Source organism: Enterobacter cloacae complex sp. 2024EL-00227 (assembly GCF_043945315.1).
In the GTDB taxonomy this organism is placed as follows: Bacteria; Pseudomonadota; Gammaproteobacteria; order Enterobacterales; family Enterobacteriaceae; genus Enterobacter; species Enterobacter roggenkampii.
The window spans coordinates 1-57,671 of sequence record NZ_JBIMQP010000011.1 but is presented as its reverse complement, the minus strand read 5'-3'; the positions used below and the strand labels follow the sequence as shown (position 1 = coordinate 57,671).

The 57,671-nt window shown below is 56.7% G+C and carries 48 protein-coding genes and 1 rRNA gene (1 of these 49 running past the window's edge); 20 read left to right on the top strand and 29 right to left on the bottom strand.

Annotated elements, in window-relative coordinates; all coding sequences use genetic code 11:
- The 3 genes from arnC to ACHH0Z_RS18315 all read right to left on the bottom strand — a co-directional run.
- A protein-coding gene (gene arnC, locus ACHH0Z_RS18325; RefSeq protein WP_008503101.1) for an undecaprenyl-phosphate 4-deoxy-4-formamido-L-arabinose transferase crosses the window boundary here: on the bottom strand, positions 1 to 415 show its 5' end (the start). Its footprint begins 569 nt before the window's first position; only the first 415 of its 984 coding nucleotides appear in the window; its start codon is at positions 413 to 415; the stop codon falls past the left edge of the window.
- A gap of 1 nt (position 416) precedes the next feature.
- Positions 417 to 1,556: a UDP-4-amino-4-deoxy-L-arabinose aminotransferase gene (gene arnB, locus ACHH0Z_RS18320; protein WP_045408627.1), complete on the bottom strand. Its 1,140-nt coding sequence runs from the start codon at positions 1,554 to 1,556 to the stop codon at positions 417 to 419.
- A 326-nt stretch (positions 1,557 to 1,882) separates the two neighbouring features.
- Positions 1,883 to 2,386 (bottom strand): phenolic acid decarboxylase, encoded by a 504-nt coding sequence (locus ACHH0Z_RS18315; RefSeq protein WP_008503103.1) that lies wholly within the window; start codon positions 2,384 to 2,386, stop codon positions 1,883 to 1,885.
- 99 nt (positions 2,387 to 2,485) lie between these two features.
- Between ACHH0Z_RS18315 and ACHH0Z_RS18310 the strand changes: the two genes are divergently transcribed.
- A complete protein-coding gene (locus ACHH0Z_RS18310) occupies positions 2,486 to 3,367 on the top strand; it encodes a LysR family transcriptional regulator (protein WP_045408630.1) in 882 nt (293 codons plus the stop codon).
- Between the two features lie 32 nt (positions 3,368 to 3,399).
- Positions 3,400 to 4,194, top strand: a complete 795-nt coding sequence (locus tag ACHH0Z_RS18305; protein WP_021242161.1) for an SDR family NAD(P)-dependent oxidoreductase — start codon at positions 3,400 to 3,402, stop codon at positions 4,192 to 4,194.
- Positions 4,195 to 4,199: 5 nt separating this feature from the next.
- Here the strand turns inward: ACHH0Z_RS18305 and ACHH0Z_RS18300 are convergent, their stop codons facing one another.
- Entirely contained in the window at positions 4,200 to 4,646 is a 447-nt protein-coding gene (locus ACHH0Z_RS18300; protein ID WP_008503106.1) for an NlpC/P60 family protein, read from the bottom strand.
- Between the two features lie 321 nt (positions 4,647 to 4,967).
- Between ACHH0Z_RS18300 and ACHH0Z_RS18295 the strand changes: the two genes are divergently transcribed.
- Positions 4,968 to 5,627, top strand: a complete 660-nt coding sequence (locus ACHH0Z_RS18295) for an HAD family hydrolase (RefSeq protein WP_008503107.1) — start codon at positions 4,968 to 4,970, stop codon at positions 5,625 to 5,627.
- A gap of 84 nt (positions 5,628 to 5,711) precedes the next feature.
- On the opposite strand, the gene ACHH0Z_RS18290 is transcribed toward ACHH0Z_RS18295, so the two are convergent.
- Positions 5,712 to 6,737 (bottom strand): TerC/Alx family metal homeostasis membrane protein, encoded by a 1,026-nt coding sequence (locus ACHH0Z_RS18290; RefSeq protein ID WP_008503109.1) that lies wholly within the window; start codon positions 6,735 to 6,737, stop codon positions 5,712 to 5,714.
- Positions 6,738 to 6,900: 163 nt separating this feature from the next.
- The gene (locus tag ACHH0Z_RS18285) at positions 6,901 to 7,299 is read right to left on the bottom strand and encodes a potassium channel family protein (protein WP_045408633.1); all 399 of its coding nucleotides are present in this window, start codon (positions 7,297 to 7,299) and stop codon (positions 6,901 to 6,903) included.
- Between the two features lie 315 nt (positions 7,300 to 7,614).
- Here ACHH0Z_RS18285 and ACHH0Z_RS18280 point away from each other — a divergent pair, with 315 nt between their 5' ends.
- Entirely contained in the window at positions 7,615 to 8,952 is a 1,338-nt protein-coding gene (locus ACHH0Z_RS18280; RefSeq protein ID WP_032653809.1) for an MFS transporter, read from the top strand.
- 34 nt (positions 8,953 to 8,986) lie between these two features.
- On the opposite strand, the gene ACHH0Z_RS18275 is transcribed toward ACHH0Z_RS18280, so the two are convergent.
- Positions 8,987 to 9,724: an IclR family transcriptional regulator gene (locus ACHH0Z_RS18275; protein WP_039267175.1), complete on the bottom strand. Its 738-nt coding sequence runs from the start codon at positions 9,722 to 9,724 to the stop codon at positions 8,987 to 8,989.
- A gap of 169 nt (positions 9,725 to 9,893) precedes the next feature.
- Between ACHH0Z_RS18275 and ACHH0Z_RS18270 the strand changes: the two genes are divergently transcribed.
- On the top strand, positions 9,894 to 10,586 hold the full coding sequence (locus tag ACHH0Z_RS18270) for an RraA family protein (protein WP_039024262.1): 693 nt from the start codon (positions 9,894 to 9,896) through the stop codon (positions 10,584 to 10,586).
- Positions 10,586 to 11,524 (top strand): NAD(P)-dependent oxidoreductase, encoded by a 939-nt coding sequence (locus tag ACHH0Z_RS18265; protein WP_023294750.1) that lies wholly within the window; start codon positions 10,586 to 10,588, stop codon positions 11,522 to 11,524. Before ACHH0Z_RS18270 ends, ACHH0Z_RS18265 begins: the two co-directional genes overlap by 1 nt.
- Positions 11,525 to 11,556: 32 nt before the next feature.
- On the opposite strand, the gene ACHH0Z_RS18260 is transcribed toward ACHH0Z_RS18265, so the two are convergent.
- Positions 11,557 to 12,753, bottom strand: coding sequence for an NAD(P)/FAD-dependent oxidoreductase (locus ACHH0Z_RS18260; RefSeq protein ID WP_023345061.1), 1,197 nt, complete (start codon positions 12,751 to 12,753; stop codon positions 11,557 to 11,559).
- A 228-nt stretch (positions 12,754 to 12,981) separates the two neighbouring features.
- Between ACHH0Z_RS18260 and pitA the strand changes: the two genes are divergently transcribed.
- Positions 12,982 to 14,481, top strand: a complete 1,500-nt coding sequence (gene pitA, locus ACHH0Z_RS18255) for an inorganic phosphate transporter PitA (protein ID WP_008503116.1) — start codon at positions 12,982 to 12,984, stop codon at positions 14,479 to 14,481.
- 54 nt (positions 14,482 to 14,535) lie between these two features.
- Here pitA and uspB read toward each other — a convergent pair whose 3' ends face one another.
- Positions 14,536 to 14,871, bottom strand: a complete 336-nt coding sequence (gene uspB / locus ACHH0Z_RS18250; protein WP_003861224.1) for a universal stress protein UspB — start codon at positions 14,869 to 14,871, stop codon at positions 14,536 to 14,538.
- Between the two features lie 283 nt (positions 14,872 to 15,154).
- Here uspB and uspA point away from each other — a divergent pair, with 283 nt between their 5' ends.
- Positions 15,155 to 15,592, top strand: a complete 438-nt coding sequence (gene uspA / locus ACHH0Z_RS18245; protein ID WP_003861223.1) for a universal stress protein UspA — start codon at positions 15,155 to 15,157, stop codon at positions 15,590 to 15,592.
- Between the two features lie 92 nt (positions 15,593 to 15,684).
- Here uspA and rsmJ read toward each other — a convergent pair whose 3' ends face one another.
- Together rsmJ and prlC are read right to left on the bottom strand one after the other, a co-directional pair.
- A complete protein-coding gene (gene rsmJ, locus ACHH0Z_RS18240; protein ID WP_045408637.1) occupies positions 15,685 to 16,437 on the bottom strand; it encodes a 16S rRNA (guanine(1516)-N(2))-methyltransferase RsmJ in 753 nt (250 codons plus the stop codon).
- Positions 16,438 to 16,444: 7 nt separating this feature from the next.
- Positions 16,445 to 18,487 carry an oligopeptidase A gene (prlC, locus tag ACHH0Z_RS18235; protein WP_023326259.1) on the bottom strand — a complete coding sequence of 681 codons (2,043 nt, stop codon included), beginning with the start codon at positions 18,485 to 18,487 and terminating at the stop codon, positions 16,445 to 16,447.
- Positions 18,488 to 18,694: 207 nt separating this feature from the next.
- Here prlC and ACHH0Z_RS18230 point away from each other — a divergent pair, with 207 nt between their 5' ends.
- The 3 genes from ACHH0Z_RS18230 to ACHH0Z_RS18220 all read left to right on the top strand — a co-directional run bounded on the left by ACHH0Z_RS18230 (position 18,695) and on the right by ACHH0Z_RS18220 (position 22,794).
- The gene (locus ACHH0Z_RS18230) at positions 18,695 to 19,537 is read left to right on the top strand and encodes a 23S rRNA (adenine(2030)-N(6))-methyltransferase RlmJ (protein WP_021242151.1); all 843 of its coding nucleotides are present in this window, start codon (positions 18,695 to 18,697) and stop codon (positions 19,535 to 19,537) included.
- Between the two features lie 71 nt (positions 19,538 to 19,608).
- The gene (gene gorA, locus ACHH0Z_RS18225; protein WP_045408639.1) at positions 19,609 to 20,961 is read left to right on the top strand and encodes a glutathione-disulfide reductase; all 1,353 of its coding nucleotides are present in this window, start codon (positions 19,609 to 19,611) and stop codon (positions 20,959 to 20,961) included.
- Positions 20,962 to 21,144: 183 nt separating this feature from the next.
- Positions 21,145 to 22,794: an alpha,alpha-trehalase gene (locus tag ACHH0Z_RS18220; RefSeq protein WP_008503121.1), complete on the top strand. Its 1,650-nt coding sequence runs from the start codon at positions 21,145 to 21,147 to the stop codon at positions 22,792 to 22,794.
- Between the two features lie 59 nt (positions 22,795 to 22,853).
- On the opposite strand, the gene ACHH0Z_RS18215 is transcribed toward ACHH0Z_RS18220, so the two are convergent.
- Positions 22,854 to 24,443 carry an STY4199 family HEPN domain-containing protein gene (locus ACHH0Z_RS18215; RefSeq protein ID WP_008503122.1) on the bottom strand — a complete coding sequence of 530 codons (1,590 nt, stop codon included), beginning with the start codon at positions 24,441 to 24,443 and terminating at the stop codon, positions 22,854 to 22,856.
- Between the two features lie 147 nt (positions 24,444 to 24,590).
- On the opposite strand from ACHH0Z_RS18215, the gene ACHH0Z_RS18210 reads away from it, so the two are divergent.
- Entirely contained in the window at positions 24,591 to 25,130 is a 540-nt protein-coding gene (locus ACHH0Z_RS18210) for a GNAT family N-acetyltransferase (RefSeq protein ID WP_025910199.1), read from the top strand.
- A gap of 71 nt (positions 25,131 to 25,201) precedes the next feature.
- Positions 25,202 to 25,540, top strand: a complete 339-nt coding sequence (locus ACHH0Z_RS18205) for a lysozyme (RefSeq protein WP_008503124.1) — start codon at positions 25,202 to 25,204, stop codon at positions 25,538 to 25,540.
- On the opposite strand, the gene ACHH0Z_RS18200 is transcribed toward ACHH0Z_RS18205, so the two are convergent.
- Positions 25,519 to 26,121, bottom strand: coding sequence for a response regulator transcription factor (locus ACHH0Z_RS18200; protein ID WP_021242146.1), 603 nt, complete (start codon positions 26,119 to 26,121; stop codon positions 25,519 to 25,521). The genes ACHH0Z_RS18205 and ACHH0Z_RS18200 overlap by 22 nt on opposite strands.
- Positions 26,122 to 26,275: 154 nt before the next feature.
- Positions 26,276 to 27,034 carry an SDR family NAD(P)-dependent oxidoreductase gene (locus ACHH0Z_RS18195; RefSeq protein ID WP_025910193.1) on the bottom strand — a complete coding sequence of 253 codons (759 nt, stop codon included), beginning with the start codon at positions 27,032 to 27,034 and terminating at the stop codon, positions 26,276 to 26,278.
- 119 nt (positions 27,035 to 27,153) lie between these two features.
- Between ACHH0Z_RS18195 and ACHH0Z_RS18190 the strand changes: the two genes are divergently transcribed.
- The 3 genes from ACHH0Z_RS18190 (at position 27,154) to ACHH0Z_RS18180 (ending at position 30,712) form a co-directional block, all read left to right on the top strand.
- Entirely contained in the window at positions 27,154 to 28,053 is a 900-nt protein-coding gene (locus ACHH0Z_RS18190; protein ID WP_008503127.1) for a LysR family transcriptional regulator, read from the top strand.
- A 50-nt stretch (positions 28,054 to 28,103) separates the two neighbouring features.
- Positions 28,104 to 29,129: an inner membrane protein YhjD gene (gene yhjD / locus ACHH0Z_RS18185; RefSeq protein ID WP_008503128.1), complete on the top strand. Its 1,026-nt coding sequence runs from the start codon at positions 28,104 to 28,106 to the stop codon at positions 29,127 to 29,129.
- 260 nt (positions 29,130 to 29,389) lie between these two features.
- Positions 29,390 to 30,712 (top strand): MFS transporter, encoded by a 1,323-nt coding sequence (locus ACHH0Z_RS18180; RefSeq protein WP_008503129.1) that lies wholly within the window; start codon positions 29,390 to 29,392, stop codon positions 30,710 to 30,712.
- A gap of 93 nt (positions 30,713 to 30,805) precedes the next feature.
- Here the strand turns inward: ACHH0Z_RS18180 and ACHH0Z_RS18175 are convergent, their stop codons facing one another.
- Both ACHH0Z_RS18175 and pdeH read right to left on the bottom strand, forming a co-directional pair.
- Positions 30,806 to 32,848, bottom strand: coding sequence for an AsmA family protein (locus tag ACHH0Z_RS18175; RefSeq protein WP_045408643.1), 2,043 nt, complete (start codon positions 32,846 to 32,848; stop codon positions 30,806 to 30,808).
- Between the two features lie 65 nt (positions 32,849 to 32,913).
- Complete coding sequence (gene pdeH / locus ACHH0Z_RS18170) at positions 32,914 to 33,687, bottom strand: cyclic-guanylate-specific phosphodiesterase (protein WP_008503227.1); 774 nt, start codon at positions 33,685 to 33,687, stop codon at positions 32,914 to 32,916.
- Positions 33,688 to 33,916: 229 nt separating this feature from the next.
- Here pdeH and ACHH0Z_RS18165 point away from each other — a divergent pair, with 229 nt between their 5' ends.
- Positions 33,917 to 34,846: a sugar kinase gene (locus ACHH0Z_RS18165; RefSeq protein WP_023294764.1), complete on the top strand. Its 930-nt coding sequence runs from the start codon at positions 33,917 to 33,919 to the stop codon at positions 34,844 to 34,846.
- Positions 34,847 to 34,909: 63 nt separating this feature from the next.
- Here ACHH0Z_RS18165 and ACHH0Z_RS18160 read toward each other — a convergent pair whose 3' ends face one another.
- The 9 genes from ACHH0Z_RS18160 to bcsR all read right to left on the bottom strand — a co-directional run bounded on the left by ACHH0Z_RS18160 (position 34,910) and on the right by bcsR (position 50,775).
- Positions 34,910 to 36,403 carry a pitrilysin family protein gene (locus ACHH0Z_RS18160; RefSeq protein ID WP_008503229.1) on the bottom strand — a complete coding sequence of 498 codons (1,494 nt, stop codon included), beginning with the start codon at positions 36,401 to 36,403 and terminating at the stop codon, positions 34,910 to 34,912.
- Positions 36,404 to 36,630: 227 nt separating this feature from the next.
- Complete coding sequence (locus ACHH0Z_RS18155) at positions 36,631 to 37,917, bottom strand: dicarboxylate/amino acid:cation symporter (RefSeq protein ID WP_021242141.1); 1,287 nt, start codon at positions 37,915 to 37,917, stop codon at positions 36,631 to 36,633.
- A gap of 159 nt (positions 37,918 to 38,076) precedes the next feature.
- Positions 38,077 to 40,083 (bottom strand): biofilm formation regulator HmsP, encoded by a 2,007-nt coding sequence (gene hmsP, locus ACHH0Z_RS18150; protein ID WP_023294766.1) that lies wholly within the window; start codon positions 40,081 to 40,083, stop codon positions 38,077 to 38,079.
- A 119-nt stretch (positions 40,084 to 40,202) separates the two neighbouring features.
- Positions 40,203 to 43,685, bottom strand: coding sequence for a cellulose synthase complex outer membrane protein BcsC (gene bcsC / locus ACHH0Z_RS18145; RefSeq protein WP_045408645.1), 3,483 nt, complete (start codon positions 43,683 to 43,685; stop codon positions 40,203 to 40,205).
- A complete protein-coding gene (gene bcsZ / locus ACHH0Z_RS18140; RefSeq protein WP_045408647.1) occupies positions 43,667 to 44,773 on the bottom strand; it encodes a cellulose synthase complex periplasmic endoglucanase BcsZ in 1,107 nt (368 codons plus the stop codon). The genes bcsC and bcsZ overlap by 19 nt, the downstream gene beginning before the upstream one ends.
- 6 nt (positions 44,774 to 44,779) lie before the next feature.
- Entirely contained in the window at positions 44,780 to 47,200 is a 2,421-nt protein-coding gene (gene bcsB / locus ACHH0Z_RS18135) for a cellulose biosynthesis cyclic di-GMP-binding regulatory protein BcsB (RefSeq protein WP_045408650.1), read from the bottom strand.
- Between the two features lie 10 nt (positions 47,201 to 47,210).
- A complete protein-coding gene (bcsA, locus tag ACHH0Z_RS18130; protein WP_045408652.1) occupies positions 47,211 to 49,826 on the bottom strand; it encodes a UDP-forming cellulose synthase catalytic subunit in 2,616 nt (871 codons plus the stop codon).
- A complete protein-coding gene (bcsQ, locus tag ACHH0Z_RS18125) occupies positions 49,823 to 50,575 on the bottom strand; it encodes a cellulose biosynthesis protein BcsQ (protein WP_045408654.1) in 753 nt (250 codons plus the stop codon). Before bcsQ ends, bcsA begins: the two co-directional genes overlap by 4 nt.
- Positions 50,576 to 50,586: 11 nt before the next feature.
- Positions 50,587 to 50,775, bottom strand: a complete 189-nt coding sequence (bcsR, locus tag ACHH0Z_RS18120; protein ID WP_008503237.1) for a cellulose biosynthesis protein BcsR — start codon at positions 50,773 to 50,775, stop codon at positions 50,587 to 50,589.
- 174 nt (positions 50,776 to 50,949) lie between these two features.
- On the opposite strand from bcsR, the gene bcsE reads away from it, so the two are divergent.
- Genes bcsE through bcsG form a run of 3 tightly spaced genes read left to right on the top strand, consistent with a single transcriptional unit; the run spans position 50,950 to position 54,375 of the window.
- Positions 50,950 to 52,512, top strand: coding sequence for a cellulose biosynthesis c-di-GMP-binding protein BcsE (bcsE, locus tag ACHH0Z_RS18115; protein ID WP_045408656.1), 1,563 nt, complete (start codon positions 50,950 to 50,952; stop codon positions 52,510 to 52,512).
- Positions 52,506 to 52,703, top strand: a complete 198-nt coding sequence (gene bcsF / locus ACHH0Z_RS18110; RefSeq protein WP_024908822.1) for a cellulose biosynthesis protein BcsF — start codon at positions 52,506 to 52,508, stop codon at positions 52,701 to 52,703. Before bcsE ends, bcsF begins: the two co-directional genes overlap by 7 nt.
- Complete coding sequence (gene bcsG / locus ACHH0Z_RS18105; RefSeq protein ID WP_008503239.1) at positions 52,696 to 54,375, top strand: cellulose biosynthesis protein BcsG; 1,680 nt, start codon at positions 52,696 to 52,698, stop codon at positions 54,373 to 54,375. The genes bcsF and bcsG overlap by 8 nt, the downstream gene beginning before the upstream one ends.
- Before the next feature lie 54 nt (positions 54,376 to 54,429).
- Here bcsG and ACHH0Z_RS18100 read toward each other — a convergent pair whose 3' ends face one another.
- The 4 genes from ACHH0Z_RS18100 to rrf form a co-directional block, all read right to left on the bottom strand.
- Complete coding sequence (locus ACHH0Z_RS18100) at positions 54,430 to 55,422, bottom strand: glycosyl hydrolase family 8 (protein WP_045408657.1); 993 nt, start codon at positions 55,420 to 55,422, stop codon at positions 54,430 to 54,432.
- Positions 55,423 to 55,438: 16 nt separating this feature from the next.
- Positions 55,439 to 56,401, bottom strand: a complete 963-nt coding sequence (gene birA, locus ACHH0Z_RS18095) for a bifunctional biotin--[acetyl-CoA-carboxylase] ligase/biotin operon repressor BirA (RefSeq protein WP_008503241.1) — start codon at positions 56,399 to 56,401, stop codon at positions 55,439 to 55,441.
- Positions 56,398 to 57,426: a UDP-N-acetylmuramate dehydrogenase gene (murB, locus tag ACHH0Z_RS18090; RefSeq protein ID WP_025910154.1), complete on the bottom strand. Its 1,029-nt coding sequence runs from the start codon at positions 57,424 to 57,426 to the stop codon at positions 56,398 to 56,400. Before murB ends, birA begins: the two co-directional genes overlap by 4 nt.
- A 124-nt stretch (positions 57,427 to 57,550) precedes the next feature.
- Positions 57,551 to 57,666 (bottom strand): 5S ribosomal RNA (gene rrf / locus ACHH0Z_RS18085).
- Positions 57,667 to 57,671: the final 5 nt, after the last annotated feature.

Genomic DNA, 57,671 nt, shown 5'->3' with positions numbered 1-57,671 from the left:
GCTTGCGGAACAGGCTGTCCTGGCGGTTCTGACGTACCGTGCCGACCACGTCATAGCCTTCGTCGGCTTTGGCCACCAGGCGCGGGATCTCTTCCGGCGGGTTTTGCAGGTCCGCGTCCAGGGTGATAATCAGATCGCCCGTGACGTGGCTAAACCCCGCCATAATCGCCGAGTGCTGGCCGTAGTTACGGTTGAGCAGCACGGCAACGATGTGGCTGCCTTCAGCCTGCGCGGCTTCGGTCATCATCAGCGCGGAATTATCGCTACTGCCGTCATCCACCAGCAGAATTTCGTAGGCCTTGCCCATCGTGTCGCAGGCGGCCGTTGTACGGCGGATCAGTTCGGGCAGGCTCTCCTGCTCGTTATAAACCGGGATGACCACGGATACTTTTTGTACAGGCGGTGCACTGAACATATCAATGTCCTGCAAGCTGATGGAGTGCGGTAATGACGCGGGTTGTGTCGTCATGAGTCATGTCCGGGAAAAGAGGGAGAGAACAAATACGTGCGCTATTCCATTCAGAATTCGGGAGCGATACATCAGGAAAACGCTCGCGGTAGTATTTTTGCGTGTGGGCCGCGCGGAAATGGAGGCCGGTACCGATACCTTTCTCTTTCAGCGCCGCCATCAGGTTGTCGCGTGAGATCCCGCAGCGCGCTTCATCCACGCGAATAATAAACAGGTGCCAGGCGTGAACATGCGGCCATGACGGAATAGTGAGCGGCTGGAACGGCGTATCGGCAAGCTCCCGCAGGTAGCGTTGTGCTATTTCCTCACGGCGCCTGTTGGCCTCTTTCAGTTTGCCTAGCTGCACCAGCGCCAGCGCGGCGTTGATGTCCGCCAGGTTGTATTTATAGCCCGGCGCGATCACTTCCGCCTGCGGCGCGCGACCGTGCGTCTGGCGGTCATAGGCGTCTACGCCGAGGCCATGGAATTTCAGACTGCGGATCCGCTGTGCCAGCTGGGCATTATCCGTGACCACCAGGCCGCCTTCCGCGCAGGTCATGTTTTTAATGGCGTGGAAGGAGAAAATTGCCGTTCCTTTCCAGCCCACGTGACGGTTTTTGTAATACGTTCCGGCGGCATGAGCCGCATCTTCAATCACCGGAATACCGTGACGTTCACCGATGGCATGAATTGCGTCGATATCACACGGCGCGCCGGCATAGTGAACGGGAATAATGGCTTTAGTGCGCGGGGTAATAGCGGCTTCCACGGCTTCTGGCGTCACCATTAATGTATCTTTGTCCACATCAATCATGACCGGCGTGCCGCCCAGCAATACGATCATATTCAGCGTGGAGACCCAGGTCTGGGAAGGGGTAATAACTTCATCGCCCGGGCCAATATCCAGCGCCATCAGCGTAACGTGCATGCCCGCGGTGGCGGAACAGACGGCAATCGCATGCTGATTCCCGGTAAGTTGACAGAATGCCTCTTCAAGTTGCTGATTTTTAGGCCCAGTGGTGATCCAGCCCGACATCAAAACGTCCTGAAGCGCCGCAATTTCCTCAGCGCCCATCGACGGCCGCGAAAAAGGCAGAAAATCACTCATTATTAATTTCCTTGCAATCAAAATGGCATGTTTTTGATATTAACCAAATGCCAGCCCGCTTATTTCAACGAACCATAAACTCATATCAAAGTAGCTCTCTTTCCTTAGGGAAAAATTAAGACAACGTTTACAACGTTATAAGACAACTAGCAGCCAATTGAAAAACAACAAGTTAATTTTATATTAAATATTTTTGATGTGATCTTCCGCAACATTTTGAAATGGAAACATTTAAACCAATCCTCAACAAACAAAAAAAATCCCGGCCATTTCAAAATAATATGAAATAGCCGGGAACTTTTCTATTTAGTTAATTGTCGCGCTTATTACAGGTTATCTGGAAAGTTTTTCGGTAATTCACTGGCCGCACAGGCGATCACGCTTTCATTATTGGCACCGCAGTCGCGTACAAAGGTGATTGTGGCAAATTCATCAATCACTTCCGTTGGATACGCCGGGCCCGCATCTCGGTAGCTGTTCATCAGCGGAATATGATCGTTCTGGAAGCAGACGGTTTTTTCCGGGTTGTTCATGACCCAGCGCGGGAAGAAGATGGTGCCGTGGAACAGTTTGTCGCCGAGGTTCACAATCAGGCTGACGTCGGTACCGGTTGGCTCGGTCCAGGAAATTTTATAGATGCTCTCCCCTACCCGCACGATGTAAGCCTGCTGATCTTTCACCCAACGGTTTGCCACCAGACCGCTGTGAATACGGTAATCCAGGGTCGTCTCGTTTTTGACGTAAATTTCGTAGTTCCAGCCGTTGTCGTAGGTGTAAACAAGGTGTTTGCCAACGAAGCCGCTTAAGTCGTGTTTGTCGAAGGTGTTCATAAGATGTCTCCTTTGTTTTGATGAGACGATCGTACCCCTTCAAAAAATGAATGAATAACGCTATGTTTTAATCAAATTCATCCAAATTTTAGATAAATTATGCATAAGACGACGCTGGAACAATGGTCTTTACTGGAAAGAGTGGTCGAGGCGGGCAGCTTTGCCAAAGCCGCAGAAGAAACCCACCGCAGCCAGTCCTCGGTGAGCTATAACCTGTCGCTGCTGCAGGAGCGGCTGGGCGTGGCCCTCCTGGTGCCGGAAGGACGACGGGCGGTGTTAACGCCGGCAGGAGAACTGCTGCTCAACCAGGTTAAACCGCTGCTGAAAGCCTTTTCGTACGTTGAGACGCGCGCAGCGACCCTTCGCAACGGAATGCGCACGCGGCTGGATCTGGTGGTGGATTCCATTTTCCCTCGCCGCCGCCTGTTTGCCATTCTGCGCCAGTTCCAGCAGCAGTATCCGCAAACCCAGGTACGCCTCACCGAGGTGCTGGAAAACACCCGGGACGATGCCATTAACGACGAAGCCGATGTGATGGTCCTCACCCGCCGCCAGGACATGACCGGGCTCGGCGAATGGCTGATGAATATCGACTTTGTTGCCGTGGCCCACCATCAGCACCCCCTCTTTGACCTCGACGCGCCGCTTAACGACGACATGCTACGCCCGTGGCCGCTCATTCAGATTGCGGACAGCCAGCCCGCCGCGCGCGCGGCCGGTGAGTCATGGACCTTCTCCACCATCGATGCCGCCATTGAGGCCGTCCTCTCTCAGGTCGGCTACGGCTGGCTGCCGGAGGAACGCATCCAGACCCAGCTGGATCAAGGCATCCTGAAACGCCTGCCGCTGAGCCACGGTGCACGCAGAGCGACGCCGCTTCACCTGATTGTTAAGCGCTCCCTCGCCCCGCTTGACGAGCAGGTGGAGACGCTGCTGCGCCTTTTTAGCCAGGAGCCGTCATCCTCACCTGCTACGCTTTAAGGTCCGAACGTTAAAACGATAAGGAGCGGATGATGAAAATCGACTTTACGGGGAAAGTGGCGCTGGTGACCGCCTCGACCGGCGGGATCGGGTTCGCCATTGCCAGAGGGCTGGCAGAAAGCGGTGCCGAGGTGATCGTTAATGGCCGCAGCACGGAATCGGTGAATAAAGGCATTCAGCAGCTGCAGCAGGTGGTGCCGGGCGTGCAGGTGCGCGCCGCGATTGCCGATCTCAGCACGGCGGAAGGGGTCGAGTCGCTGCTGAAGGTGGCGAATAACGTCGATATTCTGGTTAACAACGCCGGGATTTACGGCCCGCAGGATTTCTATGCCACCGACGATGAGACCTGGGAGCGTTACTGGCAGACCAACGTGATGTCCGGCGTGCGTCTTTCCCGCGCCCTCCTGCCGGGCATGGTGCAAAAGGGCTGGGGACGGGTGGTGTTTATCTCCTCCGAGTCGGCCTGCAATATCCCGGCGGATATGATCCACTACGGCGTGACCAAAACGGCGCAGCTCTCCCTGGCGCGCGGGCTGGCGAAGTTCGTGGCGGGAAGCGGCGTGACGGTCAACAGCGTACTGCCGGGGCCAACGATGTCGGACGGTTTCGCAGAGATGATGAAGGATGAAATCGAAAAAACCGGTAAATCGCTGGAGCAGCTGGCGAAAGAGTTTGTGATGGCCAACCGCCCCAGCTCGGTGATCCAGCGCGCGGCCACGGTAGAAGAGGTGGCCAATATGGTGATTTATGTCTGTTCGCCCCAGGCTTCCGCCACCTCGGGCGCGGCGCTGCGCGTCGATGGCGGCGTGGTAGATGACATCATCTGAGGCTGTCAGGCCGCACTGCCTGCAACCCGACGGGCAGTAATGTAGTGCGCCTGCCAGTAAGCATCCGTCAGGGTTGAGACCGTGACGCCCTGGCTGCTTGAGGCATGAATAAACTGGCTATTGCCAATATACACGCCGACATGCCTGCGGTTCGGACCCGTCTGGAAGAACACCAGATCTCCGGGCCTCAGGCGGTATTGCGTCACCTGCACCCCGCGGTGGATCTGCTCGCCGGTCGTGCGCGGTAAATTAAGATGCGCCACATCGCTGAACAGGTGCTGCATCAGCGCGGAGCAGTCCACCCCGCGGCGCGTGGTTCCACCCCACTGGTACTGGGTCCCCTTCCACTTTTGGTATTGATCAAGGATGCGTGCGCGCAGCGGGCCCGTATCCTGTTGCATCAGCGCAGATTTCGCTGGCGAGACGGCCAGGTCACTGTTCATCGATAGCATCGACGCGGGGAGTTGAAAACTGAATGCAGAAAACGACGCAAAACTTAACGTCAGGATTGAAATAAACGATCTAAGAGTCATATCAAGAAAGCAGTAGTGAGTGAGTTTTTCCTTACCTGTGGGGGCCAAAGGGTTCCCCTGAATATCGTGCGATGTGGCGATAATATAGACAGATCGTTTTTTCACCAATTCTTATCGAGGCCAAAAATGGACTCACTTTGAGATCGCAAGATCGAGAAAAAAATGGTGGTGATGTAAGGACTGTCCTGGTAAAGCAGGTAAACTGATCCACAGAATGTGTATTTCAGCTAAGACGTATTTATGACCAATATGATTGCCGACGAGACGGTGGCGAAATCCAGCGTGCTCTCTGTCTTTGACTTTGATGGGACGTTAACACACCACGACAGCTTTATTCCTTTCCTGCGCTTTGCCTTCGGGAAACGCTACTTCGCGGGCCGTCTGGTGCGTATGGCGCTGCCCACGCTCCACTGCGTGCGTCGCAAGCTGACGCGCGATGAGCTAAAGGAAGTGCTGATCAAAACGTTCCTGACGGGCGTGGATGAACACTGGTTGCGCCAGCAGGCGGAAGCGTTTTGCGAAAAATACTGGAGCAAGCTGATGCGCCCCGAAGGGGTTCTGGCCGTGGCGGCAGAGGTGAATTCCGGTGCGGAGGTGACCATCTGTTCCGCGTCTCCGGCGCTGGTGCTCCAGCCGTGGGCTGACAAACTGGGCATTAAGCTGATTGGCACGCAGCTGGAAGTGAAAGACGGCAAGCTGACGGGGCGCATCACGGGCCATAACTGCCGCTGCGCCCAGAAGGTGGCCAGGCTGGAAAAAGTGTATGGCGATCTGAACGCCTATCACCTGCGCGCCTGGGGGGACACCCGCGGTGACCACGAGCTGCTGGCGGCGGCGCAGGATCCGCACTGGCGGCACTTCCACCCGCCGCGCAAGCGCCGCAATTCACCCATCAAGTAGCCTTTTTGCCGGGTGGCGGCTGCGCCTTACCCGGCCTACATTCGAACTGTAGGCCCGGTAAGCGAAGCGCCACCGGGCGGTACATCAGGCTTCTCGTTTCCCCGGGAACATCACGCTCGCAATAATTCCCAGCGCCAGCACGCCCAATACCACAAACAGGCTGGCCGTCGCGCCAATGCTGTAACCGTGATGCCAGAAGTGATCGGTGGCATTTAACCCCAGCTTGAACGCCACGAAGAACAGCAGCAGCACCACCGCTTTCTCGAGATGCACCAGATACTGCTTCAGCGCTTCCAGCACGAAGTAAAGGGTACGCAGGCCGAGAATAGCGAACATCATGGCGCTGTAGATAATCAGCGGCTCGCGGCTGACGGCGATAATGGCCGGCACGGAGTCAAACGCGAACATCACGTCTGAGAGTTCCACCACCGCCACGCAGAGCAGCAGCGGGGTTGCATAGCGCTTCGCCTTCTTCACGCGCCCAACCATCACGTCCTGGTTTTCCGGCTTTTCAAGCTCCGCATCCACCTCTTTCTGCGTCAGAATAAAGGCGTTGCTGCTGATTTTCGGCCAGACCGGATAGAAGCGTTTTACCAGGCGATAGGCGAGATGACCCGAGTAATCTTCCACTTCGTCACTCTCTTCATTGCGTCGGAGCATCATTACCGCCGTCCAGCCGACGACCAGCGCGAAAATCACCTCGACGTAAGGCCCCAGACTTAGCAGGCTGGTGCCGATAGCCACGAAAATACCGCGGAAGACAATCGCCCCCAGCACGCCCCAGTAGAGCACGCGGTGACGGTACTTATCCGGCACGCCGAACCAGGCGAAGATCGCCATCATCACAAACAGGTTATCGACGGAGAGCACCTCCTCCAGCGCATAACCGGTGAGGAACAGGCTCGCCATCTCGGCGCCGTGGTGAACGTACAGGAACCCGGCGAAGGCCATCGCCATCATGACCCAGAAGAGGGACCACATTGCGGCGCTTTTCAGCGAGATCGGTTTATCGTGACGGTGCATAAAGAGGTCGATAAACATCGCCCCAACGGCCATCACCACAAAGACAACAACGGTTTCCGTCGGGAAACCGAGATGAGCAGCAGACATACAAAACCCTTTTATAGAGGCAAAGCACAGCACCATGCAGGCTGGCGTAAACCAGCAGAGAAAGAGGGTGGGCTGTTTATCACATCCACCCTCAAAACCGCAGCGCGACGGCCGCGTAAGGGGTGTACTTTACCTTACCAGATGGGGATTGCACATCTACCGTTTAGGCGCTCATGCCACGCAAACGCTGCAGCACTGCGACCAGAACCGCCACAGACCAGCCTACCATCAACGCGCCCACCAGTCCTTCCACCCCGCCGATGAGCCGCCAGTGCTGGGGTAACGTGACGTCGCCGTACCCTACCGTCGCATAGCTCACCAGCGAAAAGTAGAAGCTGGTGTTCCAGTCATTAAACGCGTCGATGACAAAATAAAAGGCAGCAAACAGCCCGGCCTCCAGAAAATGGGCGAAAATCATAGAGATCACGATACCGACATTGCGTAAAACAATGCGTACCGCAGAATCGACGTCTAACGTGATGAATTTTAAAACGCCAAACATCCACAGCGAATGAATGACCACGGTTAGGGTAAGCAAAATAATAATGCTGAGTAGCTGCATGGTACGTGCTCTGACCAAAAGGAGTATGGCCCCGCGAGCGCGGCGGGGCATCTGGTCGAAGCTTAGTCGAAGGGAGAGGAAAAGTTGGTGCAATAATTGCGTTACGTGATTATTTCTCTGCCAGCACGTCATGCTTGCGGCTGGTCAGCAGCCTTGAGCGATATCCGCAGCGCACTATCTGTGAGTCACCTCTTATTTACATCATTTAAACCTTCCATTAACTGGATAAAAAGAACGCGCCGTCGCTATAGTGGTTTTGTTTAATAAAACTAAGTTGTACCTAATAAAACAAAGAACACACCCTGCGAGGATACAATGACAGAACATTTACGTAACGGCGCGACCGCCACCGAGGACATAGAAAGAGAGACGATGCGGAAGGTGATCTGGCGTATTCTTCCGTTTCTGATTGTCAGTTACCTGGTCTCCATTATCGATCGCGGGAATATCGGCATGGCTTCGCTGCAGATGAATGAGGACCTTGGCCTCAGCAAAGCGGCGTTTGGCTTCGCCAGCAGCCTCTACTTCGTGGCCTATTTCCTGTTTGAGGTGCCGAGCAACCTGGCCATGCAGAAAGTCGGCGCCCGGCTGTGGATCCCGCGCATTATGATCAGCTGGGGCATCGTCTCCATGGGCATGGCGCTGGTTCAAAATACCACGTCGCTCTATATCGTCCGTTTTCTTCTCGGAGCAGCGGAAGCAGGCTTCTTCCCCGGCGTCGTGCTGTATCTGACCTGGTGGATCCCTGCCCGCTACCGCGCGCGCATTATTGCGTCCTTTATGGTCGCCATCCCGCTCGCTAACTTCATCGGCTCCCCGCTTTCCGGATTGATACTGTCGCTGGATGGCTGGCTGGGTCTTCGCGGCTGGCATCTGCTGTTCATCATTGAAGGCTTACCTGCGGTGCTACTGGGTATTGCGGCCTGGTTTATTCTCCGGGATCGCCCTCATCAGGCGAAATGGCTCAGCGATGAACAGAAAAAGTGGCTGGAAACCACCCTTGAGACCGAGCGTAGCCAGCAAAAGAACATTGGACACCAGACGACGTGGCAGCTGCTGAAGCATCGCCAAATCTGGCTGATGGCGCTGATTTACGCGGGCGCATCGTCCGCGGGCACCACTATTAGCGTCTGGTCTCCTCAGCTGCTGAAATCCTTCCATCTTGATAATCTGCAAACCGGTCTGTTTAACGCCATTCCTTACGGTCTGGCATCGGTTCTGATGATTGTCTGGGGACGACACTCCGATCGCACCAATGAACGCCGCTGGCATACTGCGCTGACGCTGTTCATGATTGCCGCCGGTGTGTTCGCTGCCTTTGTCAGCGTCTCGCTCTTTGCCACTATTGTGATCCTGAGCATTATCCTGACGGGCGCGTATTCAATGAAAGGGCCTTTCTGGGCGCTGGCGTCCGGCTGGATGAGCAGCTCCTCGGCGGCGGCAGGGCTGGCCGCGATTGGTGCCATCGCGAACCTGATTGGCGGGGCGGTCATGGTAAATGCCTACGGCATGATCAGCGAGCAAACGGGCAGCTACACGCTGGCTATGCTTCCGCTGGCCGTGCTGTGCCTGGCCGGGGGTATCGCGGTACTCATTATGGGACGGCAGGCACGCAACGCTCAGCTACACGAAAAACAGGTCACACATTCGTGATGACAGAAGCGGGACACATGTCCCGCTTCTGCGTTTAAAGATTTTCTTCCGCCGCGTCGCTCGTTTCACCAAAGAACTGCTGACAGAAGGGCTTACTGGCTCCCATTTTCTGCGACAGACGGCTGGCCGCCGCCTTCATCAACGGGCCTATCTCCTTCTCACGACGATCTTCCGTCAGCCGTGAGATGGGGCCGGTCAGGGCTAACGCCGCAACCAGCTTGTCGTGAACGCCGAAGACAGGCATCGCAAACGCCGCGGTGTGAGGATCGCGTGCGCCTGACGTGTAGAAAGGGAGTTCAGCGTCGCCCTCCGGCAGGCTCTCATTGAGCCCCCAGTGGCGCAAGACCTTACTGATGGCCGAATTATCGAGCGGGAACTGGCTGCCGGGAAGATTGCTGTGTCGCAGGCCGTGCGACGCTTCCGCGCGAAACAGGCAAAGGCGCTGCCCGCCCTCCAGCACATACCAGCTGGCGCTCTCCTGAGACGCCAGGGATAAGGCCTGAAGCTCTGGCTGAACCACCCGCGAAAGATGGAAAGATTGTTCATACAGCTTGCCGAGGTAAAGCAGACGTGGGCCAAGCGCATAATTGCCGTCTTCATGCCTGACGACGTAATTCATCCGTTCAAGAGAATTCATCAAGCGGTAAACCGTGGTTTTGTGATAACCCGACAGCTGTGCCAGCGCGGTCAGCGTCAGGCTCTCCTCTCCAGGACGGAAGCAATCCAGTAAAGCCAGCGCTTTTTCAACCGCTACAACGCCTTCATTCCCCATCATTATCTCCTTGTTAGCCCGGCAGTGAGTGTACCTCAAATTTTGTGAGTCACTTCGTGTTTACATCACAAACGCCACCTCGGGTCTGGCTAAAAGGAAAGCAACACCGCTATAGTTGTTTTGTTCTGTACACCTGCGTTGTACTTAGTAAAACAATATGGAGGCATTCATGTCCGTTTCTGAAAAAAAAGCGATTAATCGCCAGTTCGAACGCGTTTCTGCCGAGGACGTTCGTCGGGCTGCCGAGTATCAGGCCGCCATTCTGGCCGACGTCGCCGGTCGCCGCGGTACGCTTCACGGCCGCATCAAACCGCTGGCTCCTCACATGTCCGTTGCGGGTCCGGCCATCACCGTGGAAGTCCGTCCGGGTGATAATCTGGCGATTCATGCCGCGATGGCGGTTGCGCAACCCGGCGATGTCCTGATCGTCGACGGCAAAGGCGACCTGAGCTGCGCGCTGCTGGGCGAAATCATGGCCACTCAGGCTCAGGCGAGCGGCATTGCGGGCATCATTATTGACGGTGCTGTACGTGACGCCGATTCCCTGAGCAAAGGTCACTACCCTGTCTTTTCTGCCGGTCTGAACCCCTGCGGCCCGACAAAGTTAATTTCTGGCCGGGTGAATCATCCCATTTCAGTCGCCGGGGCGACGGTTCAGGCAGGGGATCTGGTTGTCGCGGATATCGACGGCGTGGTCGTCATCCCGCGCGATGAGGTTCAGCAGGTTATCGCGCTGGCAAAAGAAAAGCTGGAGATGGAGACCCGGCGTCTTGCCGCCATCCGTGAAGGCGATTTGCGTCCACACTGGCTTGATGACGCGCTTCGTAAGGCAGGTATGTTAGCCGACGGGGAGACGCTGTGATGGGGGGCAAAGACGTAATTCTGGTTACCGGAAGCGACCTGGCGGAGCAGGCCATGGTGATGCTGCAGGGCTTTGAGGTGGTGTTTGCGGGCCGCCAGCCGACAGAAGATGACCTGATCGCGCTGTGTGAACGACACAATCCCGTGGCGATTCTGGTTCGTTACGGCCGGATCACCGCGAAAGTCATGGATGCCGCCCCGGCTCTGCAGGTTATTTCCAAGCACGGAAGCGGGATCGATGTGATAGACCAGACGGCAGCGGCCGAGCGCAATATCGCCGTCCGCGCGGCCCCAGGCGCAAACGCGGCGGCAGTGGCTGAGCATACATGGGCGCTGATCCTCGCCTGCGCAAAGTCCGTGGTGCCTCTGGACAAGCGGCTGCGGGACGGGCACTGGGATAAGGCGACGCATAAATCCATTGAGCTGGAGGGATTAACCCTGGGGCTAATCGGATTGGGCGCTATCGGCTCGCGCGTGGCAACTATTGGTCATGCCTTCGGCATGAAGGTGCTGGCTTACGATCCCTATGCTAAATCGATGCCTGCCCTGTGCGAACGCGCAGAGACGCTGACCGGACTTCTTTCCCGTTCCGATGTCATCTCTTTACACTGTCCGCTAACCGATGAGAATCGGGGAATGATCAATAGCGAGGCGCTCGCACACTGCAAGCGGAACGCCATTCTGGTCAATACGGCACGCGGTGGACTGATCCACAGTGAATCGTTACTGGCGGCGCTCCGGGATGGCACGCTGCACAGCGCAGCGCTGGACAGCTTTACCCAGGAGCCGCTGACGGCGCCGCACCTCTGGCAGTCCGTAGAAAACGTGGTGATTTCACCGCATATTGGCGGCGTTACCGCCGCGTCATACATCAAGATGGGGACCGTGGCCGCGGGCAATATTCTGGCCGTGACGGATGCCACCACCGTCAGCCCGTAAAGCCAAGCATGACGAGTGGCAGCGCGCTGATGTCACTTGTCTTCTGCCAGCGCCTGAGCACACGCCCAGGCACTTGCCCAGGCCCACTGGAAGTTGTACCCGCCGAGCCAGCCGGTGACGTCCATCACTTCACCGATGAAGTAGAGCCCCGGCACGTTGCGCGCTTCCATGGTACGGGAAGAGAGTTCATTCGTGTCGACTCCGCCCAGCGTGACTTCCGCCGTGCGGTAGCCTTCCGTGCCGTTTGGCTGCACGCGCCAGTTTGTTAGCGTCTCGACCAGCGTTTCCTGCTCGCGGCTGTTAAGCTGCTTTAGCGACACGTCGGGGATCTGCCCCAGCACCTGCAAACATTCCACCAGACGCTTCGGCAGCTGCATTGCGAGGGTGTTTTTCAGACTCTGATTCGGGTGCGCCGCACGCTGCTCGTTGAGGAAGGCATCCAGATCGCAATCGGGGAGCAGGTTAACCGTGACAAACTCCCCCGGCTGCCAGTAGCTGGAGATTTGCAGGACCGCCGGGCCGGAGAGGCCGCGATGGGTAAAGAGCAGGTTTTCGCGAAACACCGTGCCGTCTTCGGCGGTGATAACGGCGGGAACGGACACGCCAGACAGCGTCTGAAGCTGTTCCAGAAGCGGTTTATGCAGCGTGAACGGCACCAGCCCGGCGCGCGTAGGCAGGACTTTCAGGCCAAACTGCTCGGCGATTTTATAGCCGAACGGGGAAGCGCCCAGCCCCGGCATAGACAGGCCGCCGCTGGCAATCACCAGATTATCGGCGCTGACGGTTTCACCGTTGAGCTGCAGCGTGTAGCCCTGGTCATCGCGGGAAACGTCCAGCACTTCGGTGCGCAGGCGCATGACCACGCCGCCCTTCTCGCACTCGGCCACCAGCATATCGACAATCTGCTGGGCGGAGTCGTCGCAGAACAGCTGGCCCAGCGTCTTCTCATGCCATGCGATACCGTGCTTACCCACCAGGTCGATAAAGTCCCACTGGGTATAACGCGCCAGCGCAGATTTACAAAAATGACGGTTTTGGCTCAAATAGGCCGCGGGTTCAACATACAGGTTAGTAAAGTTGCAGCGCCCGCCGCCGGACATCAGGATCTTGCGGCCTGGCTTTTTACCGTTATCCAGCAGCAGCACGCGACGACCCGCCTGTCCGGCCATTGCCGCACAAAACATACCCGCCGCACCGGCGCCAATTACCACGGCATCAAACCTTTCCACGTCAAAACCCTCTTTGTTAACTGCCGCGGATTGTAAAGTTTCCTCTGTGGTCACACCAGCGTAAAAAGATATTACAAAGCCATTCCATTGAAATTTAACGATTATCCTTTCAGGCACTTTTCTCAATTCAGGTGGTATGTCAAAAAAAGTCTATATTTCACTTTGCCCGTTGCGCATTTGTCCTGGATAATGCGCCGCGTTCATGTCCTCAAAATGGCGTAACGTCCTATGCTACATTTGTTTGCCGGCCTGGATTTACATACCGGGCTTTTACTCTTGCTTGCTCTGGTTTTTGTACTGTTTTACGAAGCGATCAACGGCTTCCACGACACTGCAAACGCAGTAGCGACGGTTATCTACACTCGCGCAATGCGATCGCAGCTTGCGGTTGTTATGGCGGCGGTATTTAACTTTTTTGGTGTCCTCCTGGGCGGACTGAGCGTTGCGTATGCGATTGTGCATATGCTGCCAACAGATCTGCTGCTTAACGTAAGTTCTGGCCATGGCCTCGCTATGGTGTTCTCAATGCTGCTTGCTGCAATTATCTGGAACCTCGGTACCTGGTATTTCGGCCTGCCTGCATCCAGTTCTCACACCCTCATCGGCGCGATTATCGGTATCGGGTTAACCAACGCCCTCATGACCGGTACATCGGTTGTTGATGCGTTAAATATCCCGAAAGTACTGGGGATCTTTGCCTCTCTCATCGTCTCCCCTATCGTGGGTCTGGTGGTGGCGGGCGGGCTGATCTTCATCCTGCGTCGTTACTGGAGCAATACCAAAAAACGCTCCCGTATACACCTGACGCCGGCAGAGCGTGAAAAGAAAGACGGCAAGAAAAAGCCGCCATTCTGGACGCGTATCGCCCTGATCATTTCCGCAATCGGTGTGGCTTTCTCACACGGCGCGAACGATGGTCAGAAAGGCATTGGTCTGGTGATGCTGGTACTGATCGGTGTTGCTCCGGCAGGCTTCGTGGTTAACATGAACGCCTCCGGCTACGAAATCACCCGTACCCGCGATGCGGTCAACAACGTTGAAACTTATTTCCAGCAGCACCCTGAGCTGCTGAAAAAAGCGACCGGCGTTGACCAGTTAATCCCGTCTCCGGAAGCCGGTGCCACGACTGCACCTGGCGAATTCCACTGCCATCCGGCTAACGCGATTAACGCGCTGGAACGTGCCAAAGGCATGCTGGGCAATATCGAAAGTTATGACAAACTGACCGTTGAGCAGCGTGGTCAGCTGCGTCGCATTATGCTGTGCATCTCTGATGTGACGGATAAAGTGGCGAAGCTGCCAGACGTGAATGCTGACGACCAGCGTCTCCTGAAGAAACTGAAAGGCGATATGCTCAACACCATTGAGTACGCGCCAATCTGGATCATCATGGCGGTCGCGCTGGCACTCGGTATCGGTACGATGATTGGCTGGCGCCGCGTGGCGACCACCATCGGCGAGAAGATCGGTAAGAAAGGCATGACCTATGCGCAGGGTATGTCCGCGCAGATGACGGCAGCAGTGTCTATCGGTCTGGCGAGCTACACCGGTATGCCGGTATCCACCACCCACGTACTCTCCTCGTCCGTGGCAGGTACCATGATTGTTGACGGTGGCGGCCTGCAGCGCAAAACCGTAACCAACATTCTGATGGCCTGGGTGTTCACCCTTCCGGCGTCCATCCTGCTGTCTGGCGGGCTGTACTGGATTTCGCTGAAGCTGATTTAATCGGTTAAAGGCGACAAAAAAGCGGGTCAGGAAACTGACCCGCTTTTTTTATGCTCAGTGCCAAATCATCAATGCAATCATGCTGACGACGACCAGCCCGCACAGGGCACTGGTCAAAATGAACTGACGACGCAGGCGCTCGCAGCGACGGATAAATTCTTCATCGTGATGATCGCGGTAGCGCTGGTAGTAGATATATCCCACCAGACGCATCTGTTTGCTGGGCTGTCCATGCGAGGTGAAGAACCCTCCACCGTCCACATACTGATAAAGCAACGGATCGCAACCACGAAGTACCACTAACAGCGCACGTAACGATGAGAAGTAGCGCGCCATATTCACTATGCAAACTACGCATAACGCCCAAAACAATGCGACGGTGCTAATCATACATCCTCCCCGGCGTCCGCCCACGAAGCAAGGCTTCTGAGCTACCGCACCCCAATGCCCTGACAGACAGTTCAGTGAAAGAATGACCAAAAGTCGATCCGGTTCGCGTTTTAATATCCGAACGGCTCATTTAATAGTGTAGGAGATCCGTTAATTTTTTTGCCACAAGGTTAATCGTTATCAACACCAAAGCTTGAAAAATATGTTTAACTGGGCCGTAATGAAAGCATCAGACGACGGCTTTCCCATTTAGTCATCGATAACTTAAGGAAGGAGTAACACTATGGCTTACAAACACATTCTCATCGCGGTAGACCTCTCCCCGGAGAGCAAAGTGCTGGTTGATAAAGCGGTATCCATGGCACGTCCCTACAACGCGAAAGTTTCGCTGATTCACGTTGATGTGAATTACTCCGACCTCTACACCGGTCTGATCGACGTCAATCTGGGCGATATGCAGAAGCGTATCTCCGAAGAGACGCACCACGCCCTGAGCGAACTGTCCACCAACGCGGGCTACCCGATTACCGAAACCCTGAGCGGCAGCGGCGACCTGGGCCAGGTATTGGTTGATGCGATCAAGAAATACGACATGGATCTGGTGGTGTGCGGTCACCATCAGGACTTCTGGAGCAAGCTGATGTCTTCCGCTCGCCAGCTGATTAATACCGTTCACGTGGATATGCTGATTGTTCCGCTGCGTGACGAAGAAGACGAGTAAGTGCAAAAAAGCCCGGTGGCGCTAACGCTTACCGGGCCTACAGGCGGCACGAAATGTAGGCCGGGTAAGGCGAAGCCGCCACCCGGCTTTTTTTATTCCGGTGTCCCCGAATAAATATCAAACCGGTGCCCTTTGGTGGTCACCGCATTGGTCGTGGCAACGTCCGCCAGGGGCGGCGCATAGTCAGGGCGCTTCACCACCACCCGCTTCGTCGCCAGCTGACGAGCCGGTTCCAGCAGGCCATCCGCATCCAGATCAGGCCCCACCAGAGACTGAAACACCCGCATCTCTTTCTTTACCAGCGCGCTTTTCTGCTTGTGCGGGAACATCGGGTCGAGATAGACGACCTGCGGGCGCGGGGTGATATCGGTCAGCGCCGTCAGGCTCGAGGCATGAATCAGCTGCAATCGTTCCTGCAACCACGGCCCGATTTCCGGGTCCGCGTAGCCACGCGTCAGACCATCGTCCAGCAACGCGGCCACCACCGGATTACGCTCCAGCATCCGCACATGACAGCCGACAGACGCCAGCACAAACGCATCGCGCCCCAGCCCCGCCGTGGCATCCACCACGTCCGGCAGATAGCTTCCTTTAATCCCAACCGCTTTCGCCACCGCTTCGCCGCGACCGCCGCCGAACTTGCGCCGGTGCGCCATGGCTCCGCCGACAAAATCGACAAAAATCCCGCCGAGCTTCGGTTCATCGCGCTTACGTAATTCGAGATGTTCTGGTGTCATCACCAGCGCCATCAGGTTATCTTCATCGTGCACCAGCCCCCAGCGGGCGGCCAGGACAGATAAGGCGCCGTCTCCGGCGCCTGTTTCATCCACTAAGCAGATCTTCACGTAACAATCAGCCTTTGATCCCGTAATGCTCAAGCATCGCGTCCAGCTGCGGCTCGCGCCCACGGAAGCGTTTGAACAGCACCATTGGCTCTTCGGAACCGCCGCGGGTCAGGATGTTGTCGAGGAACGACTGGCCGGTTTCGCGGTTGAAAATCCCCTCTTCTTCGAAACGAGAGAAGGCATCCGCCGCCAGCACGTCGGCCCACAGGTAGCTGTAGTACCCTGCCGCATAGCCGCCCGCGAAGATGTGGCTGAACGCGTGCGGGAAGCGGCCCCAGGTTGGCCCTGGAATAACCGCGACCTGCTTTTTAATCTCGGCCAGGGTTTCAAGGATTTTCGCCCCCTGCTCCGGGCTGAACTCGGCGTGCAGGCGGAAGTCGAACAGGCCGAACTCCAGCTGGCGCAGGATAAACATCGCCGCCTGGTAGTTCTTCGCCGCCAGCATTTTATCCAGCAGTTCTTTCGGCAGCGGTTCGCCGGTCTCGTAGTGGCCGGAGATAAACGCCAGCGCGTCCGGCTCCCAGCACCAGTTTTCCATAAACTGGCTTGGCAGCTCGACCGCATCCCACGGTACACCGCTGATGCCTGCCACGCCTGCGGTTTCGATGCGGGTCAGCATGTGGTGCAGGCCGTGACCGAACTCGTGGAACAGGGTGATCACTTCATCGTGGGTGAACAGCGCAGGTTTGCCGTTCACCGGACGGTTGAAGTTACAGGTCAGGTAGGCGACCGGCTTCTGCAGGGAACCGTCTGCTTTACGCATCTGGCCCACGCAGTCGTCCATCCACGCCCCGCCGCGCTTGTTCTCACGCGCGTAGAGATCGAGGTAGAAGCTGCCGCGCAGTTCGTTTTTCTCGTCATACAGCTCGAAGAAGCGCACGTCCGGATGCCAGACGTCGATATCGGTACGCTCTTTGGCGGTGATGCCATAGATGCGCTTCACCACTTCAAACAGGCCGTTAACGGCTTTGTTTTCCGGGAAGTACGGGCGTAGCTGCTCGTCGCTGATGCTGTAGAGGTGCTGCTTCTGTTTTTCGCTGTAGTAAGCAATGTCCCACGGCTGCAGCTCGTCCACGCCGAACTCCGCTTTCGCGAAGGCGCGCAGCTGGGCCAGCTCTTTTTCACCCTGCGGACGGGCGCGTTTCGCCAGATCGGTCAGGAAGTCGAGCACCTGCTGCGGGTTTTCCGCCATTTTGGTGGCGAGAGATTTGTCGGCGTAGTTTTCAAAGCCCAGCAGCTGGGCCAGCTCGTGGCGCAGGGCGAGGATTTCCGCCATGACCGGGCTGTTGTCCCACTTACCGGCATTCGGCCCCTGATCGGAAGCGCGGGTGCTGTAGGCGCGGTACATCTCTTCGCGAAGCGCCTGGTTGTCGCAGTAGGTCATCACCGGCAGATAGCTCGGGATATCCAGGGTTAACAGGTAGCCGTCCTGCTCTTTCGCTTCGGCCTGCGCTTTTGCCGCCGCCAGCGCGCTTTCCGGCATACCGGAAAGCATAGCCTCGTCGGTAATCAGCTTCGTCCAGCCCATGGTGGCGTCGAGCACGTTGTTGCTGTACTGGTTGCCCAGCTCGGACAGGCGCGCGGCGATTTCACCGTAGCGGGTCTGCTTCTCTTTTGGCAGGCCAATCCCGGACAGCTCAAAATCACGCAGGGCGTTATCGACTGATTTTTTCTGCGCCGTGTTCAGTTCGGCATAATGGTCGCCGTCGCGCAGGTCGCGGTAGGCTTTGTAGAGCCCTTCGTGCTGGCCGACCCAGGTGCTGTACTCAGAGAGCAGCGGCAGGGTTTGCTCGTAGGCTTCGCGCAGCTCCGGGCTGTTTTTTACCGAGTTCAGGTGGCTCACCGGGGAGAAGATGCGCCCCAGCACGTCGTCCACTTCGGCCAGCGGCTGACACAGATTTTCCCAGGTGTACGGCCCGCCCTGCGCGACCACGCTTTCTACCGCCGCGCGGCAGTTGTCCAGCGATTGCGTAACCGCTGGAACCACATGCTCGGGGAGGATTTTAGAAAACGGTGGCAACGAAAAAGGCGTCAGTAATGGATTGGTCATAAACGCTGTCCTGTTGAAAGAGGTGAATGAAGCGCGCATCCGGCGCTGTGCATATGCGATCTAGAATGGGGTTAAGTGTAGAGGATTTCAATGCCAGACGTGGCGGAAAAGAGCCCGGTGGCGCTGCGCTTACCGGGCCTGCGGGTAATCTGCGCCGTTCTGCTGTAAACTGTGGCAAATCGTCAATTCAGCGGAATATCATTACCCATGCTCAGTTATCGCCACAGCTTCCACGCAGGCAACCACGCCGACGTCCTTAAACACACCGTTCAGAGCCTGATCATCGAATCGCTCAAAGAGAAAGAAAAGCCGTTTCTCTATCTGGACACGCACGCGGGCGCGGGCCGTTATCAGCTGAGCGGCGAGCATGCCGAGCGTACCGGTGAATATCTGGAAGGGATCGCCCGCATCTGGCAGCAAGACGACCTGCCTGCCGAGCTGGAGCCGTACATCGGCGTGGTGAACCACTTCAACCGCAACGGCCAGCTGCGTTACTACCCGGGATCCCCGCTGATTGCCCGCCAGCTGCTGCGCGAGCAGGACAGCATCCAGCTGACCGAGCTGCATCCGAGCGACTTCCCGCTGCTGCGTTCTGAATTCCAGAAAGACAGCCGCGCCCGCGTGGAAAAAGCCGACGGCTATCAGCAGCTGAAAGCCAAGCTGCCGCCGGTTTCCCGTCGTGGCCTGATACTGATCGACCCGCCGTACGAAATCAAAACCGACTATCAGGCGGTGGTGACGGGTATTCACGAAGGCTACAAACGCTTCGCCACCGGGACATACGCCCTGTGGTATCCGGTGGTGCTGCGCGCGCAAATCAAGCGCATGATCAAAGACCTGGAAGCCACCGGCATCCGCAAAATCCTGCAGATCGAGCTGGCCGTGCGTCCGGACAGCGACCAGCGCGGCATGACCGCCTCGGGCATGATCGTCATTAACCCGCCGTGGAAGCTCGAAGCGCAGATGAACAACGTGCTGCCGTGGCTGCACAAAACGCTGGTGCCAGCCGGTACGGGTCATACCTCCGTCAGTTGGATCGTGCCGGAGTAATCGCAGCCATCGGTGGAAACTATTGATTTCAGGTATACAATCGCGGCAATTCACGATTAAGGACAAAAGCTATGACTAAGCATTATGACTACATCGCCATCGGCGGTGGCAGCGGCGGCATCGCCTCCATCAACCGCGCGGCCATGTACGGCCAGAAGTGTGCGCTGATTGAAGCCAAAGCGCTGGGCGGCACCTGCGTGAACGTGGGTTGTGTACCGAAAAAGGTGATGTGGCATGCGGCGCAAATCCGTGAAGCTATCCATATGTATGGCCCGGACTACGGCTTTGACACCACCATCAACCACTTCGACTGGGACAAACTGATCGCCAGCCGTACCGCCTACATCGATCGTATTCACACCTCCTACGACAACGTGCTGGGCAAAAATAACGTCGACGTTATCCACGGCTTCGCTCGCTTCGTTGATGCGAAAACGATCGAAGTAAACGGTGAGACGATCACCGCCGATCACATCCTGATCGCCACCGGCGGCCGTCCGAGCCACCCGAACATCCCGGGCGTGGAATACGGCATCGACTCTGACGGTTTCTTCGAACTGCCTGCCCTGCCTAAGCGCGTTGCCGTGGTGGGCGCGGGTTACATCGCGGTGGAGCTGGCTGGCGTGATTAACGGTCTGGGCGCCGAAGCGCACCTGTTCGTGCGTAAACACGCGCCGCTGCGCAGCTTCGATCCGCTGATCGTTGATACGCTGGTTGAAGTGATGAACACCGAAGGTCCAACCCTGCACACCAACGCCGTGCCGAAAGCGGTCGTGAAAAATGCAGACGGCAGCCTGACCCTGGAGCTGGAAGATGGCCGCAGCCAGACCGTCGATTGCCTGATCTGGGCGATTGGCCGTGAACCGGCTAACGATAATTTCAACCTGGGCGTGACCGGCGTGAAAACCAACGAAAAAGGCTATATCGTCGTCGATAAATTCCAGAACACCAGCGTACCGGGCATTTATGCGGTCGGCGATAACACCGGTGCCGTTGAGCTTACCCCGGTTGCCGTTGCGGCGGGCCGCCGTCTCTCCGAGCGCCTGTTCAATAACAAGCCGGACGAGCATCTGGACTACAGCAACATCCCGACCGTGGTCTTCAGCCACCCGCCAATCGGCACCGTCGGCTTAACCGAGCCGCAGGCGCGCGAGCAGTATGGCGACGACCAGGTGAAAGTGTATAAATCCGCGTTTACCGCGATGTATACCGCCGTTACCTCCCACCGCCAGCCGTGCCGTATGAAGCTGGTCTGCGTCGGTCCGGAAGAGAAGATTGTCGGTATCCACGGCATTGGCTTCGGCATGGATGAGATCCTGCAGGGCTTTGCGGTAGCGCTGAAGATGGGCGCGACCAAGAAAGACTTCGACAACACCGTGGCGATCCACCCAACGGCCGCCGAAGAGTTTGTCACCATGCGTTAATGCATAAGCCCCTCTCCGGAGGGGCTTTTTTTATTCACATTCATAAATCGTTGCAAAACGAATGCTCCGAAAAGAGTGATCTACCGCACATATCCCTCCACATCTACCGAAGCGAATGTCTACGCTTATAAGACGCCCGGATAAACCTGTCTTTTGAACACACAACCGGAGGTCCCTATCACCATGTTCAACCAGAAACTACAGGCTACCGAGAACATCGAATTCGAGATTGCAGAAGAGCTGCGCTACGAGACCGATCCCTGCGAGTTGAAACTGGATGAAATGATTGAGGCGGAGCCGGAACCCGAGATGATCGAGGGGCTACCCGCCTCCGATGCACTGACGCCCGCAGACCGCTATCTTGAACTGTTTGAGCACGTGCAGTCCTCGCGCCTGTTCACGGACAGCAAAACCTTTCCCGACTGCGCGCCGAAGATGGATCCGCTGGATATCCTGATCCGCTACCGCAAGGTCAGACGCCACCGGGATTTCGACCTGCGCCAGTTTGTGGAAAACCACTTCTGGCTGCCGGAGACCTACAGTACGGAATATGTCTCCGACCCCGGTCTGTCCCTCAAAGAGCACATTGACAGCCTGTGGCCGGTGCTGACGCGCGAGCCGCAGGATCATATTCCCTGGTCTTCCCTGCTGGCGCTGCCCCAAGCCTATATCGTTCCCGGCGGACGATTCAGCGAGACCTACTACTGGGATTCCTATTTCTCCATGCTGGGGCTGGCGGAGAGCGGTCGTAACGATCTGCTGAAATGTATGGCGGATAACTTCGCCTGGCTGATTGAACGCTACGGGCATATTCCCAACGGCAACCGTACCTATTATCTCAGCCGCTCCCAGCCGCCGGTCTTTGCGCTGATGGTGGAGCTGTTTGAGGAGGACGGCGTGCGCGGTGCGAAACGCTATCTGGAACACCTCAAAATGGAGTACGCCTTCTGGATGGACGGCGCGGAGTCGCTCCTGCTTAACCAGGCCTACCGCAGCGCCGTGCGTATGCCGGACGGCTCGTTGCTCAACCGCTACTGGGATGACCGTGATACCCCGCGCGATGAATCGTGGATTGAGGACGTGGAAACTGCCCGCCATTCGGGCCGTCCGCCAAACGAGGTGTATCGCGACCTGCGCGCCGGGGCGGCGTCCGGCTGGGACTATTCCTCCCGCTGGCTGCGCGATCCGTCGCGGCTCGCCAGCATCCGCACGACGCAGTTTATCCCCATCGATCTGAACGCCTTCCTGTACAAGCTGGAAAGCGCCATTGCCAACATCTCGGCGTCGAAAGGGGATAAAGAGACGGCCGACCTGTTCCGCCAGAAAGCCAGCGATCGCCGCGAGGCGGTGAACCGCTATCTGTGGGACGAGGAGAGCGGCTGTTACCGCGATTACGACTGGCGACGCGAAGAGCTGGCGCTGTTTTCTGCCGCCAGCATTGTGCCGCTGTATGTCGGCATGGCGACCCATGAGCAGGCCGAGCGCCTGTCGGATGCGGTCAAAGCGCGACTGCTGACGCCGGGCGGAATTCTGGCGACCGAGTACGAAACCGGCGAGCAGTGGGATAAACCCAACGGCTGGGCGCCGCTGCAGTGGATGGCGATCCAGGGGTTCAAGCAGTACGGCAACGACTCGCTGGGGGATGAAATCGCCTGGAGCTGGCTGCATACGGTGAACCATTTTTATCAGACGCATCATAAGCTGATTGAGAAGTACCACATCGCCAGCAGCACGCCGCGCGAAGGGGGCGGGGGTGAGTATCCGCTGCAGGATGGTTTCGGCTGGACGAACGGCGTGGTGCGGCGGCTGATTGGGTTGTATGGGGAGCCTTGAATAGGGTGCGGTCTGGTGCCCTCACCCCGGCCCTCTCCCACGGGGAGAGGGAGGAGAGATCAGCGAATCACCTCATAAATGGCGCTCTGAATAGACTGCCATTTTTTGGTGGTGGCATCCGGCTGTGACTTCGCACGGCGTGTGGCCATGTCGAGATCGTGCTGCTGGCGTTTCACCACCGCTGGCACGGTGCAGAAAGCTTTGAGGTACTCTTTACGTACCGAGGTCAGAGACTCGCCGTTCGACATCGCGTGGCTGAGCGTGTTGATGAAGCGCCGACACGGCTTCTCCTCCACCATGTTTTGCCGGTAGCGTAGCATCAGCTCCAGCACGTCGTCATAGCCTGCCGACATCGCCTCTTCGGTCCAGGACAGCTTCCAGTCCATACCGCCCTGCAAAAAGAGCTGGGTCACGCGGGTGTCGTTGCGGTTAATGGCCGAGCGGAAATTATTCTCGTCCCAGGTCACTCCCATGCGCGTGAGCGTTTCGCGCGAGGAAGGCGTCTCACGCATTTCCTGTGGCGGCGCCGCTTCAGCCGCGCTGACGGCCGCAGGCTGCGGTTTACTGCTGGTCACCAGCCAGAAGCCTCCCGCCACGATGGCAATCACCATAACGCCAACCGCCCCCCATAACGCACCGGAAATAAGCTGCTCGCGTTGTTCGGGGGTGCGCGGCGCGCGCTGGGTCGGCTTTTCAATGGTGTCACGTACTTCAAACAGATCCCCACCGGTGACCCGATCCATTTTCTGCGCCTTTTCCCAGAAGGTATGCAGTTCGCTGGCATCTACCGCCATGAATCCCGCCGGATTGACGCGCGTTCTCCCCTCTTCAAACGCGCGTTGAACGGGCCGCGCGATCTGCGCGTAGTAGTTATCCAGCAGCTGGATTTGCGCCGAGCTTAACGTTTTCTGGACGGTGATGTTGTTGCGAATTTGCCGAATGTCATCGAGGAAGGTTTGTAGCGTTTTACGCGGTTCAACCAGCAGCGTCAGCATGGACGGGTCGCTGAACAGCGAAGCGTAATAGCGGCTGAACTCTTTTTTATCCACCAGCATTTGCGCCAGTTCGCTGAACATCATGCCGCTCAGGACATCGTTGATCTCGCCCAACTTCAGCCAGCGCCGTACGCGATCGGCGTTAAACAAAGTCTTGAGATGGTTATTCAGCCTTACCTGATCGGGCCAGGCCTGCTGGATGAGCCCTTTTATCATGAGCTCTATCGCCCGCACCTGCTTGTGCGCCTGCTGCTGCTGGAGTTCGCTGCCCGGAGCCAGCTCCGTGCTGTAGGTCAACAGCGGCTGCTGCAGGCGAAGGTGCTCCAGCGCGGTGACAAACCGCATCGCCGCAATCAGCTGGTTTTCACTCACATCCTGTCCGCTTTCATACTGCGGCACGCGCTGCTGCAGCAGGCGCAGCTGGAGCGTAAATTCCGACATCTCGGCATCATTCAGGTTGAGTTTTTTCGCCACGGCTCCCCAGCCGCCCAGGGCTAATCGCGCGCTGTCCAGTTGTTCCAGAAACCAGCGTGGATCTTTGCCCTCAGAAGCATGTACATTCAGAAGAAGCAAAATTTCCACCGACGCATGGCGAATGACCGCCAGACAGTGTTCGAACTGTTCGCGAATATGATGTGATGTGCTGAGAGTCATTGTTTTCCTTAAGCGACAACGAAGACATCCGGATTGGCACGTAACGGCCTTTTTTCTTTTTATTTATACGCGGTTAACCATACCTGACTTTCTGTTGAAATAAAGTGACAACCCTAAAATCATTTAAAATGTTTCAGGAGAATCTGAATGCCGGTTTTAATTACCCCTCGCCTGAACTGCTCGCCTTTACAAGAAGAAGACTGGCCCTTTTTTCTGGCGCTACAGCAGCATCCCGACGTCATGCGCTTTGTGGCGGAAGACCGCCCCGTCGCGGCGATCCGCGAGGCGTTTGATTCGCGCCTGACGCCCTGGACGCCAGGGAGCGCGCACTGGCTGTGCCTCGTCGTGCGTGACGCCGCTTCCAGGGCTCCGTTGGGCGTCACCGGGTATATTCATCGGGAGGAGGATTGCGCTGAGGTCGGTTTTCTTTTCGCTCCCGAGGCGCAGGGGAAAGGTTACGGCTTTGAATCCCTGAAAGCGCTTTGCGATTACGCTTTTCATCAGGGCGGTATACGTCGACTTACCGCCACCGTCACCGCCGGGAATGTCGCCTCACGACGTCTGCTGGAAAAAGCCCGCTTTTGCCTGGAGGGCGAATTACGCGAGAGCTATTACCTTGCGGGACGTTGGCATAATGACTGGTTATTTGGTTTATTGCGGCAGGAATATCTGAATAACAATCCCTGATCAATAGCCATTTGGCGGATATTTCTCGTACCTCATTTCCTCTACAGTGTCGCCATTAAGAGGAAATGAATATGAAAGAGCATGCGCTGAAAATATCTTCTGCCGCCATCGCGTTAATAAAGAAACATCAGGGTCTTTCTCTGGAAAAATATCGTGACGAAAAAGGATTATGGGTTATCGGCTATGGCCACGTTATCCGCGATCAGGAGCATTTTCACGGCCCTGTCACACCTCTGGAGGCTGAGACTTTGTTGCGCGAAGATATCCGGTTGTGTGAAGCGCTGCTGCGGGAAAATATGACACGTCCATTAACCCAACAGCAGCATGATGCGCTGGTGATGATGATATTCAGTTTCGGAGAGATAACGTCGCTCCCAAACGCGCTTTTTCAGGCCGTCGCCCGGGTATAATACATGGCTGCCTGCGTTCTGTTTTTCACGTCCAGCCGCCGGAAAAGTGCCTCGAGGTGCGCTTTTACCGTGGCCGCACTGATGTTCAGATTGCGGCCAATCTCTTTATTCGACTCCCCCGCCGCCAGCAATTTCAAGACTTCGCGCTGGCGCTCGCTCAAGGATAATAATGCCTGAGGCGACGTCGGCTCTCTGACCCACTCTCCGGGAAAACAGACCATCCCTCTGGATACCGAATCCAGTACGGCGGAAAACCGTTCGGGATTGGCGTTTCGGGGAATAATGGCCATGACGTTTCGCTGCCGCAGCTGCTCAGCACATTTGGCCTCTTTTTTCGCCAAAATCAGAATCACACGTATCGCCGGAAAGCGATGCAGGATCGCTTCCAGCAAAGTGCTCCCTTCGTCCTGAATTAAATTCCCATCAATCATGACGATAGCCGACGGTGAAGCAGAAATCTGAGTCCATAAATCTTCTGCCTGACAGGTCCCAGTTATATTTATTTCCGGAATCAACCTCTGAAGACTGTGTATCGCTCCGTGAATAAAGAGTGACTGCCTGTCAAACATGATTACTCGCATCGTTTTTTCCCCTCTGAGAATAGCGAAGGGGGATTCTACAGAGGCATTATTTAAGAAAAAACTCAACGAATGGATACGTTACAAATCCCCGGGGTTCTTTATATCTGTCAGTATTTAGACACATTTATCTTAAGGATTTACTCAAGCGCATACATCACAGGAACATACCGCCTGATACTTCAATACGTTGCGCATTCATCCAGCCCAGTTTGTCGCTGAGCAGTGCCGCAATGGCATCGCCGATATCGTCAGGCAGCCCCACCCGTCCCAGCGCCGTCTGGGACGCCAGCATCTGGTTGAGCTCCGCGTTGTCGCGCACGTGTCCGCCGCCAAAGTCGGTTTCTATCGCGCCAGGCGCAATGATATTGACGGAGATGCCGCGCGCGCCCAGCTCTTTCGCCTGATAACGCGTCAACACTTCCATTGCTCCTTTCATCGCCGCGTAGGTCGCCGATCCCGGCTGGGTAAAACGGGCCAGCCCGCTGGAGACGTTGAGGATCCGTCCGCCGTCGCTAAGCAGCGGCAGCAGGCGCTGCGTCAGGAAGAAAGGTCCTTTGAAATGAACGTTCAGCGCCTCGTCAAACTGGGCTTCCGTCGTGTCGGTATAAGGCGCATATAAACCCGTCCCGGCATTGTTCAATAAATAGTCGAACGTTTCACGCTGCCAGACGCTCTTAAGGGTCTCCTGAAGCTGTTGGGCAAAATGCTCAAAACTCGTGATATCCCCGACGTTGAGCTGCAATGCCGCCGCGTTGACGCCTTTTTCCTGAATTTCATGCACAACGTCCAGCGCTTCCTGCTGGCTGCGGTTGTAGGTCAGCACAATTCCCGTGCCGTCTGCCGCCAGCTTTAAGGCAGCGTTTTTACCCAAACCACGGCTACCACCCGTCACTAATGCGATACGTTCAGTCATCATAAACCTCGTTTTGGCTGTTATGGAGATTGAGTAAGAGCTTATTAGGTGATAGAAAATCAATAAAGATGTGTTAAAACGCTTCACTGTTTCAGCAAAAACAACAATGAGCTATATCTATGGATAAAATTCACGCAATGCAGCTGTTTGTTCGCGTCGCGGAACTGGAGAGTTTTTCCCGCGCGGCAGAAACATTAACGCTGCCGAAAGGCAGCGTGTCACGACAGATTCAGGCCCTCGAAAACCGGCTTGGCACCCAGCTATTGCACCGCACCACCCGCCGCGTCAGCCTGACGCAGGACGGTATGGTCTATTACGAACGGGCAAAAGATCTGCTGGCAAACCTCGATGAGCTGGACGGTATGTTTTTGCACGATCCCTCCAGCATCAGCGGACGGCTCCGCGTGGATATGCCCGTCGCCGTTGCTCGAAATTTAGTCATCCCCAAACTGCCTGCTTTTCTGCAGCATTATCCGGGCATCGAGCTGGAGCTCAGCAGCAGCGATCGTCTGGTGGATGTGATCCGCGAAGGGTTTGACTGCGTGGTACGCGTCGGCACCCTGAAAGATTCAGGGCTTATTGCCCGACCGTTGGGCAAGCTGTCGGTGATTAACTGCGCCAGCCCGGATTATCTGGCGCGTTTTGGCTACCCGGAAACGCTGGACGATTTAGGCTCGCACGCCGTCATTCACTACACCGCTACGCTGGGAACTCGCCCACAGGGCTTTGAGTTTTATAACGGCAGTACGACGCAGTGGATAAAAACGGGAGGGGTGTTAACTGTTAACAGCACCGAAACTTACCAGGCTGCCTGCCTCGCCGGGCTGGGCATCATTCAGGTTCCGCGGGTTGGGGTGCGAGATTTACTGCGCGCGAAGAAACTGATTGAAATTCTCCCGCAATACCGGGCCGAACCAATGCCTGTCTCCCTGATTTATCCCCACCGGCGCAACCTCTCCCGCCGGGTACATCTGTTCATGGAGTGGCTGACCGAACTCACAAAAGCTTACGTGGACTAGTCGCAAGCTATAATTCAGTAACATCCAGCCAAACGAAAAGGAAAAGACGCGTGACGCCGGAAAATAACCCGCAACGACCCACCCAACATTTAGAGTATGAACCCATCAAGAAGATGGAGACCGAGCCGGAAGAGACCAGGTCTCCAGGTACCGCCAGCAAAGCGCTGGGGACCGTCACCGGCATTATCGCCAGAATTCAGCAGTTTCCCATGATTGCGCATCTGATACGTGCGACCGAACGCTTTAATGACCGCATGGGAAACCAGTTTGGTGCCGCCATCACCTATTTTTCCTTCCTGTCGATGATCCCGATCCTGATGGTGTCGTTTGCGGCGGCCGGTTTTGTGCTCGCCTCGCACCCGACGCTGTTGCAGGATATCTTTAACAAAATCCTGAATAACGTCAGTGATCCAACCCTTGCCAGCACGCTCAAAAGCACCATCAATACCGCCGTCCAGCAGCGCACCACCGTCGGTATCGTCGGTTTGCTGATTGCCCTTTACTCCGGCGTTAACTGGATGGGCAACCTGCGCGAGGCCATTCGCGCCCAGTCGCGCGATGTCTGGGAGCGTAAGCCGCAGGATCAGGAGAAGATTTGGGTGAAGTATCTCCGCGACTTTGTTTCGCTGATTGGCCTGCTCGTCGCGCTCATCGTGACGCTGTCCATTACCTCCGTGGCGGGCTCGGCGCAGCAGATGATCATCTCCGCGCTCTACCTTGATTACATCGAATGGCTGAAGCCCGCCTGGCGCAGCATTGGGCTGGCCATTTCCATCTTCGCCAACTACCTGCTGTTCTTCTGGATCTTCTGGCGCTTGCCCCGTCATCGTCCCCGCAAGAAGGCGCTGATCAGAGGGACACTGATCGCGGCGATAGGCTTTGAGGTGATTAAAATCGTGATGACCTACACCCTGCCCTCGCTGGTGAAATCCCCTTCCGGCGCGGCGTTCGGCTCGGTGCTGGGATTAATGGCATTCTTCTACTTCTTCGCACGTTTAACCCTGTTCTGCGCCGCGTGGATCGCCACTGCCGAGTACAAAGACGACCCGCGAATGCCGGGCAAAACGCACCGTTAACGCCTCTCCCGGGCTGAAATTTCAGCCCGATTCATCATTTCAGCATATAAATCCAGTCCGTAACTTTTATTTAACCGAAAACCAGTTTTATTGACTGATATTTAAAATCTGTGAAGCATTTCATAGACGTGTTTTGGCTGGCCTGAAAATTATCCGCTTTTTGTTGCTTTTATCACCAGGTCGCGGCTTTGTTACAGATTGAAATGTCGCTTTTGCTATGCGTAATATGGCCTTTCGTTCGACAAAAATAAGAAAATATTATGCAAGCAACCGCCACCACACTCGACTCAGAAACCGAAAACGTTCCGGTAAATTCGCGCAATAAAGTTGTCGTCGCCTCGCTGATTGGCACCGCCATCGAGTTCTTCGACTTTTACATTTACGCCACCGCGGCGGTCATCGTCTTCCCGCACATTTTCTTCCCGCAGGGCGATCCGACGGCGGCCACGCTGCAGTCTCTGGCGACCTTTGCTATCGCGTTTGTTGCGCGTCCGATTGGCTCCGCGCTGTTTGGACACTTTGGCGATCGCATCGGACGCAAAGTCACGCTGGTGGCCTCGCTGCTGACGATGGGGATCTCCACCGTGGCCATCGGCCTGCTGCCGACGTATGAGACCATCGGCATTCTGGCGCCGGTCCTGCTGGCGCTGGCGCGTTTTGGTCAGGGTCTGGGACTGGGTGGTGAATGGGGTGGCGCGGCGCTGCTGGCCACCGAGAACGCCCCGGCGCGCAAGCGCGCGCTGTATGGTTCTTTCCCGCAGCTTGGCGCACCGATTGGCTTCTTTTTCGCCAACGGGACGTTCCTGCTGCTCTCCTGGCTGCTGACGGATGAACAGTTCATGAGCTGGGGCTGGCGTATCCCGTTTGTCTTCTCAGCCGTGCTGGTGCTGATTGGCCTGTACGTGCGTGTTTCTCTGCATGAGACCCCTGTTTTCGCGAAAGTGGCCGCGGCGAACAAGCAGGTGAAAGTGCCGCTGGGCACGCTGCTGACCAAACACGTCCGCGTGACCGTACTGGGCACGTTTATCATGCTGGCCACCTACACGCTGTTCTACATCATGACCGTCTACTCCATGACCTTCAGTACCGCCGCCGCGCCGGTTGGGCTGGGTTTGCCGCGTAACGAAGTGCTGTGGATGCTGATGATGGCGGTGATCGGGTTTGGCGTGATGGTGCCGATTGCGGGCCTGCTCGCGGATAAGTTCGGTCGTCGCGCAAGCATGATCACCATCACCACGCTGATCGTTCTGTTTGCTCTGTTCGTCTTCCCGCCGCTGCTGGGTTCAGGTAGCCCGGCGCTGGTGATGGCCTATCTGCTGATTGGCCTGAGCCTGATGGGGCTGACCTTCGGCCCGATGGGCGCGCTGCTGCCAGAGCTGTTCCCGACGGAAGTGCGTTATACCGGCGCGTCGTTCTCCTACAACGTCTCGTCTATTCTGGGCGCCTCCGTTGCGCCGTATATCGCCACCTGGCTGCAGGCAAACTACGGCCTGTTCTATGTGGGTGTTTATCTGGCGGCCATGGCGGCACTGACGCTGATTGCGCTGCTGCTGACGCACGAGACGAAGCACCAGGCTCTGTAAGCTAATGCCGGGTGGCGGCTACGCCTTACCCGGCCTACGATTCAAATGTAGGCCGGGTAAGCCCAGCGCCACCCGGCAAAAACAGGCCGCACCTTACTTCTTCATCTGTGACAAAATGGTCCGGCACTGATTCGCCTCGCCTTCTGACGGCGAAATCAACGCCAGCAGCGCTGCGGCGGGGGTAACCAGCGTCGCGAGGGCTGCGGCCACCGCGCCACGCGCAATCAGCGGTCCGGGCTTCACGCCCGCCTGCGGATTTTTGAAGGTTCCGCGCACGTACAGCGGCGAGCGCAGGGTGATGATACGGATCCCCTTACTTTCCGGATCGATGGTCAAATCCAGCTGTTCGGACGCCATGCTGGCGGTACCGGTCACGTTAATCACCGCATTTTCCGTGTCGAAGGCAAAAATCTGCGGACGTGCCACGCCGTTAACCAGATCCAGATTGGCCGCCGCGCAGTTCACCCGCACCTCATCATCACCGAAGATTTGCCCGATGATGTAGTTCCCGACGTTCAGGCCCAGGATTTCCATCAGGTTGCGGCTCACCAGCCCGTCGTTCATCAGCAGCTTCAGGTTGCCATTACCGCTGCCCAGCAGCGCCGCCACGGAGTTCCCCACGCCGCGGATGTCGGCATCGCCGTTCATCTCGCCGAGGGTCTTCTGCATCAGCTCGACGTTCGGCATCAGCGCTTTCAGCTTAAGCCTGCGGGCCTGAATCTCCGCGCGCCCCTGCATCGGCTTTTTATCGCCTTCCAGGTGAATGTTGGAGGAAATCGTCCCGCCCGCCATGCCAAACTTCAGCGGCTGCAGGCGCAGATCGGCATTTTTCAGGATGATATGCGTCGACAGATCGCTCAACGGCAACGTGCTGCCATGCTCAATCTTACGTCCTGTGAAGCGCACATCCGCATCCATCACGTTCCACTTATCGGTTTCAAAGCGATCGTAAGGCAGCACTTTTCCCGCAGGCTGAATGTCCTTTTTCACCTCTTTTGACTTCGTACCTTTACCGGAATCCACGCCGATCAGCGGGCCGAGATCGGCCAGACGCAGCTGGCGGGACTCAACGTCCCCTTCCAGCTTCGGTCTCGGTTTTCCGGTGGTGTAGGTCAGCGAGCCGTGGATATCGCTGTCGCCGATGCGGCCGTTAAAATCACGGTAGTCAAAAACCGACGATTTTTCGCTGTCGATTTTGGCGACCAGATGCCCGTCCGTTTCGAACGGCGGGGTATCCGGCAGCAGCACGCCGGTCAGCTCATACAGCTCGCCCAGCGAATCACCGGCAAATTTAAGCTGAAGATCGACGCCGCCCATGTTCATCGGGTCGTTAACCGTTCCCACGAACGCCACGCGGGTGTTACCGGAGCGGAAGTCCGCCTGCACCGGGAACGGCGTGCCTTCGCTCCGGAGCGCCAGCATGCCGCCTATTTTCCCTTTACCGGTGAGCGGCTGGTCGTTGTAGCGTCCTTTTGCCGTCAGGCCGAAGACATAGTCGCCCACGCTTGCCGTGTCACCTTTGGCTTTCGTCCCCGTGACCTCGCTAAACGGCAGCGGCTTGCCGAGCGGATCGACCAGGATCTCCACGTCGGCCTTGCTGACCTTATCGTCGATGGCGATCCGCCCGCGATCGAAGAGAATATTGTCGAGACGGAATGACCAGGAGGAAGGCTGGGCATTCGGATCCTTTTCGCCGTCGCTGGCAAGGTTAAACGTCCAGTTGTTGTTTTTTTCTGAGAGGCGGATCAGGCGCGCGTCGGGCTGCTGAAGTTTGATCCACGGCAGATAGACCGTTTTGGTCAGCAGCGCGAGCGGGGCCAGCGTGGCCTCAACGCGCGGCAGGTGGATCATGGTGACGTCCGGGATATCCGGCGGGTTACCGAGAATGATGTCGTCGGCGTGGACGTGTGGCCACGGGATCCAGCTTCGCCAGCCGGGCTCCTCTTTCTGACGCTCCCACACGACCCCTAAATCACCGCGTATGGCGAAGGGGCGGTTCAGTTCGGTTGAGACTTTCTGGTTGATGGTCGGCTTAAGACGGTTCCAGTCAAACGTCGCGATAATGATGGCGACGACCACGATCAACAACAAGAAAATCCCTGCTGTCCAGGAGATCACCCTGGTTGTTCTTGTCATTTTTATCCCCTTTCCTGATGACCTGTCCTGTAAAACTATAGTCCAGACAAAGGGAAGCGGGCTTATCAGAGGGTAGTTATCACGCTATCGAGGCGATCCATGGGTACCGGTCGGGAGAGGAAATAGCCTTGCGCCGCCGCGGCAGGCGAGCTTTGCACATCACGCCACTCTTCCAGCGTTTCCACACCTTCAACAATCACGCCCTGGCAATAGCGGTTCATCAGCTGTAATAACAGCGTAAACAGGTTCCGCCCTTCCGGGGTCTGACGCAGCATAATGAACAGATCGCGGGCCACTTTAATGTAGTCATAACGCACTTCACTCAGAGCCGAAAAGTTCGCCATGCCGGTGCCAAAGTCATCCAGCCATAGCGGGCCGTATTCGCATATGGAGGCAAACGAGGAGTCCTGCGGCAGGCGGACATGCTCCACCAGCTCAAAGCGCACCCACGGCAGGGTGGCGATCAGCGCCTGCAATTTCGCGTTCTGACGCAGCGCCAGCAGAGTGGGGCCATCGACATTCACCGAGGCGAGGATATCGTGCTGTTCGAAAAAGGGCTGCTTCGTTGCCAGCATACGGAGCTGCTCTTCCAGCACGTCAAGACGCTGGCGAACGGCCACTTCGGCAAAATAGCGATCCGGTGCGATGCGCTGGGTAGGGTTTGAGGGATGCGTCACGACGGTCAAAATTTCAATGGCCATCAGTCGACCGTCTGTTCGGTATATCGGCTGATAGGTATACGCACGCTCACATTGCAGCCAGTAGCGATGCTCCTGCAAGTTCTCAATACTTGCCTCAGGCGTGGTGCTCAGCCGCTGGATAACCTGCTCTGACTTCATTTCAGATGTCCTGTTGTTGGGATGGCCTTTCTGGACTCGTCACAGGATTATCGGCGCGACAATTGAGAACTTTATGTTCAATTCACCGGGAAAATGAAATTAAGATGACAGAAATGCGCAGGAACACGCGCTGGCTCAAATAAAATAATGGAACGTTGTTTTAATATAGTTGACCTGTTAATTCACTCAGCGCACACTGCTGATCATTCTTCTGTTCAGGTTCACGATTATGTCTAAAAAAATTGCCGTGATTGGCGAATGCATGATTGAGCTGTCACAAAAAGGCGCGGAAGTGAGCCGCGGATTTGGTGGCGATACGTTAAACACCTCCGTTTATATTGCCCGCCAGGTTGCGCCTGAGGTGCTCACCGTGAACTACGTTACCGCTCTGGGGACGGACAGCTTCAGCCAGCAGATGCTGGAGGCCTGGCAAAGTGAACATATTGATACCTCGCTGATCCAGCGTATGGAAAACCGCCTGCCGGGTTTGTATTACATTGAGACCGACGACACCGGCGAACGCACGTTTTATTACTGGCGTAACGAAGCCGCGGCCAAATTCTGGCTGGAGAGCGAGGATGCCGCGGCCATCTGCGAAGCGCTGGCGACCTTCGACTACCTCTATCTGAGCGGGATCAGCCTGGCGATCCTGAGCCCCACCAGCCGTGAAAAGCTGCTCTCGCTGCTGCGCGAATGCCGTGCCAACGGCGGCAAGGTCATTTTCGATAACAACTACCGCCCGCGCCTGTGGGCCAGCCGTGAAGAGACGCAGCAGGTCTATCAGCAGATGCTGCAATGCACCGACATCGCCTTCCTGACGCTCGACGATGAAGACGCCCTCTGGGGGGAGAAACCGGTAGAGGACGTGATTGCACGCACGCAGGCGGCTGGCGTGAGCGAAGTGGTGATTAAGCGCGGTGCGGAGTCGTGCCTGGTCGCGACTACGGGTGAAGCGACGATTGAGGTCCCGGCGGTGAAGCTTGCCAAAGAGAAAGTGATTGATACCACGGCGGCGGGTGATTCATTCAGCGCGGGCTATCTGGCAGTACGCCTGACGGGCGGAACGCCGGAAGCGGCGGCACAGCGTGGACATCTGACGGCCAGCACGGTGATTCAGTATCGCGGGGCGATTATTCCGCGTGAGGCGATGCCTGTTTAAGTAGGGTGCGGGCTGATGCCCGCACCCTAACCCTCTCCCACAGGGAGAGGGAATGTCTACGTCTTACTGCCCTTGCGGGATATCCGTCGCGTCCGGGTGTAAATCATCAGCCGTCGCGGCCTGCGTCGGCTGCGGCGCGGTCGCCATGATGGAATCCCAGGTCTTCTGAAGTTCCTTCATGTCATATTCCGGTTCGCCCTTCGGCTGCAGAAGGATCAACGCCATCTCCTGCGACAGCTGCTGACGGAGATCCTGGTTGAGCATTTCGACGGTCAGACCGTTCAGGAAATCCTGACGAAGCTTCTGGTACTGTTCCGGCGCAATGTCCACCACCTGATTCTGCAAAGAGCGAATACGCTGGCTGATCAGAATATCGGTATCGGCGCGCGCGTAGGTCGCAAACAGCTTCTGCAGCTCGAGTTTTTTCTGCGCCACAAGCGCGTTGAATTCCTCTTCGGAAAGCCCCTCTTTACGCACTTTTGCCAACTCTTTCGCGACGACACCCAGATTGGCATTCAGCTTATCGCCCGGTGATTCAACGTTAATGGCGCATTGCGCACGCTGGAACAGCACGCGGCAGTCAAAGCCAAGACCGATATTCTTCACGTTATTCTTACTGAGCGTCTGCTGAACGTGCCAGAACAGCGCTTCACGCGCCAGGTCGGCACGCCAGTAGCGCAACAGCGCCGCGGACTCACGGATGGGCTGCCAGGCGTTATCCCACATCACAGAGAGTCGGTCCTGACGCACGGTGTCCGTCATAATGCTGACAGGCTCTGCACGCAGCGGGGAAAGTGTCGGAACAGGGGCAGGCGATTCACGCTTGCCTTTCAGATCGCCAAACGCTTTGTTGATCTGCTCCACCACCGCGCGGCTGTCCACGTTACCCACCACGATCAGCGTCATCGCGTCCGGGGTGTACCACTTCTGGTAGAACGATTTCACCTGTTCGGCGTCTACCGGCTGTTTTAGCGGCTCGGCAGGGTCATGTCCCAGCAACGTCGAGCCTTTCAGGCGGTAACGCCACCAGCCCTCTTTGGTATCACCAGGCCAGGTCGCCACCATGTCGCTGTTGCTCAACGCATAGTTGACGGTGTCCGGCGTAATCGCCAGATTGCCGGAGGCATCGGAGAGATACGTCAGGGCTTCTTTAAGCAGATCGTTGCGGTTATTAGGCAGGCTAAGGTTAAACATGGTGTAGTCATACGAGACCACAGCCGGAGGAAGCGGGCGTTTCGGATCGATGGCCTGTTGCCAGAGCGAACGCACCTGAACCGCTTGCAGGCTGCCGCTCTGCGTGAGCGCCAGCCGGGGAATAAAGTGGCTGAAACCGGTTTGCTGAGTGCTTTCCGTAAGGGAACCAGTATTAACAGACAGACGGATTTCAATACGGTCACTGGGACGTTGCGGCGTGGCTAACACCTGCCACTGAAAACCGTTCGCTAGTGTCCCTTGTTGCCAGGCCGGGTCTGGCTGGAGCGCATCTGCCTGCACATAACTGGCTGCTGCCATCATCAGCAAACCGCCGGTTAAGAGTCGAATTTTTGTGCCCTGCATGTGAACCCCTGATCAACATTCCTGGTTAAAAAAGAGTGCCTCGCGACGCGCTTCACTCTTAAAGATGACGATGAAAACACGTCGATTAGACCGCGCGTTCGGCAAAACGTCACGGTCCGAAGTGAAATATACCCAAAAAAAATCTTGTCGAATTATGACAGGTATGAACAGTTATTATGCGCAGGAGCCCGCATCCCCACAAGGGAATACGGGCATTTGTGACAAGATTAAGAGGATAAGCCAGGATTTTTGCTGTCAGTTGAACGATTATTCAGAGTATCGTCGAGCTTTTTGTGATCCAGCTCTTTCACCCATTTCGCGACCACTACCGTTGCCACGCCGTTACCCACCAGGTTGGTTAACGCACGCGCCTCTGACATAAAGCGGTCAATACCGAGAATCAATGCCAGGCCCGCCACCGGCAGGTGCCCCACTGCAGAGATAGTGGCTGCCAGCACGATAAAGCCGCTGCCCGTTACGCCCGCCGCGCCTTTAGAGGAGAGCAGGAGAACCACCAGCAGGGTGATCTGATGGAAAATATCCATATGGCTGTTGGTGGCCTGTGCGATAAACACCGCCGCCATCGTCAGGTATATCGAGGTGCCGTCCAGGTTGAAGGAGTAGCCCGTCGGGATCACCAGCCCCACCACCGATTTACGACACCCGAGTTTCTCCATCTTATCGAGCATGCGCGGCAGCGCCGATTCTGACGAGGAGGTTCCCAGAACAATCAGCAGCTCTTCGCGGATGTAACGGATAAATTTGAAGATGCTGAAACCGGTCGCGCGGGCGATGGAGCCCAGCACCACCACCACGAAAAGAATACAGGTGATATAGAAACAGATAATCAGCTGACCCAACTGGACCAGCGTACCGACGCCATACTTACCGATGGTGAAGGCCATCGCACCGAAGGCACCGATGGGCGCCAGGCGCATGATCATATTGATGATGCCGAAGATGACCTGCGAGAAGCTTTCGATCACGTTAAAGATCAGCTGGCCTTTGCTGCCCAGACGGTGCAGGGCGAAGCCAAACATCACGGCGAACAGCAGCACCTGGAGGATGTTTCCGCTGGCGAACGCGCCAATGACGCTGCCAGGAATGACGTCCAGCAGGAAGGCCACCACGCCCTGATCCTTCGCCTGTTCGGCATAGACCGCAACCGCTTTGGCATCCAGCGTCGAGGGATCGACGTTCATCCCCGCACCTGGCTGCACCACGTTAACGATGACCAGACCAATAATCAGCGCAAGGGTACTGACCACTTCAAAATAGAGAAGCGCCACTGCACCGGTACGGCCAACCGCCTTCATGCTTTCCATGCCAGCGATGCCCGTGACGACCGTACAGAAGATCACCGGAGCGATGACCATTTTGATGAGCTTAACGAACGCATCGCCAAGCGGTTTCATTTGCGCGCCCAGTTCAGGGTAATAGTGACCCAGCAGAATACCGATGGCGATGGCTGTCAGGACCTGGAAATAAAGACTTTTGAAGAGTGAGGTTTTCATAGGGTGTCCTTGGGAAGAAAAACCACAGGCTTTGTAAGGTTATGGTTAACCTGCGGCTTTAAAATAACACCCGCATAACAGGACAGAAATAAACTCAGTTCAAATTTGAAACACAAATGTTAAGAAATTTGAGCTGGCTCGCACAAGCCAGCAACAAAATTACACTTTTGCGTTATTGTCAGCACCAGAAAGGTATCGTTCTTCAAAGACATCCGAAGGCACTGCGGGGGCAAACAGGAAACCCTGCCCGCTCTCCACGCCCGCCTCTGCCAGCCAGGCGCGTTGCGCGTCGGTTTCAATTCCCTCGGCAATAAGATGCAGGTTGAGGCTGCGCGCCATCTGGATAATCGCCTGCACCATGCTGCTGTCGTCCGGCAGACCGTCGACAAACGCTTTGTCAATTTTCAGCACATCCACCGGAAGCGTCTTCATGTGCTGAAGCTGGCGCAGCCCGGCGTACCCCATGCCAAAATCGTCCAGGGCAATGCGAATGCCGGCATTACGCAGCGGCTTAAGAATCGCGACCGCCTCATTGGGGTCGTCAATGCGTCGACTCTCCGTCACTTCCAGGGTCAAGGTATCCGGTTTGATGCGGTAACGATGGATCAGCTCCAGCATCTCAGAAACCATGGTCGGGTGCATAAGCTGCATGGCAGACAAATTGACCGACAGCGGCAGCGTTACGCCGCGCTCCTGCCAGGCGGCAAGCTGACGACAGGACTCTTCGAGCACCCAGTAGCCGACGGTGACCATCAGGCCGCAGGACTCGATGCGCTCAATCAGCCCTTCCGGCAGCTCCCATGTGCCATCCGGCTGCTGCAGACGCAGCAGGGCCTCGGCGCTTTTTACCTCTCCCGTCCGCAGATCCACCTGCGGCTGCAGCCAGAGGGCAAACTGGCGGTTATCCAGCGCGGTCAGGATGTCGCTCTCTTCCGTCAGGCGCTGCTGCGCCTTTTCCATCTGCGCCGGGTCGAAGAACTGGATTTGGTTTTTCCCTTTGCGCCGGGCGGTAAAGGCCGCCGAGAAGGCGCGGCGATAAAGCTGTTCCGCGGTCAGGTCGCCATAAAACATGGCAATCCCGATACTGGCACTCGGGCGAAGCTGGATACCCTGAATCGGCAGCCGCTCATTAATGACAGTGAGTACTTGCTGACCTAACGTGATCGCATGCCAGGGTTCTTTTACGCCGTTGGCAATCACCACCAGGTCGTAACCGCTGACCTGGGTCAGCACCATGCGCGGGGCAAGGACAGATTTGATCTTTTCCACCAGGGTGAGCAGCAGCATCTCTCGCTGGCTCTCCTGAAGCACGCCAGCCGTGTCCTGCAGGGTTTCACAGGCAATGACCATCAGCGCGGTGGTTTGCTGGCGCTCAACGGTTTGCTCCAGCATCGCCATCAGGAACGCTTTATTGGGAAGCTCCGATACCGGAAAACGGGTGGCGCTACTGTTCATCTCATCCTGCTGACGCTGGATGCGCTGCTGGTTGAGGTTGTAGCTGCGCACCAGCATGCCGATCTCATCGTCATGATGCAGACGCGGCAGCTCAAGCTGGTGTCCCATCTGATCCTGCGGCGCAAGCGTGTTCAGCTCGCGGGCGATACGGCGCAGGGGATGGACAATCAGCCGGTTAATGCACCAGGTCAGCGCAACGCTGAGAATAAGCGTCATAAGTAAGCAAGTGGTCACTAACGTAACCACCCAACTCATGACGAATTTATACATGCGGTAGGAGTCTGCCTGTAACACCAGGTAGGCCAGCGGCTGTGGATTCGCAGGGCGCTCAAGCGAATAAACGGGAAGCGAAATTTGCACCGGCAGCTCAAACAGGCGCATCACCATCATCGGGACGGGACGCTCCGGGATAAAGCTCATCCGCAGCGCCTGAAACTGATTGGGTAGCACGACGTCCGCCCGGCTCACAACACCGGCCGGCTGAATACGTTTCAGAATGGTTTCCGCTTCGGGGATATCCCCTTTCAGGATGGAGGCAGACAGCGGGCCGCGTACCGAGCGGGCGATACTTTCTAATTGCGAAGCCGTGTTATAGCGATTCTGCTGTACGGAATGAAACAGCAAAATTACGCAGAAGAGCAGGACAAACAGCATGGTGACGGCAGAGACCATCGCCATCTGTTTGATTGTTAAGGAACGGCTGACACGCAAAATGACTCTCCACAAAACTCGAAGCGCAGGGCGCGCCAGGGTGTAAACCTGGCGCGCCTGAGTATACCCGATTGCTGCGCTGTTAAGAGAGACTTACAAATGGATTAAGGAAAATCCGATTACCAGTCCGCGTAAGGGATGAGCGGTTGCGGCGGTAAGTCCATATCGCCCTGCCAGCCTGCAGCAGAGTAGCGCACATAGATCAGCGCATGGCTTGGGGTATAGTCTTTCGCTTCCTGAATGTCCACGCCCATGCCAACAAACCAGTTGGACGTAACCCGGCGCTCAATAATGGCCCGCGCGGTATAACCCGTGCCTGAGGAGCTGCTGCCGGTTTCCATCGCGCCCCGATCGGTATAGCGGTCTGGCTCATCGGTCGGGATAAGATTCTGGATCGGGTAGCGCAGCTCGTCTTTGGTTTTGGAGTGAGACCAGGAGACCGAGCCCCCCAGCTCCCAGGACCAGTTTTCCGTGCGCTTACGCCAGGTCACCGGCAAGGCGAAGGAGACATACTCCTGCGGGCTGTAATAGCCGCCCTGACCCAGGGTATAACCGCTCAGGTCTTTGTCGTAGTGCCAGAGCATGTTGGAGACGCCGACCGTCAGGCGCTCATTGTTTTTATTAATGAGCTTGTAGTAGTAACCCGTCATCCAGCGGACGCGCCAGTTATCCTCCACATTTTTACCCGTCAGCGTTTCCGCGTTCAGGCTTGACCAGACGCCGTTCGCTTCCCCTTTGTCATAGCTGATGCTGACGCCGCCACCGGTCGCGCGTACGCCGCCCCAGGTGGTGCCGGTGTTGGTGTCTTTTTGCCCGCCGAAGGCCAGCAGAGAGCTGGAGATTGGCCGACGATGGGCATTAACGGTATAGCCGATGGGCCCCAGATCGCTGCTGTAGCTGATGCCGCCCACCACGTCGACGACGTCAAAGCCCATCGGCGTGGTGCCAATATCCATCGCCCAGGTTTTATTCTGCCAGCCGACAGCGACGCTTGCGCCATTGTCTGACTGATGGGTGTTACCGCTACACGGCGTTTCGTAGCAGGTTCCCCATTTAGGGTCGTAAGTCCCGTTCCTGGTATCAAATGATCCGACGTCCATATTGACCAGATCGCTTCTGAAGAACATGCGCCCGTCAGAGAGCGGCGCATCCACCTGCAGCATGGTGGTATGCGCTTTCAGATCGGAATAGCCGCCCGTGCCGCTGGAGCCCCAGTAATCGTGCTGCAGCGTGACGTTAACATCCTGCTGGCGGTACAACTCACCGGCATCACTGCGCACGCCGCGCTTCAGCCAGTCGTCTTTTTCATCGTTACGCGTCAGACGGGTGAAACTGTCGTTATCAGCCGGACGCGTCGTGGTGATACCCGTCGATACCATCGCATCTTTATAGGTTTCCAGCGCCTGCTGAGGCTGCCCGTTCTGCGCCTGGAAACGCGCGGCATCACGCAGCACCAGCGCGTTTTCCATGGATCCGGGCTGCGATTTAGCCTGCGGAATGATTTTACTGAAGGTCTGTTCTGCCGCGGCGGAATCACCCAGCCCCGCCTGCGCCATCGCGATGCGGCGCTGCATATTGAGCGACAGCGGCTGGCCGTTCTGCGCGGTGGGCAGCTTCGCCAGCTCCGCGCGCGCGGCATCTTTGTTACCCTGGGCGCTGTAAATCTCGGTCAGGCCGAGGATCGCGTCTTCGTTCTGCGGCTCACGCTGCAGGACGGCGTTGTACGTCGTTTTCGCGGAGTTCAGATCGCCACGCTGCTGTGCCCAGTCCGCCAGCGTCAGGTCGATGCGGGTGGAGGTTGGCTGCTGGCGAAGAAGATTCTCCGCCTCCTGCTCTTTGCCGCTGTCCCGCAGGCGGTTGGCGGTTTCCAGCACCTGATTGCTTTGCAGGCGGTCGGCAAGTTCCTGAATATTGCTGTTCCACTGGCTGCGCGGCAGCGTGTCCAGATGCGCCAGCGCGGCACGGTCCTGATCGTTTCCGGAAAGATAGAGCCCGCTGGCATAGACCTGATCCGGATCGGACGGTTTCTGGCGGGCAAGCTGACGCATCAGGGTGTCCGCCTGGCTGCGCTGACCCGCGCTGTAGAGATCGCGCGACAGACGATAGGTTATCCACACGTCGCCAGGAGAGAGCGCCAGACGACGACGCTGGATTTCTGCTGCCTGGGCGTATTTCCCCTGATTTTCCAGCTGTTCGGCCTGGGCGGAGAGCTGCTCGTTGGTCAGACTACGCTCGATATCATCAATGCTCCGACGCTGGCTGGAGGAAAGCGACTGGATAAACTGCGAGGCTTTCTCCGGGGACTGCGCGCGGTAAATATTGGCCAGGCCGCGAACCGCGTTGCTGTTGCCGCTGTCCATTCGCAGCGCCTGACGGTAATAACGCTCCGCCGCGTCGTTATCTTTACGCGCCGCGGCGGCGTCGCCCAGCCCCAGCACCGCGTAGCTGTCGGTATTGTCGATGTTACGCGCCTGCTGATAGTAACGCTCTGCCTGCGCCGGGTTATTCGCCTTCAGCGCCGCATCGCCCTGCTGGATCAGCAGCCAGTAGCGGTTAACCTTCAGAAGACTGTCCCATTTACCCCGGTTATCGCTCTGCGGATCGAGGGCAATCGCCTTTTCAAACTGGGCTACCGCGCGGGCACGGTCGCCCTTCTGGGAATACGCCTGCCCCAGGGCACCCACCGCTTCACTGTCGGCATGGTTGGCGCTGACGGCTTTTTGCAGCTCGGCCACCGCCTTACTGCCCTGCCCGGCGTCCACCGCCGCGAGCCCTTCCGCTTTCGCGCGGAACGCCGGATCGGCGAGCTGTTTTTGCTGCGCTTCAAGCTGGGCACGCGCCGCAGCGACGCTATCCCCGTCGCTGAATACGCTCAGATATTTTTGCAGCGCGCTGACGCTGGCGCTGCTGGCAGGCTGGTCTTTGATTTGGTCGTACCACATATCAGACGCCTGGCTGCGGCCATTGGTGGATTTGGCCATCTCCTGCAGTACCGCAAAGCCTTCATCACGTCGTCCGCTCTGGAACAGAAGCTGGGCCAGCGTTGTCTGCAGCTGCGTATTCCCGGGGCTGCTGCTGTTAATTTTTTTCAGCTGGTTAATGGCCGCACCGCGGCGAGCTGGATCTTTCGCCACGACGTTCCAGTATTCCGTCGCCACGTCGCCACCCGGCGGGTTGCCGTCAAACAGCTTGTCATAGGCGGCAATCGCTTCCTGCGTGTGCCCCGTAGTGGCGAGCAGTCGCGCCTGCTGGAGCTGCTGTCGGCCATCCGGAGTAGAAAGCAGCATGGTGTTGCGTGAGGACTGGTAAGCGCTCGAACCCGGGGCGATCCCTTTCAGACGATCCAGCTCTTTTTGCGCGCCGGCGTTATCGCCCTGACGCAGCAGGTAGCGAAAGCGCGCGGCAATGACGTCAGGGTTGTTGGGGTCAATCAGCTCAAGGCGATAGAGCGACTGACGAACCAAATCCTCACGCTGTGTCGATTCGCCCAGCCTGACCTGCTCCAGCAGCTGTTTCTGCTGCGGAGAGTTGGCGGCCTGTGCCCACGGCATAAGCGCCAGGCCAAGCGATAAACTGAGTAGATTTACTGTGAACTTGCGCATTCCTGGCCCCAATCCGGTATTAATTCACCTTTTGCGGTGAAGCGAAAACGATGCTGATCCCATCCTTGCCCAAAAAGCGTCAGCACATAGCTGTAATAGGCATTGTTATCGGGAAAATGGTCTGCAACGCGCTGGCGCTGAACCGCCTGGGCATCACGTTGTTGTAAAAACGGCAGCATAGCGGCAGAGAACCCGACCGGGCCGTCACCGGTACGTTTCCCCGTCGCCACATCCACTTTCTCCGGCGGCACACCCCGTTTCATGGTCTTTGCCGCCATCGGCTGGAAGCGCGTCAGGAGCCGGGCTTTCTGAGGATCTTTATCACTCATCATGCCCACCCAGAGATACACGCGGATGGCGTCGTAGCCGCCCACCAGCGCTTTCTCCTGCTGTAACCGCCAGCCTTTGTTTTTCTGATACTGCACCCAGTCCGGCGAAAAACCTTTCGGCGCACTCTCCAGCATCAGGCGCAGGTTAGTTTCACGAAGCTGGGTCCACGGGGAACCAAAGCGCGTGAAATAAGCCGCTAGCTGCGGAGGAAGATAGCTGGGGTTAAAACGCCAGGCGTTCTCATCGGCAAAACCGACTTTACCAGGAAGCAGCATTGCGCCGAGCCCCGGGACGTTGACCACTTCCTCGCTGACAATGCGTTTCAGCAGCGCCTTACCCGTGCGGGTATAGTCCCGATCTTTCCACAGCCGACCCGCTTCGAGCAGTGACCAGGCGATCCAGACATCGGCATCAGAGGCAGAGTTGGTATCAATCACCGCCCAGGCGTCTTTATCTTTCTGACCCCATAGCCAGGCAGGCAGATGGGCGTTGAGATCGCCGCTGGCGAGATTATCGCGCGTCCACGTCAGCAGCAGGTCAAAGGCTTTGCGATCGTTCGCCGCCAGGGCAAAGAACAGGGCGTAGCTTTGCCCTTCCGAGGTCGTAATTTTGCGCGTGTCACTGGGATCAATGACGCGCCCGCCTTCACTGATGTAGTCCTTTTTAAACTGCTCCCAGGCAGGCCAGGTACAGGCGGCGCGAAGAGGAAGCGCCGCCAGCATCACCGCTGCTAATACACACCAGCGAAAGGCTTTCATCACATCTTACTCATCCGGGTTCAGACGACGACGGCTGATAATTCGCAGCAGACGCCACAGCACCCATGCCAGCAAGACCACGCTGACCGCAGCCAGGATAGCGAGCAGAACCGGATGGTTAGCCAGCGCATACCACAGGCGTTCGAACCACGGCAGATGGCCCACGTAGTACACATCCCCCACGCGCAGGCTATTGACGCCGGACTCACGGATCACCGACACGGAACCAAACATCGCGGCACGTTTACCGCTGTCGTTCATGGCCGTATTGAGCAGTTCATACCCGCGCGGGCTGTCCGCGAGGAGAGCCACCACGCTGCGCTGTTCGTTGTAAGGCGACTGGAAGCCCACCACCGCGGCCATCGCCCCCTGAGACGTTACCGTCGTCTGCGCGCTGGCCTGACGATCGTTCACATCCGGCATAATGCTCGGGAACTCGGTCTGTCGCAGCGGCGTATTAACCCAGGACTGGGCCGCTTTCACCAGCAGATCGATACGTTTGTCATCCTTCAGCTTATCCGGGATGGTCCCGATCACCATGATGTCAGCATCTTTGTTCTGAATCTGGCTGCCATCGTCCGTCAACGTGACGTTAATGGCCGGTAATCCTGTTTGTCCTCCAACGGTCGCCATGGTGTCGAGCAGGGTCGTAACCTGACCTTCGTTTGGCGCTTTTGGCATTACCACAATGGACTCAGAGAGATCGGCCATACGGCTGAACGGGAAGCCCGCGTTAGCAAAGGCGCGCAGGTCCGGCATCGCCAGGAAGTGATAGTACTTCGAGAAGTCGATGGTCGACTCATCGCCAATCACCACGTGGTTCTGCACCGGCTGGAAGGTGATGCAGTTTTCCGCCGAGCCGCCAGGCATCGGGTTCATGTACTGGAAATCAAAGCGCAGCTGGTTTATCGCACCCAGCTTCAGTGCCGGAATAGAAACATCCGTTTTACCGTCCAGTAGCCCCTGCAGCACCGGCAGGCGAAGCATCAGGCGGTTCGTATCCTGCGTGCTTTGCAGGCTGAAGGATTGCAGGAACTGGTTGTTCAGGCTGATATCCATGCGCGAGCTGTCTTTGGTGGCTGGCGCGGTATAGCGGTAGTTCAGATTGATATCAATGCCGTTGGTACGCAGCAGGTACAGATCCGGCGGCAGATTCAGCGACAGGCTAATCGGCGCTGGCTCAAGCCCCGTCGCCTGCAGCTGTTCTTCATAGGTTTTCAGCTCGCCAAAGGTGACCGCACGGTCGGTACGTACCCAGTTTGGCGCATCATAAGGTTTACGCGCCAGCAGCGGTTTGACCTCATCTATCACGACGCTGTTGCCGCGAAAAAGGACGTTGCCCTGGGCAATGGCTTTTGCTGCCTGAACCAGATCTTTATCATCACGACCAAAGACCACCAGCAGCTTCACGTACGGGTTTTCCGGGTGGCTTATCATCTCAACGGTCGGCGCTTTGACGTCCGGATGATCGCGCAGGAAGGCCGGACGTTTTGCATTGGTGGCAAACACAATGGCATTTCTGTCCGGCAGTTTGTCATACATCGCCGGGAAGCTCTGACCGCGCCAGCCCGCGCGTGAACCAAACCAGGAGGCCACAATGGTGGCCGCCAGCTGCTCGGTCACGTCCGGGGACGAGGCGAACACCATCGGCAGCGTGAGCGGGCGGTTATCACGCGGATCGAAGAACGGAACCGGGAAGGCCGAGAGATCGTTTTTCAGCGCCAGCGACTGGTAGGTCATCTGCAGCGAGGAGTTACGCCCGACGTCCATCCACAGCGTGTTGCTGGCCGGGTTTTCGCAGACATCGCGGTAGTGGCCGACAAACTCCAGGCGGATACGGTTAAAGTCGGTGATGAACAGCGGGTTGATCGGCACCTGCGCCTGGGTTTTCTTGCCGAGCTGCTCTTTCGTGACCGGCAGAACGTCCATCAGCTCGTCATTCAGATAGACCTTCAGCTGAGACTGGGTCGGCAGCAGCGACGGCGACGGCGTGTATTCGAGATTCAGCACCGCATTAGAGACGACCTCGTCGCTGCGCATGCCAAATTCAATGCCGCCGTTAGGGTTGATGCCGCGCAGCACCATGCTGCCCGGAGGCGGCGCAATTTGCGCGAAGGTCAGCTTCACGTCACGCGACGGCGCATTGTCCGCAACGACGGGCGCATTCGCCCCCCGGACGCCCGGCATCACCTGCCCGATGACCTGGCCGTCTGCCGGCAGGGTGTTCCCCTCCGTTGGCTGGTTCGGCATGATGTTTTCAGTTTGACCCGGTGCCGCGGTGACAACCGGATCGGTTGCTTGCGCGACGACAGGTACGGTTGGCGCAGGCGTTGCCGCTGCGTTACCCGGGGCTGCGTTAGCCATTGTTGCGGGGATCGCATTCATCCCCATTGCCACTGCACATAACCAGGAAAGTTTTGTTTTCATCGCGTTATCATCATTGTTGAGCCATAACCGGGTCCGCCTGCTTCGCCTCATCCCGCTCAGGACGACGAGGAATGAACGACACGACCCAGGAAACCAGCGAAGTAAGTGACCGGAAAATTAATTTCACCGACGACGGGGCAAATTCTGCAAGGTGACGATAGCCACGGAACCCCAGCTTCAGAATATCCAGCAGGCTTTCCAGAGGCTTATCCTCCGGGAAGCTGTCCTGCCAGAGAGCCCACGTATCCGCGCGGGCAAACGTACACTGCACAAAATCGATATGTTGCTTTTTGGTCAACGGCATCAGCTGCAGGCCGACTTCATTGCCCACCACGCGAACGACCTGCGTCGGGAAGACATACTCCTGCTGGCCGCGCTTAAGCAGCAGGTTAACTTTTTGCCCTTCCAGCACCTTCGCCTGGCCGTTGATTTTGATCCCCAGACCGCCGTCAGAGAAGTCGTGCACGGTACAGGAGAAGAGATGGCCATCTTCACGGGCGATCGCCGCTGGCATGCAGATTTCCACGCGATGCGCGCGACGAACCTGTTTGCTCTCCACCGACACCGCCACCGCGCCGCCGAGGATAATCAGGTTGTAGAAGACCCAGGCCATACTGACGAAGACGGTCAGGATTTCGTTTTCCGGACCGTAGAAGTAGCGCCAGATACCCGCAATGACGCCCACGATATTCAGCAGCACCAGGAAGATATACGGCCGGGAGATCACCCAGTCGACGTACTCCTCCTCCACCAGCCCGCCCTTCGCGGTGACGTTGAATTTCCCTTTGTGCGGGTTAATCAGCGCCACCATCGTCGGCGGCGCGATGTACCAGGCCAGCACCGTTTCGTAGATTTCACTCCAGAAGGAGTGGCGGTATTTACCCTGTATCTTCGAGTTCGTCAGGCTCGCGTGGATCATGTGCGGCAGAACGAACAGCGCAATCATCAGCGCGGGAGCGTAGATGATATAAGCGTGAAGAAGCAGGAACGCCAGCGGCGCGGTCAGGAAGATCAGCCGCGGAATGCCGGACAAGAAGTGGAACATGGCGTTGACGTAGCAAAGACGCTGCGCCAGCTTGAGTCCTTTCCCGATCAGGGGGTTATCAAGACGGAAGATCTGCACCATGCCGCGCGCCCAGCGAATACGCTGACCAATGTGCGCCGACAGTGACTCGGTTGCCAGACCGGCCGCCTGCGGGATACGCATATAGGCAGAGGTATAGCCACGACGGTGCAGGCGCAGAGAGGTGTGCGCATCTTCAGTCACCGTTTCGACGGCGATACCGCCAATTTCATCCAGCGGCTTACGGCGGATAACCGCACAAGAGCCGCAGAAGAAGGTGGCGTCCCACATGTCGTTTCCGTCCTGTACCAGCCCATAGAACAGCGTGCCTTCGTTCGGAGTTTTGCGGAAGCGGCCAAGGTTACGTTCAAACGGGTCCGGCGAGAAGAAGTGGTGCGGCGTCTGCATCATCGCCAGCTCTTTCTCCTTCAGGAACCAGCCCATGGTCATCTGCAGGAACGAGCGCGTCGGCACGTGGTCGCAGTCAAAAATCGAGACAAACTCCCCGGTGGCATACTTCAACGCGTTGTTGATGTTCCCCGCCTTAGCGTGTTCATGCGTCGGACGGGCGATGTACTCGACGCCAACCTCCTCCGCGAACTGTCGGAACGCCGGGCGGTTGCCGTCATCCAGGATCCAGACTTTGAGCTTATCTTTCGGCCAGTCGATGCCCAGCGCGGCATAGATGGTGTTCTTCACCACGCTCAGGTCTTCGTTGTAGGTCGGGACGAAGAGATCGACGGTTGGCCACTGGGTCGTGTCCTTTGGCAACGGAACCGGCTGGCGGTTGAGCGGCCAAATCACCTGGAAATAGCCCAGCACCAGCACAATCCAGGCATAGGTTTCAGCAAACAGCAGCACCAGGCCGCACACCAGACTCACCGGGTCGTCCCAGTTCAGCGTCGAGGTATAACGCCACCAGATGTAGCGGCAGGAGACGGTCAGCGACAACACGATCAGCATCAGCGCCGAGAAGCGACCCGGAATTCGGCGCACCAGCAGCGCCACGCCCCACAGCAGGATCAGGAAAGTGAACTGCGCCAGAGGGTTGAAAGGCTGCGTAATGCAGACCAGCGCCAGAATAAGCGAGAACACGACGATTACGCCGAGGATAAAACGCCGCAAGCCCGGGTGGAGATGCCCGAGCTCTTTATGGTTATCCAGATGGCTGGTCTTATCGCTTACGCTGTCGGGCAGTCTGTCCAGCCACTGATGGTAGCGTTCACGTAACTGCTGCACGCGGGAGAAGCTGCGCCAGTGCGGCGTTTTTTTCTCCGTTCGGGAGGAGGTCGCCACCAGCCAGATGGCCTGAATGAGATAGCGCGCCGGATCCAGTGGACGCGGCCGGTCAGGATTAATGTGCGGATATAGCTCGCTGTGCCGTGCACGTATGCGCTGCCAGCGCGGGTGTTCAAGCGGTATAAACATCCAAGCCAGAATCATCCAGAAACAGCCGAGCGCGGCGCTAAATGCCGACGCACCGTGACGGCGAAAATGCCGGTAATGTTCGCTCAAACGCGAACTGACCGGTGGGATGAGTAACCAGCTGGCGAAACGACTCATACAGCACTCCCTGCATGCTCCGCCCTGTTGGCGAAGTTCAGCAGACACCAGTTAGCCAGCGTCAGGATCTCTTCTGCCGCCAGTGAATCGCTGCGGTATTCACCGAGCGGTTGCTTAGACGCAAGGCATTCCGCCATTCCCTCATCACGATGGATGACAATCGGAAGCAGGCGGCGCTGGCTTTGCAGCCAGACCTGATAGAGATCGTCCTGGATCTGGCTGCCAATGCGCAAATCGTTAATCAGGATATGGCCATTTTGAGGCAGTCCCTGCTGGTGCAGGCGGATATGGCAGTTCGCATCGACGTTAACGATCGAGAGGACATGATCGCACTGGGCGATAAGCTGTCGGGTCAGCGTGCCGGCACCGTGCGGCAGATCCAGCAGGATCCACTTGTAGTGCCCCTTTTCCTTCAGGCTCTGCAGCGCCAGCGTGAACTGTGAAAACAGGCGCTGGTACGCGGCTTCATTCTCGCGTTCCGTAGTGGTCAGTTGACCAAACGGCAGCAGGTCAAGAAGGGAGGTATAGCGCATACCTGCATCCTGCCAGTCTTTATCGTCAAGCAGCGCGCGGGCCCAGCCCTCTTCGCGAGTAAAGTCGACGTTAAACGACATACGCAGCAAATTATCGGCGCAGGCGTCAATAACCAGCACCGATTCACCTAAAAGCTGTAATGACCACGCCAGCGCCGCGGTAACAGATGTGGTACCCACACCCCCACGGACACCCTGTAATCCGAGTATGGCCATCAATGGCTCCCTTATTGTTGATGGGCGAATTCAGCTAATAACGGCCAGCGTTTAATAGCCGCAGCCAACTGTTCCCGCTGGGAAATATCGGTGTAATCTATTTCAGGTAAAGAAAAGGCCTGCGTCAGCGCCAGAAAATCGTTTTGGAATGTGTAACCCAGGGTCGAGTCGACTGGGGTTCCGGGTTCGTTATTATCCATTCTTTTTCCATCCCTTTGCGTAAAATCGCCAGTTCAGAAGTAGCGAGGCATCCTGCCCTATGAAATTTCATTTACATGCTAAATCTGATGTTCTTTAATTTCAATGTTAGGTTTATTTCTACGCTTTCGCTAGTAAACTGAGATACAGATAAATTAGACGAAAAGAGGGACACCGTGGACTCCATATTTTCTATTGGCATCCAGTCATTATGGGACGAATTGAGCCACATGCCAGTCGGAGGAGTCTGGTGGATTAATACGGACCGTAATGAAGATGCTATCAGTCTGGTAAACCATACAATTGCTGCCCAGGATAAGGATTCCCGCGTGGCTGTCATTAGCATGGGCGAAGATCCGAAGAAAATTATCACGCTGGAAAACGATCGCGGCCCTCAGACGGTGCGATTATTTTCCATGACATCGGAAGCCGATAGTCTATACTTTTTGTCCCGCGACGTTCAGTGCACTATTGATCCGGATCACTATTTAGTGATTCTTAAATGTGCAAATAACGTCCTGCAAAATATCCCTGCTGAAAAACTGCTGCCCTGGCTGGAAAAAATCAATAAATGGGCAAAATTTCAAAATTGCACACTACTGATAGTCAATCCCGGCAGTAATAATGACAAGCTGTTCTCACTTTTAATGGGTGAATATCGTTCTCTGTTCGGTCTGGCAAGCGTTCGTGACCAGGTGGGCAGCTATCTCTACGATATTGCATTCTGGTGTAATGAAAAAGGCGTGAGCGCCAGACAACAACTTACGCTGAAACATATCGAGGGTAAGTGGCACCTGGCACAGCAGGAAGAAACCGTGGTGCAACCGCGCAGTGATGAAAAACGTATCCTGAGCCATATCGCGGTTTTAGAGGGGGCACCGGCCCTGTCGGAAAACTGGTCGCTGTTTGAATCTAACGAAGACCTTTTCCACGAAGCCCGCACAACCCAGGCGGCGACCCTTATTTTCTCATTGATGCAGAATAACCAGATTGAGACGCTGGCAAGGCAAATCCACACCCTGCGCCGCCAGCGCGGAAGCGCGTTAAAAATCATCGTGCGCGAAAACAATACCAGCCTGCGCGCCACCGATGAGCGCCTGCTTCTTGGCTGCGGGGCAAATATGGTTATTCCGTGGAATGCGCCGCTGTCACGCTGCCTGACGCTGATCGAAAGCGTTCAGGGCCAGCAGTTTAGCCGCCATGTACCGGAAGACATTTCCACGCTGCTCTCTATGACGCAGCCGATGAAGCTGCGTGGATATCAAAAATGGGATACCTTCTGCGACGCCGTCGGCAATATGATGAGCAATACGCTTCTTCCTGCAGACGGAAAAGGGGTTATGGTTGCCCTGCGTCCTGTACCGGGTATCCGCGTTGAACAGGCGCTCACCTTGTGTCGCCCCAACCGTACGGGAGATATCATGACCATTGGCGACAATCGCCTGGTACTGTTTTTGTCCTTCTGCCGGGTCAACGATCTCGATACGGCGCTAAACCATATCTTCCCCCTGCCTACCGGGGATATTTTCTCGAACCGTATGATTTGGTTCGAAGATAATACGATCAGCGCGGAGCTGGTACAGATGCGTGCGCTCCAGCCTGAACAATGGGCTAAACCGCTCGCAATTAAGAGCGATGCGAAACCGATCCTCAATGCCAGACATGATGGCCATATCTGGCGCCGGGTTCCGGAGCCCCTTCGCTTATTAACGGACAACGCGGAGAACGCACCATCATGAATATCAGCGATATCATCCAACTGGTTATATTCTGTGCGCTGATCTTTTTCCCGCTTGGCTACTATGCACGCCATTCCATACGTCGTATCCGTGATACGGCCAGAGTGCTGTTTATAAAACCTCGCTATGTAAAACCAGCCGGAACACTGACACGGGCATCACACGTCAAGGCAGACCGAAAACATGACTAATTCTACCTATACCGCTTCGTCACCCTCGCCGCTCTGGCAATACTGGCGCGGCCTTTCCGGCTGGAACTTCTACTTTCTGGTGAAGTTTGGTCTGCTGTGGGCAGGCTATCTGAATTTCCATCCCCTTCTTAACCTGGTGTTTATGGCCTTCCTGCTGATGCCCCTGCCGAACATCAGGCTGCATCGCTTGCGTCACTGGATAGCCATCCCTGTCGGCTTTGCGCTGTTCTGGCATGATACCTGGTTACCGGGGCCGGACAGCATTATGAGCCAGGGGTCTCAGGTGGCAGGCTTTAGCGCCAGCTATGTCCTCGATCTGACCGAGCGGTTTATTAACTGGCAGATGATTGGCGCGGTCTTTGTGCTGCTGGTTGCCTGGCTGTTCCTGTCACAGTGGATCCGCATCACGGTGTTTGTCGTCGCGATTATGATCTGGCTGAACGTGCTGACGCTGGCTGGTCCGGGCTTTTCGCTGTGGCCTGCTGGTCAACCGACCACCACGGTGACCACCACAGGGGGAAGCGCAGCAGCAACCGTTACCACGGCTGGCGATACGCCTGTAGTGGGCGATATCCCAACCCAGACCGCACCGCCGACCTCCACAAATCTGAACGCCTGGCTCTCCAGCTTCTACACTGCGGAAGACAAGCGACAGACCAAATTCCCGGACGCGCTGCCGGCGGATGCTCAGCCGTTTGAATTGCTGGTGATCAACATCTGCTCTCTCTCATGGGCCGACGTGGATGCAGCCGGTTTGATGTCCCATCCGCTGTGGTCGCATTTCGACATTCAGTTTAAAGATTTTAACTCTGCCACCTCGTACAGCGGCCCGGCAGCAATCCGCCTGCTGCGTGCAAGCTGCGGTCAGGCATCGCATAAGAATCTGTATCAGCCTGCCGGCAATCAGTGTTATCTGTTTGATAACCTCGCCAAACTGGGCTTTACGCAGCATCTGATGCTGGGACATAACGGCCAGTTCGGTAACTTCCTGAAAGAGGTGCGTGAACAGGGTGGTATGCAGGCACCGTTGATGGATCAAACTGGTCTTCCCGTTACTCTGCTGGGCTTCGACGGCTCGCCGGTTTATGACGATACCGCCGTGCTGCAGCGCTGGCTCCAGACCATCGAGAAAGACAGTAATCCGCGCAGTGCGACCTTCTTTAACACCCTGCCGCTCCACGACGGTAACCATTTCCCGGGCGTGAGCAAAACGGCAGATTATAAAGTGCGTGCGCAGAAATTCTTCGACGAACTGGACGCGTTCTTCACGGAGCTGGAAAAATCAGGCCGTAAAGTGATGGTGGTTGTGGTACCTGAGCACGGCGGCGCGCTGAAAGGCGACAGAATGCAGGTGTCGGGTCTGCGTGATATCCCAAGCCCGTCCATCACCAACGTGCCTGCTGGCATTAAATTCTTTGGTATGAAAGCACCCCATCAGGGCGCACCGATTGAAATCACCCAGCCGACCAGCTATCTGGCAATCTCTGAACTGGTTGCCCGTGCCGTTGACGGGAAGCTGTTTGTGGAAGATAGCGTGAACTGGGATCAGCTCACCAGCAACCTGCCGCAAACGGCAGAAGTCTCAGAGAACGCCAACGCGGTCGTCATTCAGTATCAGAACAAACCGTACGTTCGCCTGAACGGCGGGGATTGGGTACCGTATCCGCAGTAACTGATTTACCCCTAACCCTCTCCCCCTTAGGGAGAGGGGATAGTCAGTGCGTTGTTATTGCGCCGAAATCCACACCAGCATTTTCAGACTTGCCGAATAGTAGTCGTCTTTAGAGGTGATTTCGGGTTCTCCGGAAGACTGTCCCATCGTTAAATCGCGTACAGCCAACAGCCCGCCTTCCATCATGTAGGGCGCATATTCGTTGGTCATGACGTTAACCCAGGCGGGCGTTTGTTCCCGGGGGAACTGACCAAACCAGGCTTTCCACGGCGTCAGGAGCGGGCTTTGCTTATCAGACCAGGCAAGGTACAGCGGAATACGAATCGCGTCATAGCTCATCCGCGGCGGCCAGCTTTTGGCAGGTTCCAGCTTGCCATCTGATGCCAGCGAGACCCAGTCAGCGGGCAGATCCGCTTTACCCGAGCCCATTTTTCCCAGCAGGCGCTTCCCGTCCTTAATCAAATCGCGCCAGACCGGTAAATGACTGCGTCCGGCGAAGGCCTGCCAGGCCGGAAACACGAAGTAGGAAGGGTTAAGGATCGCTTCACCGTCAAGCTTAAATCCCTGGACGCCGGGCAGCATCACGCGGTAACCCGCATAGCGGATGACGCTATGGGCAACCAGCGCTTTTGTAATGGCATCCGATGCGGCACCGTAGCGTTTTTCGTGCCAGCGGGCATCGGCTTTAAGCAGCGCCCAGGCAATCAGCACATCGCCATCGGCGGCATTGTTTTTGTCCGCGACCGGGTTGGACTCTGCGGGGTTATAGCGCCAGTAAAACAGACCGTTCTCTTTGTTCTTCAGCTCACGGTTTGTCCATTGCCAGAGCTTATCGAACGTGGCCTTATCGTCGTTGGCCACTGCCATCAGCATGGCAAATCCCTGACCTTCCGTATGCGACACGCCGCCATTGCCGGTATCGACAATGCGGCCTTCCGGTTTGAAAAAGCGTGCCTTATAACTCTCCCAGGCCTGACCCGCCTGAGAGAGGGGTGAGAACAACACGCTCATCATGACGGCCAGCGTCGCGCAGACGGTTTTTCGCATCATTCACTCCATCCGGTTATTCGGCACTCCGCAGGGAAATCTCACCGCCCATCCAGGGTTTGATCACGCCATCCTGCTCCAGGAGCAGCGCGCCCTGAGCGTCAATACCGCGGGAAGTGCCGTAGATCTCTTTATCCCCAATCAGCAATTTCACCGGGCGGTTGATGAAGTTATCCAGTTTTTCCCAACGAGACAGGAACGGTGCCAGCCCTTCCTGCTCAAAAAGCGTGAGCGAGCTGCGCAGCTCTTTAATCATACGTACGGCAAGGGTGTTACGATCGATGACGATCCCCGCCTCCTGGAGGTTAGTCCAGGCCTGATTCACCACATCATTCTGGACATTGCGCATCACCATATTGAGGCCCGCGCCGATGACGATTTGCGCCGCATCGCCCGTTTTGCCCGTCAGTTCAACCAGAATGCCGGCGAGTTTACGATCGTTGAGGTACAGATCGTTAGGCCATTTAACACGCACTTGATCCGCACCCAGATCGTGAAGCACCTCCGCCATAACGATACCGATGACCAGACTCAGGCCAATGGCAGCGGCCGGGCCCTGATCGAGTCGCCAGTACATAGACAGATAGAGGTTGGCACCAAAGGGGGAAAACCACTTGCGGCCACGACGACCGCGACCGGCCTGCTGATACTCAGCAACGCAGGCATCGCCGGATTTCAGCTCAGGCAGACGATCCAGCAGATACTGGTTCGTCGAATCAATCACCGGCAGCACCGCCACATTACCGTGTCCAATCTGGCTGCGGATCGTGTCTTCATTCAATAATTGTATCGGCTCCGGCAGGCTGTACCCTTTTCCGGGAACCGTAAATACATCAACCCCCCAGTCGCGAAGCGTCTGGATGTGCTTGTTAATGGCGGCGCGGCTCATGCCAAGCTGCTCACCCAGCTGCTCGCCGGAATGAAATTCACCATCCGCCAGGATACCAATCAAGGTTAACGGGACCGTATTGTCCTTCATGCGATAGTCTCCACGGCGTTGACTTCACCTGTGCGACCAATGAAGCGGACTTCTGGCTCCAGCCAGACGTTAAATTTTTCGCCCACACGCTGGCGAACATAATGAGCCAGCTGTACCACATCGTCGCTGGTTGCATCGCGCTGGTTAATCAGCACCAGAGCCTGCTGTCGGTGAACGGCTGCCCCGCCGACTGAAGTGCCTTTTAGCTGGCATTGATCGATAAGCCATCCTGCTGCCAGCTTCACGCTGCCATCCGCCTGAGGGTAATGTGGCGCGGTTGGCCACTCCTCCAGAAAACGTCGGGCATTTTCGCCGCCGATCACCGGGTTTTTGAAGAAGCTTCCTGCATTTCCGTTTACTTTTGGATCGGGAAGCTTGGTCATCCGCATATGGCAAACCGAGTCAAAAACGTCGCGGGCGGTAACGGTAGCCGGATCGAGACGCGTTAAATCCCCGTAGGTCAAAACAGGCTGCCAGTTCTTCGACAGGCGCAGGCCCACGGCGACAATCACGTAGCGATCCTGATATTCATGCTTGAAGATACTGTCACGATAGCCAAAACGGCACTGTTCTGCCGTTAAACGCGTGGCCGTTCCGGTCGCCAGCTCGATGCAGTCGACATAGTCACAGACGTGCTTCAGCTCGATGCCGTAGGCACCGATGTTCTGAATGGGTGACGATCCAGCGCAGCCTGGGATAAGCGCAAGGTTTTCAAGACCCGCCATCCCTTGTTCGAGGGTAAATTGCACCAGGTGATGCCAGTTTTCGCCAGCCCCCACGTGCAGATGCCAGCTATCGGCACGCTCTTCCACATCAATTCCCATGATGCGGTTAACGATCACCGTTCCCGCAAAATCGTCGAGAAACAGGACATTACTTCCTTCGCCCAGAATCAGTACAGGTTCGTTTTTTTCTGTTGCGCTTTGCCATGCATCCAGCAGCTGCTGTGCAGTATCGGCACGTACAATTTGATTAGCATTGCGTTGAATGCCAAAGGTATTCCAGGGCTTAAGGGAGTGGTTCATAGACGCTATCCTGATGCAAAAACGCAGGTAGTTTACCGTATAAGCAGGGTGTTGGGGGATCTGTTTGTGCAGCGCAGAAACGCAAAAAGGCCATCCTTTCGGATGGCCTCTTCACTTGTTTGATGCCTGGCAGTTCCCTACTCTCACATGGGGAGACCCCACACTACCATCGGCGCTACGGCGTTTCACTTCTGAGTTCGGCATGGGGTCAGGTGGGACCACCGCGCTAAAGCCGCCAGGCAAAT

What these genes read in the sequence shown, in the direction of transcription:
- ACHH0Z_RS18280 (WP_032653809.1), top strand. Translation starts at nt 7,615, where the DNA reads ATGACAGAACATTTACGTAACGGCGCGACCGCCACCGAGGACATAGAA.
- bcsG (WP_008503239.1), top strand. Translation starts at nt 52,696, where the DNA reads ATGACTAATTCTACCTATACCGCTTCGTCACCCTCGCCGCTCTGGCAA.
- ACHH0Z_RS18210 (WP_025910199.1), top strand. Translation starts at nt 24,591, where the DNA reads ATGCCGGTTTTAATTACCCCTCGCCTGAACTGCTCGCCTTTACAAGAA.
- bcsQ (WP_045408654.1), bottom strand. Translation starts at nt 50,575, where the DNA reads ATGGCCATACTCGGATTACAGGGTGTCCGTGGGGGTGTGGGTACCACA.
- ACHH0Z_RS18310 (WP_045408630.1), top strand. Translation starts at nt 2,486, where the DNA reads ATGCATAAGACGACGCTGGAACAATGGTCTTTACTGGAAAGAGTGGTC.
- ACHH0Z_RS18205 (WP_008503124.1), top strand. Translation starts at nt 25,202, where the DNA reads ATGAAAGAGCATGCGCTGAAAATATCTTCTGCCGCCATCGCGTTAATA.
- ACHH0Z_RS18165 (WP_023294764.1), top strand. Translation starts at nt 33,917, where the DNA reads ATGTCTAAAAAAATTGCCGTGATTGGCGAATGCATGATTGAGCTGTCA.
- arnB (WP_045408627.1), bottom strand. Translation starts at nt 1,556, where the DNA reads ATGAGTGATTTTCTGCCTTTTTCGCGGCCGTCGATGGGCGCTGAGGAA.
- bcsA (WP_045408652.1), bottom strand. Translation starts at nt 49,826, where the DNA reads ATGAGTCGTTTCGCCAGCTGGTTACTCATCCCACCGGTCAGTTCGCGT.
- ACHH0Z_RS18305 (WP_021242161.1), top strand. Translation starts at nt 3,400, where the DNA reads ATGAAAATCGACTTTACGGGGAAAGTGGCGCTGGTGACCGCCTCGACC.
- ACHH0Z_RS18180 (WP_008503129.1), top strand. Translation starts at nt 29,390, where the DNA reads ATGCAAGCAACCGCCACCACACTCGACTCAGAAACCGAAAACGTTCCG.
- ACHH0Z_RS18295 (WP_008503107.1), top strand. Translation starts at nt 4,968, where the DNA reads ATGACCAATATGATTGCCGACGAGACGGTGGCGAAATCCAGCGTGCTC.
- murB (WP_025910154.1), bottom strand. Translation starts at nt 57,426, where the DNA reads ATGAACCACTCCCTTAAGCCCTGGAATACCTTTGGCATTCAACGCAAT.
- ACHH0Z_RS18190 (WP_008503127.1), top strand. Translation starts at nt 27,154, where the DNA reads ATGGATAAAATTCACGCAATGCAGCTGTTTGTTCGCGTCGCGGAACTG.
- bcsC (WP_045408645.1), bottom strand. Translation starts at nt 43,685, where the DNA reads ATGCGCAAGTTCACAGTAAATCTACTCAGTTTATCGCTTGGCCTGGCG.
- ACHH0Z_RS18175 (WP_045408643.1), bottom strand. Translation starts at nt 32,848, where the DNA reads ATGACAAGAACAACCAGGGTGATCTCCTGGACAGCAGGGATTTTCTTG.
- ACHH0Z_RS18100 (WP_045408657.1), bottom strand. Translation starts at nt 55,422, where the DNA reads ATGCGAAAAACCGTCTGCGCGACGCTGGCCGTCATGATGAGCGTGTTG.
- ACHH0Z_RS18200 (WP_021242146.1), bottom strand. Translation starts at nt 26,121, where the DNA reads ATGCGAGTAATCATGTTTGACAGGCAGTCACTCTTTATTCACGGAGCG.
- uspA (WP_003861223.1), top strand. Translation starts at nt 15,155, where the DNA reads ATGGCTTACAAACACATTCTCATCGCGGTAGACCTCTCCCCGGAGAGC.
- ACHH0Z_RS18230 (WP_021242151.1), top strand. Translation starts at nt 18,695, where the DNA reads ATGCTCAGTTATCGCCACAGCTTCCACGCAGGCAACCACGCCGACGTC.
- uspB (WP_003861224.1), bottom strand. Translation starts at nt 14,871, where the DNA reads ATGATTAGCACCGTCGCATTGTTTTGGGCGTTATGCGTAGTTTGCATA.
- ACHH0Z_RS18160 (WP_008503229.1), bottom strand. Translation starts at nt 36,403, where the DNA reads ATGCAGGGCACAAAAATTCGACTCTTAACCGGCGGTTTGCTGATGATG.
- pitA (WP_008503116.1), top strand. Translation starts at nt 12,982, where the DNA reads ATGCTACATTTGTTTGCCGGCCTGGATTTACATACCGGGCTTTTACTC.
- ACHH0Z_RS18215 (WP_008503122.1), bottom strand. Translation starts at nt 24,443, where the DNA reads ATGACTCTCAGCACATCACATCATATTCGCGAACAGTTCGAACACTGT.
- ACHH0Z_RS18220 (WP_008503121.1), top strand. Translation starts at nt 21,145, where the DNA reads ATGTTCAACCAGAAACTACAGGCTACCGAGAACATCGAATTCGAGATT.
- ACHH0Z_RS18315 (WP_008503103.1), bottom strand. Translation starts at nt 2,386, where the DNA reads ATGAACACCTTCGACAAACACGACTTAAGCGGCTTCGTTGGCAAACAC.
- pdeH (WP_008503227.1), bottom strand. Translation starts at nt 33,687, where the DNA reads ATGAAGTCAGAGCAGGTTATCCAGCGGCTGAGCACCACGCCTGAGGCA.
- ACHH0Z_RS18155 (WP_021242141.1), bottom strand. Translation starts at nt 37,917, where the DNA reads ATGAAAACCTCACTCTTCAAAAGTCTTTATTTCCAGGTCCTGACAGCC.
- prlC (WP_023326259.1), bottom strand. Translation starts at nt 18,487, where the DNA reads ATGACCAATCCATTACTGACGCCTTTTTCGTTGCCACCGTTTTCTAAA.
- ACHH0Z_RS18265 (WP_023294750.1), top strand. Translation starts at nt 10,586, where the DNA reads ATGGGGGGCAAAGACGTAATTCTGGTTACCGGAAGCGACCTGGCGGAG.
- ACHH0Z_RS18270 (WP_039024262.1), top strand. Translation starts at nt 9,894, where the DNA reads ATGTCCGTTTCTGAAAAAAAAGCGATTAATCGCCAGTTCGAACGCGTT.
- ACHH0Z_RS18285 (WP_045408633.1), bottom strand. Translation starts at nt 7,299, where the DNA reads ATGCAGCTACTCAGCATTATTATTTTGCTTACCCTAACCGTGGTCATT.
- bcsB (WP_045408650.1), bottom strand. Translation starts at nt 47,200, where the DNA reads ATGAAAACAAAACTTTCCTGGTTATGTGCAGTGGCAATGGGGATGAAT.
- ACHH0Z_RS18275 (WP_039267175.1), bottom strand. Translation starts at nt 9,724, where the DNA reads ATGGGGAATGAAGGCGTTGTAGCGGTTGAAAAAGCGCTGGCTTTACTG.
- birA (WP_008503241.1), bottom strand. Translation starts at nt 56,401, where the DNA reads ATGAAGGACAATACGGTCCCGTTAACCTTGATTGGTATCCTGGCGGAT.
- ACHH0Z_RS18290 (WP_008503109.1), bottom strand. Translation starts at nt 6,737, where the DNA reads ATGTCTGCTGCTCATCTCGGTTTCCCGACGGAAACCGTTGTTGTCTTT.
- bcsR (WP_008503237.1), bottom strand. Translation starts at nt 50,775, where the DNA reads ATGGATAATAACGAACCCGGAACCCCAGTCGACTCGACCCTGGGTTAC.
- bcsZ (WP_045408647.1), bottom strand. Translation starts at nt 44,773, where the DNA reads ATGAAAGCCTTTCGCTGGTGTGTATTAGCAGCGGTGATGCTGGCGGCG.
- gorA (WP_045408639.1), top strand. Translation starts at nt 19,609, where the DNA reads ATGACTAAGCATTATGACTACATCGCCATCGGCGGTGGCAGCGGCGGC.
- ACHH0Z_RS18195 (WP_025910193.1), bottom strand. Translation starts at nt 27,034, where the DNA reads ATGACTGAACGTATCGCATTAGTGACGGGTGGTAGCCGTGGTTTGGGT.
- ACHH0Z_RS18300 (WP_008503106.1), bottom strand. Translation starts at nt 4,646, where the DNA reads ATGCTATCGATGAACAGTGACCTGGCCGTCTCGCCAGCGAAATCTGCG.